Genomic DNA, 57,671 nt, shown 5'->3' with positions numbered 1-57,671 from the left:
TCTTTGAGCAGATGCTGCATATCGTGCTTGGGATGCAGGGTACTGTAATTGACGAAACGAACATCAGAATCAATAAACTGCAACTGCATTACTTTTTCATGATTACCAGGGCTTGTTGAGTCAAAGCCATGTAAATAAATGATCATCGGTTTCCCCTATCATTTTTCTTATTCCGTTATGAATTTAATCTAACACGTTTTATAAGGTTTAAAAGGTGAAAACTATGACACTTTAGACAAAATTTATTGTGATTATGCTTACTGGTTAATCAAAACCGCGATGTTTTTCCTTATATCCATAATTTTATTTTCGAAGTGTTGCCGCTGGTCATTATGCATACTGTTATTAATACGCCGCAGTACATCAAACCGCCGATTAAGATAAAAATTCAACTCCGTTTGCACTTCCTCATTTTCGAACCGGACCATGCGTTGTAGCAACTGACTGAGCTTAGCTTCGAAACCGGGTTGGGCTCGCTCTTCCATCAGAACTTTCCAGTCATCCAGGAAATCATGCCAGAAAAAGAAAAATACTGACTCCATCTCAACCTGGTAACCCGCCATCTCCTTCAACAGTTTTTTCTGTTTCGGTGACAATGAACCCAGCCAGAACAATGACATATCTTCGAGTGATTCTGTCCTTTTTTTGACTTTCTGCTTAGTCGTCAGGATCGCGCGCTTCTGCCTGCGATCTTCTATCTCATTGTTAATGGTATTGTTAAGACGATTTATCTGACTGTCATCAAGCTGGAGCAACATCGCAGCAAGAGGCTTTGCCAACAAAGCCACACTCCCCTCACCAACGGCAGTAAAGCGATAGTGATAGTCTTTGACTTGAGTAAAACTAAGCGGCTTATTCATATCTTGCTGCAAATCATCAAGGGCTCGGTGCAACTTGGGCAATTCCTGACGACGATGCACTGTCAATGCCTTTCGCAGCTCATTATCAAAAATCAGTTCCTGACGGGAATCCAGACTGACGAAATCAGACAGGTAGTAAGGGATCCAAAAATCCAGGGTGTTGTAAGCAAGGCGCATAGCGCACCCAACCAAAAGAAGAAGGAAAATGGAAAAAGCAAACAGACGAGCCAGTTTTTGAGGAATGGTTCGAAGCAACATCAGGATCTCCGCACTATACCTGTCGCCGGTCAGACAACTTACTCAATCAACAAGGGTATAAATATTGTAGACCTAAGTCCGACGAGGATATTTCCTCTAATTTACGACTGATAACGGAAAAAAGCTCACTCCGAGAATGTTGCCAGCTTCTTTTGCAACGTCCGGGCCTCATCAAGGTACCCCGGTTCCGGCCATAGGCCAGCTCCGACGTAATACCAGAGCATTGCCAGATAGTCGCACCACGGCAGCCAGTACTGAACAGCCTGTTGCCAGCGTTGTACATCACTATAGCCCTGCCGCTGACAATAAGCAGATATAGCAAAGGAAACATCAAGTTCATTAGCACAGACAGTCAATGCTAAATCAAATGAGGGATCACCAGCTGCGGCATATTCCCAGTCGATCACCCGTTTTATACCATCAGGTTGGCAAACAATGTTGTAGCGTCCCAGGTCATGATGACAACAAGTGCCAGTAAACCAAGAAACCACTTTTTGTTGCTGAAAAGACTGGTGAATCTGCTCAAGCTGAAGCGATTTAAATTTTGATGGGATAAATTGCCAGTAATGTGCAGCCCGACTATTAGCATCAAGCCGCCACTCAGGCACCGGAAGAGAATGAATCTCGGCCTGGATCTGAAGTAAATCATTATCTGTGAGGGCGTTATCTGTCGCCTCATCAACCACAGAACCTTCAACCCACTCAACAAGCAAACCTTGTTCAAGCAAAGCAATAGTACTGGGAGCGACTTGATCATAGTGAAGTTGTTGCAGAATACGATGTTCGTGCTGGCGAGAAATACCGAATGCCTGGCTGGATTTACTGACAGGGCGCCAGACAGCCTTGATGATTCTGCAATTAGCGTTATCTTGAAGTTTGAGCGCCCAGCAGCGGTTGCTTAAGCCTCCACTGAGCGGTTGCGCAGATAATATGCTGAACTGAGGCAAAGATGCCAGCAAAGCAGGATCAAATGTATTCACCGGCACCTCACTTCAGAATAACAACAGCTGATTACCAGCCAAGCAGCTTCTTCGCTTCCTGCTTGCGGATCTCTGTTTCATCAGCCCACTCAATCAGACCGGTTTCCAGATCCATCAGGCGCATTGTCATCTTGTAGTAAACGTCTTTATCGCTACCAGCTTGTTTTACAATGCTCGCCAGGTTACCGTACATCATGTACTCAGCGCCAACCATCTTACCGAACTGAATAGCCGTGCTCTGGTTTACCAGCTCATCGTTGTTCTGGAAGTTCAGTTGCTTACGCACCGCTTCTACACGAGTCATATCAACAAAACGGAACTTACCAGAATTCAGAAGACGAGTACTTACAGAGTCTGTAATTGATTCTGTATCAATATGTTCGCTGGTTTTGTTCTTAATGCTGTCAACAACGATAATTGGTCGGTTACCGTTAGCTGTGATGTAGGCAACAGAGCCGGAAGACAGCATGCTGTCAGTCATCTCTTCAGCTATTTTTTGCAGGTCAGTTGAACCAAATTCAATAGTGGTGGTTTCCGCTTCCTGCGCATCACCGTAGCTCACCTGCTGCGCACAACCACCCAATAATGCGGCTACACCTAATACTGCAATTACGCTTTTTTTCATCTTGTTACCTTTCATTACTATCATCGTAATTTCGTTCAGAACACTAGGCTGAACGCAAACCTATTAATAATCCGCTTCCCGGATGTAGATACGGTATTGTGCTGCCTGCGGCTTTCTTGCCACCGCCTGCAGCATCATGGAGTCTTTACCGTGCAGGACAAACTGACGCCACGGACTATCACTACCTCCAACTTCCAGCCCTTGTGCGTCGTACCAGTAAAAACGGTATTGCAGCTTAAGGTCTGAGTGAACCTTACTGGTCACCGGCACACCGGCCTTAAGTAAACCGTTGACGCGCGATACTATAGCCTTCTCAATATCTAACTGACTTGCCAGCAATGAATTGCCTATCACTACGCTCTGGTTACTGCTTTCAATGCTGATACCAGAAGTCGTCGTTGAACAGGCAGACAGCGTCAGCGCAAACAGCAAAGCAAAAAGTTGTTTCATTATCAGCTTCCTCCCAATAATACCGACCACCAGCTCTGCTGGTTGCCCTGTCGTGAAACCCAAACCATAGTTGTTCTTCCGGCAACAACTTCAACATCCAATTGTCTGCCGTTCCAGCTAACCTGATGAGTCCCGGCGTTCAGGTCTTCATGATACAGGCTGACAGACGACGGAAGCGACTGCCAACTCCGGGTATCCGGTTGTTCTGTCAGAGTATTGAAAACATTCGCCAGCAAGTTACCGACATCATTTCCACCTTTAGCTGCAGATTTTCTGACTTCATTTTTTGCCAGAATGCGCAGTGCCTGACGTACAGCGATGGCAGGCATCGCTTCACTGAGGCTAGTCTTGGCCATGTCATCAACACTCGCCAGCTTGCCACCACGTACCGACTGGTTATCCAGCTTAAGCGGACTTAAAGAGTGAGTCACTGTATTCGGGTAGTATGGCAACGCCATGTTATACATAACCCCATCCCCGCGACTGTCGGTCAGCCACAGAGGCAAACGCCAGCCATCACGGGCCTGAACCACACCCTGCTCATCAAAAATCACTAATCGACCAGTGCTACGAGCAGGCTTTTTGTATTTACCGTAACGTGCCTCAAGCTGACGTCGGTCCTGGTTCATCTGCAAGCTATTTGCAAGACGTAAAACAGTGTTAGCAACATAAGTGTTACCCGGCGATACCGCCAAGGCCCGCTTATAGTCGACATAAGCGTTGTTCAAATCCCCGTCGGCTTCATAAAGCACACCCGACAGGTAAAATAAATATCCGTTCTGTACAGCAGAAAGCTCTTTCCCTGCATCGGGATAGCGTGCCAGTACAGAACCAAGGCTCTGGCTAAGCCCCTTCTCTCTTGCTTCTTCAGCAGCGCGGTTCAACTCGGCTTCACGGTTCTTCTTTGCCATTTCCTGGACCAGGTTGGCCCTACGAACCTCAACCAGCGCACCTTCCAAATCATTTTGCTGAATATAATTGAGAGCAAGATACAGATGAATAAAGCCCAGCTCATAATCAGCAGGCTGATAAGTGATCATATTGTCGTTTGTCAGCAAAGCTCCGGCCTGGTTAAACCCTTCCGATATCTGAATCGTCGCCTGACGCTGCTGCTCTTTTACTGCCAGATCAGCCTGTTGCAAAGCAGTAAAACTTTCCGAATATTGCCCGGCAACAAAATTAACTCTTCCACGCTCCATGCCATCGAGAATATCTCCTGCTGGTGCTTCAGGCAGCGATTCCAGTGCTAGCGTATAATTTCCTTGCTGCAGCGCGCTGTGAGTCTCGGCATTTGCAGCACTGTAGTGGCTGAAAAGGCCCTGAGCCGACAAATTCGCACAGGCTGTCAGAGTTAAGGACAATGCCAGCACAGTGGCACGTTTTAGCATCGTATTAATAACCTAATTTCTAAACAAAAAGTCTGAGTGGCCATGGTTCAGCTCAACGGCTACAAGTTAACTGAAATCACCTGTAACCAGCTGAAAAACACAACTCACTCAGACCCGACCAAACAGCGATAGTTCCCGTCGGGAGAGCAAACCTGTTGGTTTATCCGATTAGCATCGGCCCCAGCGGACGGCCGCCAAGAAGATGCATGTGCAAGTGGTAAACTTCCTGGCCACCATGCGGGTTACAGTTAACAATCAGACGATAACCGTCTTCGGCAATTCCTTCTTTCTCTGCCAGTTTGCGGGCAACAGTAAACAGGCGCCCCATCATTGCTTCATCCTCGGCTTCTACATCATTAACAGTAGGTAGCAGCTTGTTTGGAATGATCAAAATGTGGCTTGGCGCACGAGGATTGATATCGCGAAATGCGGTTACCAGGTCATCCTGGTACAGGATATCTGCAGGAATTTCTTTACGAATAATTTTACTGAAGATAGTTTCTTCTGCCATTTCATGCTCCATTGTGTTCTTGAATCCAGGGTGTATCCCTAAGTCAGGAGTATGCGCCACTCTGAATTACAGAGCAATATTGAACACCGTTTTAAACAACTTTTCCAGTGAAAATTTCATAAGTTAACCTTTTTTTTGATGCGGACGTCAAAGTATGTGCGAATGGAGTTCATTTATTATCAAGCGCTATCACTGAGTGCCGATAACTATAAGCAAGGTGATAAGTGAGTCGAATTTGTCATTTTTTGTTGTACTTTTTATTCGCAAAAAATCATATGCTCACAATTTGTACGAAAGCAAAGAACATAATAATAGCTTCGTATTAATCTACTGCTGTGAGAATGCTGTCGCTCACATCTGGTGTTATTTAGGGATATTATGAAGACAACGAAACAAACCTCAGTTATACGACGAATGTACACTGGGTTTGCGGTGATGGTTTTACTTTTTGCCGCAACAATTTACCTGATGCTGGATGGAACGAGCCGCATCTATCGCCAGCTCGAGACGGTCACTGTCGACGCGCTTCCGCTGGTCTCTTTATCTAACCAAACCAGTGTCCGGCTTCTGGCTGCTGATAAGATCTTCAAAGATTTTCTGACCAGCAAGAACCCGGATCGCATGACTGCCTACGAAGGAAACTTCGGTAAAGCGCACGAAACGTTTAATCAGGCCCTCAACCAACTTGTCGATGCCGCCGAAGGCAATCCAGCCCTAAGTTCAAACCTGAATAAACTCATTGCTTTGGAAGATCGTTACTTTAATGAAGCACGATCGGCAATGAGCAATTACCGCACCCAACTACTAGCCCAGGAAGAACGATTGAAATCTGCCCGCCGATTCCAGCAACTTCACGGAGAGCTGGATATGCGGATGAAAGAGTATGTTGAAGATCAAACCAGCATCTCGATCAAAATGATGGCCAAGAATTACTTTGTCAAATTGCGTCAAACTGAAACGATCACTTCCGACGCACTGGCAACTGATGATATCGCGGTTATCGAAAAAGCGGTCAAAGATAACAAACGCTTTGTAAACCACCTTAATAATGCCTACCGCTCATTGTCTTCAATGATTCCTGAGCTTAAACCGACTTTTGATAAATCCATCGACCAATACACCCGTGATATCGGAAAATCCGGCGGTGTACTTGATGCTCACTTCCGCTATGTCGACTCCCGCAATAAGCTCTATGACAATATTGCCCGCCTGGCGGCAGAAATCGACCAAGCCACCAACCTGCTGGACACTTTCCGAACCCAAGCTAACAATCATATGGATGAAGCCATTGCCAACGCTGACAATGCTTACAGCAGTGGCCTGAGCAATGCCATTCTTATCGGTGTCATCGTTACTCTATTTGCCGTCTTTATCGGTTGGTACCTGGCACAAAGTGTTCGCAAACCCTTGCAGTCAACACTGCTGACACTGGAAGCTCTGACCGATGGCGATATGACCAAACGTAGCGAGCTGAGCCAGTTCAGAGAATTTGATCGGTTAAACCGCCATATCAATACACTGGCAGATAACCTGCAGGAAGTACTGGGTAAGCTGAGCCAGGCTTCAGGCGAACTGACCACAGTAGCGGAAGAAAACCAGTCCACCACATCACAAGCAAAACACCGCCTGAACGAACAACGTCATCAAACTGCGTCCGTTGCCACGGCGATGACAGAGATGGAACAGTCTGTTACTGATGTCTCGCACAGTGCACAAAATACGATGGAGCGGGTAAACGAAGTTGAGCAGGCATCCAATACCGGTCGTGAAGTCATGAGCCGAAATATCAACACGGCGCACCTATTATCCGAACGGCTGGATGAATCTGTCCATGCAGTTTCAAACCTGCAAGAGATGAGCAGTAGCATTGGCTCTATCCTGGATGTGATCCGCAACATTGCCGACCAGACCAACCTACTGGCACTAAACGCAGCTATTGAAGCAGCTCGGGCCGGCGATCAGGGCCGTGGTTTTGCCGTCGTTGCCGATGAAGTACGGATACTGGCCAAGCGAACCACCGACTCCACCGCTGAGATTGAAAGCATGATCCAACGCCTGCAATCCAGCTCCGGACAGGCAGTGACAGTGATTCAGGGTTGCGTCAGCGAAATGGAAAACAGCATTACTCAGGCATCGGATGCCAACAGTGCGATGGAAGAAATCCAGGCTATCATTCTTGAAATCAGCCAGATGAGCTCACAAATCGCTCAGGCAGCAGAAGAACAGCGCAGTACCACTGGGTCTATTGCCCGCAGCCTTGAAGACATCAGCCATATTGCCGATTCCAACTACAGCGCAATGGAAGAAGTTGCCGAAGCCAGCGCTAAGCTCGACACCCTCGCCCACCAGCAGAATGATTTAGTTCTGCGTTTCAAACTGTAATAACAGATAATTCCAATAGCCCCGATCCTTACAGCTCGGGGCTTTTTCATGACTCCCAAGCTTATATTCCTCATATTTATAACTCGCCCAAAGAAAACGGTCTGACAGCAGCAAACGATTGCTCCATTTCACATCAATCAGATACACTGTTTGAAAATCAGCCTTTACTTACGAAAAATATGCTTTTAGAATCGGGCAAATTTTTTGGGAGGGAACACTATGACGACGATTACAATCACACGCCCTGATGACTGGCACTCACATTTGCGTGATGGCGAAGTGTTAAAAGATACGGTTCGCGACATCAGTCAGTATATGGGACGAGCAATCATAATGCCGAACCTGGTTCCACCGGTTACCGATACTGAAGCAGCTCTTTCCTACCGCGATCGTATCCTTGCCGAAAAACCTCAAGGCAATTTCTCTCCTTTAATGACTCTCTACCTCACCGACAACACCTCTCCTGAAGAAATTCGCAAAGCCAAAGCAACCGGACATATCTACGCTGCCAAACTCTACCCTGCCGGTGCCACTACAAACTCTGATTCCGGCGTTACCTCTATAGACAAAATTTTGCCAACCCTGGCAACCATGGAAGAAGTCGGCATGCCTCTGCTGATCCACGGCGAAGTCACCACCCACGATGTAGACATCTTTGACCGTGAAAAAACCTTCCTGGATACAGTGTTGAGCCCAATCGTAGAGAAGATGCCCAACCTGAAAATTGTCGTAGAGCACATCACAACCAAAGAGGCGGTTGAGTTTGTTCGCAATGCCGGACCGAATGTGGCAGCCACCATTACGGCTCACCACCTGCTATTCAACCGCAACCACATGCTGGTAGGCGGCATCCGCCCTCACTTCTACTGTCTGCCAATCCTTAAGCGTAATACGCACCAACAGGCATTAATCGAAGCTGCAACAAGTGGTAGTGCTAAATTCTTCCTGGGTACAGACTCGGCTCCACATGCCCAAGGCCGTAAAGAATCTGCCTGTGGCTGTGCTGGCTCTTACACAGCACATGCCGCTATCGAGCTGTATACAGAAGTTTTCGAGCAAGTCGGCGCACTGGATAAACTGGAAGCTTTTGCCAGCTTCAACGGCCCGGACTTCTACGGCCTGCCGCGTAACACTGACACCATCACTCTAACCAAAGAAAGCTGGACCGTACCGGAAACCATGGCTTTCGGCAGCGACGTCGTTGTGCCAATTCGTGCAGGTGAGCAAATTCAGTGGAAAGTGATTAAATAAGACTGCCTCAGTTTCTTTACTCATTAAAAAAGGGCTCCCGAAATGGGAGCCCTTTTTAGTTGTATATTGCTTGTCAGCCTTAGCTTTCAGCAGGTAACGCTACGGAATGGAACAGGCGATACAACACTGGAACCACAATCAAAGTCAGGACGGTTGCGAAGCCCAGACCGAACATAATGGTTACCGCCATTGGCTTAAAGAACACATCCGGCAGCAGCGGGATCATCCCCAGGATTGTGGTCACCGCCGCCATACACACAGGACGAACACGGCTGACTGCCGCATCAACCACAGCTAGGTACTTGTCCTTACCACTGCTGATTTCAATTTCAATCTGATCCAACAGTACAATACCGTTCTTAACCAACATCCCTGACAGACTGAGGAAACCAAGTAGGGCCATGAAGCCAAACGGAGTATTCAGCAGCAACAGACCTGTTGTCACCCCGATCACCGCTAACGGCACTGTCGCCCAGACAATCAGTGCTTCCTTCACTTTATTGAACAGGAAGATGGTGATCAGGAACATGAACAGGTAACCCATCGGCATAGTCTGGAACAGAGAAGCCTTCGCATCAGCAGAAGATTCATACTCACCGCCCCACTCCAGCGAGTAACCGGGAGGGAAGTCAATCGCTTCAATTTGAGACTGAATTCGTCCCTGTACCGTCGCAGCAGTCTCCTCACCCAACGGGTTTGGATCAGCCATGACAGTCAGCATCCGTTTACGGTTCTTACGTGCAATCAACGGGTCTTCCCACTGAATATTCACGCCCTGAAGTACCTGTTGCAACGGAACATAACCAGCAATTGCCGGACTCCAGATCTTCATGCCTTCCATAGTGGTAACATCTACCCGTTCTTCTTCCGGCAAACGTGCCACAATCGGCATCAGGTTAGTACCGTCACGATACAGTCCCACGGTCAGGCCAGAGAAAGACATCTGCAATAAATCATCCACATCTTTCTTGGTTATACCGTAACGACGAGCCTGGCTCTCATTGAAGATTGGTTCCAGCACTTTGTTTCTTTCACGCCAGTCGTGACGAATATTGAATGCACCGGGATCCGCATTCATGATATCGACAACCTGCTTAGCAAGGCTACGCAGTACAGTCGGATCCGGACCGACCAAACGAGCTTCAATTTTGGCGCCGGATGACGGACCTAGCATGATTTGCTTCAGTTTGTACTCAAGCTCAGGATGCTGCATATCAAGCATCTGGCTGAGATCTGTCATAACCGGTATTACGTCTTCAAACGATTTAACCCGGATAATCAATTCACCATACGAGGAGTAGCTCTTCTCCGGTGAATAGGTCAGCATAAAGCGTTGTGAGCCTTTACCGGCACTAGTGCTGACATAGGTGACATTCTCATTATTGTTGATCGCCCCCTCAAGTTCACTCAGGGTATCATTGGTCGCCCGAATATCCGTACCTTCCGGCAACCAGATATCCACCATAAACATTGGCGTGGTCGAAGCCGGGAAGAACGACTGTTTCAGTTGAGTAAAACCAAACAAGCTGGCTCCCAACATGACAAGCAGCACAATCACTGTCAGCCATGCACGACGCATGCAGAATTCAAGAAATGCCTTATACATGACAAAAAGCTTGCCAGCATAAGGATCTGCGTCGGCATCACTGCCGCCAACTTTGGCTTTCTTGAAGAAAAGATCCGCAAAGAACGGCGTCAATGAAATCGCGGTGAACCAACTCAGCATCAGAGAAACCAGTAGTACTGTAAACAGGGTTCGACAGTATTCACCGGTAGAGTCCTGTGAAAGGCCAATCGGCGCAAAGGCCATTACGGCAATCACAGTTGCGCCAAGCAGGGGCCACTTGGTCTGGGTAACAATGTCAGACGCCGCCTGCATCCGGGTCCGCCCCTTCTGCATCCCTATCAGCACACCTTCGACAACCACAATAGCATTATCCACCAACATGCCGAGGGCTATAACCAGTGCACCGAGCGAGATCCGCTGAAGATCTATCGCCAGCCATTGCATGAAGACGAAAGTACCCAACACGGTCAGTAGCAGAATCAGACCAATCAATACGCCTGAACGCAGACCCATGAAGAACAGCAGCACGATGATAACAATCGCTACCGCCTGCCCCAGGCTGACCACGAAACCACTAACTGATTTATCTACTTCTGTCGGCTGACTGTAAACTGCACCGATATCAATGCCGACCGGCTGTTGCTCTTTCAGCTCAGCTAAGCGGCGGTCAACACGCTTACCGACTTCAACAACGTTGACACCTGATACAAACGAAATACCGACATTCAGCGCACGCTTACCGTTATAGCTAACCAAATTAGACGGAATTTCTTTAAAGCCGCGCTTAATTTCAGCCACATCACGCAGGTAAATCAGGCCTTCGGCACCGCTTTCTGTAATGATCAGATTGCCAAGTTCATCAACATCTTTGAACTCACCTGTCGGATGAACCCGAATGTATTCATTACCGATTCGTACCGCACCGGCACTGGTCACCAAATTCTGGGTTTGCAAGGTGTTGTAGATGGTATCCGGTGAAATCCCCAAGGAGCTCAGGCGCTGCATAGAGATTTCAATAAATACCTGCTCCTGCTGAGTACCGGTTACCGAAACCTTACCGACACCGTCAACCAGTTCCAGTTCACGACGTAGATAGTCAACGTAATCACTCAGCTCCCGGTAGCTGTAACCGTCACCAGTAATTGCCAACAAAACGCCAAACACATCACCGAAATCATCAATAACCTGGGGTTCCTGAACGCCCGGCGACAAACTTGGTTTGAGGTCATTAACCTTACGTCGTAATTCATCCCAAATCTGTGGCAAATCATCCGGACCGTAGTTATTCTTCATGGTCACAGTGATCTGAGACAAACCACGGCTGGAAATGGAATTCACTTCATCCACATAAGACAACTGTTGGATTTCTTTCTCAATCGGATACGTAACTTCTTCTTCCACCTGCAACGGCGTTGCACCGGGATAAGCTGTTACTACCATGGCATCTTTAATCGTAAATGCCGGATCTTCCAGACGCCCCAGACCAAAGAAAGCCATCGTACCGCCGATCAGGAAGATCAGTGTGGTCATCCAGCTGATAACCTTATTCTTTATAAAGTAGGCTGCAATATCCTGTTTCATCTTATTCAGCCTCCTTAGTTACAACTTTCACCGTTTGTCCTTCACGCAGACGGTTTCCGCCTTCAGTCACAATCACTTCCCCTTCTTCAAGGCCGGCGATCAACCTAACACCGTTCGGCACCACTTTATCGGTAATGACTTTGCGCTTAGCTACTGTATTGTCGTTGTTAAGAACCCATACGAATTTATCTTCCATTGACAATGAATCACCATCCTCATTGAACACGGAACCGAATGGAATAACGAGCTCTCCTGAACGGTAAATTCTCAGTTTTTGCGCATCCGCTTTTACCTCAACGGCCATCCCGTCCAGAATGAATTGACGTCTCGGCATTGGCATTGTCAGGGTTACCAGGAATGAACCTAACTCAGGATCAGGCTCGGTTGTGTATTCCTTAAGAAAAGCCCGATATTCAGCACCATCACTGAGAATAATTCTGGCACCCGGTCTGGAATCCTTAATATCAGATGCCGTACTCTGCGAATAGATCATATCCGGGGCCTGAATCAGAATATCGACCATGTCGGTACTATGGATGTTCATGATTCCCTGCCCAACCTGTACATTCTCAAACTGCTCAACCGGAACACGGGAAATGACACCATTAATTGGTGCTTTCAACTCAGTAAACGTCAGTCGCAACTTTGCCAACTTAAGTTCTGCAAGTGCAGTGCGACGCTGGGCTTTCAACTCATCAAACTGTGACTGAGCCAGGAAGCCCTGCTCTACAAGCTTGGCCGAACGGCGGTACTGGCTGTCTGTTACATTGAATTTTGCCTGAGCATCATCAACCTCAAGCTTGTAATCGGTCGGATCCAAGCGAGCAAGTAACTGGCCTTTTTTCACTCTATCGCTGGGGCTTACATAAATATTGGTCACTTCTCCGGGAATACGGAATGATAGGCTCGACTTATCCGCCGCCGCAGCAACGGCAGGAAAGGTCAGTTTAGGCGCACTTTCAGCCATATCAACAGTTGCGACACTAACCGAAGCAACAATCTCCCTCGGCTCAACAGCCTTTTTTTCACAACCCTGAAGACTCAGCAACATCCCCAACAACACCGGGGCTATGTAGAATTTCTTCATCTTATAATCCCCGCTCCTTAACCCATGCCCGGACTTTTTGCCCTTCCTGAAGCTCACCGACTCCGGATGTCGCAATTGAATCCCCGTCATTCAGGCCTTCAACAACACGTCGGTTATCATCCAGAACAACTTTGACTTTATGAACATTACCCTGCTCATCAACACGCCAGACATAAGTATCTTCACCTTCACGAATAATGGCGCGTTCAGGCACACCACCAGAAGTTCCGCGAGGGATAGCGATACGAACCTGTCCGGCCATTCCGGGTAGCAGGTTATAACCTTCCGGACGAGCCATAGACAGAGTCACTTTATAGCTGGATGTTTTAGCGTCGGCTTCGGTATCAATTTCCTTAAACTGAGCATCAAAGCTTTTGTCAGCAATAGTGTCAAAACTGACTATCGGACGAGGATCATATTTGCCCTGATAACGGGCAAGAAGCTGCTCGGGTAACTGGAAAGTAACATTAATCAGTCCTTCACTCTGAATATGCATAACTGGCTCTTTTGCCGCGACATATTCATAATTTTCAACCAAAGAGAGAGAAAGGTTACCGTCATAAGGTGCTAGCAGAGTGGCATACCTTAGGTTGGCTTTCGCTTTATCCAGGGCCGCCTTAGCCTGATTCAGTGCCGCTTTAGACTGGTCATAATCCAGCTCAGAGACCACGTTGGTTTTGCGCAATTCGGTATTTCGCTTGAACTGAACATAAGCCAAAGAATAATTCGCCTGAGCCTGCTCAACCAGTAACTCAAGCTCATCCGTTTTCAGGCTGGCCAGTTTCTGACCCTGTGTCACCCGCTGCCCCGGATTCACATCCACAGTTTCCAATAATCCGGAAACCCTAAATGCCAGTACGGCTTTATCTCCGGCTTCCACTGTCGCCGGAAAAGTACGAAAAGTATCATTATTTCCGACCGATACGGCCTGAAGTTTCACCGGTCTTGAATCCGGTTCCGGTATTGCTTTTTGCTTATCGCCACACCCTGACAGGAGCAAGCCGGCGATTGCCGTGGCTAATAGCGCTCGTCCCATACTAACCCTCAATTTATTATTCATTATGCTTTGGATTTGAAGCGCAAATTCCTCTTTGGCTTACCATCATCACCCGAAAGCAGGATATACCCATAAGGTAATAGTGTAGCCAATAAAATCGCACAAAAATCCAACAAACCACTAAAAAGAAAGAAAAACAAGTCATTGAAATTAAGCGCGCAACAATACCAACTCATCACATTTTTGACGAGAGAACAGATTCAGGTTTCAGATAAAATCAGAAGGGAAAAGCTAAAGAGAGGTAAAAAGATCTAAAAAAGGAGCCTAATGGCTCCTTTTTTAATTATTTCAGGGAGAAAAAACGCTTAAACGTCCATTTCTGCAATTTTGACTTTCCAGGTATCCGGACCGGTCTGATGCGCATTAGTACCTTCCGCATCAACCGCTACTGTTACCGGCATATCTTCAACTTCAAATTCGTAGATAGCTTCCATACCCAGATCTTCAAATGCTGCCACACGCGCTTTCTTAATCGCCTTAGCAACCAGGTAAGCCGCACCACCGACAGCCATCAGATAAACGGCTTTGTGATTCTTGATTGACTCAATCGCTGCTGGACCACGTTCTGCTTTACCGATCATGCCCATCAGGCCAGCTTTATCCAGCATCATGTCGGTAAACTTATCCATACGGGTAGATGTAGTCGGGCCAGCAGGGCCAACCACCTCGTCACGTACCGCATCAACCGGGCCTACGTAGTAAATAAAGCGGTTTTTGAAATCAACAGGGAAATCTTCGCCTTTGGCAAGCATATCCTGAATACGCTTGTGTGCCGCATCACGACCAGTCAGGATTTTACCTGACAGCAGCAAAGTCTCGCCTGATTTCCACTGCTGAACGTCTTCTTTGGTTACTTCGTCAACATTTACACGACGTACGCTGTCACCGACTTCCCAAGTCACTTCAGGCCAGTCTTCCAGCTTAGGTGGAGTCAGTTCAGCAGGGCCATTACCGTCAAGAGTGAAGTGAACGTGACGGGTAGCAGCACAGTTTGGAATCAAACAAACCGGTTTGGATGCTGCGTGAGTCGGCGCAGTCTTGATTTTAACATCCAGAACAGTGGTCATACCGCCAAGGCCCTGAGCACCGATACCCAGCTTGTTTACACGGTTATAAATATCCAGACGCAGCTCTTCTTCAGCATTCTGAGCACCACGTTCCTGAAGCTCATGGATATCAACATGCTCCATCAGAGATTCTTTTGCCAGTACAGCCGCTTTTTCAGCTGTGCCGCCGATACCAATACCCAGCATACCCGGTGGACACCAGCCCGCGCCCATCAGAGGAACCGTCTTCTCAACCCATTCAGCCACATCGTCAGACGGGTTCAGCATCACCATCTTGGTTTTGTTCTCAGAACCACCACCCTTGGCTGCCACCTGAACTTCCACCTTATCGCCCGGTACCATTTCCACATGGACAACAGCAGGCGCATTGTCGCGAGTGTTCTTACGGCTACCTGCAGGGTCAGCAACAACAGATGCACGCAGCGGGTTATCCGGATTGGTGTATGCCTGGCGTACACCTTCATCAATCATTTCCTGTACAGTCAGATCACTGTCCCACTGCACATTCATACCAATCTTAACGAAACAGGTAACAATACCGGTATCCTGGCAGATTGGACGATGGCCTTCAGCTGACATGCGAGAGTTAATCAGGATTTGGGCGATGGCATCTTTCGCCGCTTTGCTCTGCTCTTTGTCATAGGCTTTTTTAAGGGCCTGGACAAAATCCAGCGGATGGTAATAAGAAATGTACTGTAGCGCGTCTGCAACACTACTTATGACATCTTGTTTGCGGATGACGGTCATAATTGCCCTCGTTGATTATTATCATTCCATGGCGCCCGTATTTTTTGCTTCCAAAAAGAACGTAATTCACATTTACTGTTAACTGCAGGTAGGGAACTATTCGCAGAATAAATGTAATTACACGGCCATGTTCCAAATGGCAGGTGTCCTCAGCGAACTATTGCTACTAAGCCGGAGCCAGCCGTCAATAAAGCACATCGGATCGTCCCTGGGCGTCGTATTAAATTCTGTGTTTATGATACTCTTGCGAACAATTTCGCGCTATGCGCCTGTCGAACAGCTGTCACAAAAAAGAAAATGATTTGTACATCACATCCTTTGTTGAATATTCAACAACTTGATTACACACAAGAAGCTACCCTGTCATGGTTTGAACCTTTGGCGGGCCAGCCATGGTCTATGATATTACGCTCGGCAGCCGAAGATCATCCAGATAATCGCTTTGATATTTTGGTTGCTGATCCTTTAGCCACTTTAGAGACCCACGGTGACATAACCCGTATTAATTATTCCTGTGGCGAGCAAAAAAACAGCAACGAAGACCCATTTAAGCTATTGGAAAAAGTACAAAATGCCCTGCTGCCAACGCTTGAGCCGCTGGACGACGTTCCGTTCATCGGCGGTGCTCTAGGTTACTTTTCCTACGATCTTGGTCGCCGGGTGGAGAAAATTCCTTCAATCGCCCACCATGATATTTCTACGGCTGATATGGCAGTCGGCATTTACGACTGGGCATTGATTGCCGATCACCACAACCATCAGTTATATCTCATCTCACCTAAAGATAGTGATCGTTTAGCCTGGCTGCAGGACAAAAAAGACAGCTTTGCCCAGAAGCACAAAAAACATGATGCACAACATAATCCTGCATTTGAATTAACAAGTGCGTGGCAGGCCAACATGACCCAATCGGCCTATTGCAGTAAATTTGGACAAGTTCAGGAGTACCTACTTTCCGGAGACTGCTACCAAATCAATCTGGCCCAGCGCTTTGAAGCCACCTATAAAGGGGATGAATGGAACGCTTACCTTAAGCTGGAAAAAACCAATGGCGCACCATTCTCCGGCTTTATTCGAACAGCTGAAAACACGGTACTTTCTGTATCGCCGGAACGCTTTCTGCAACACAATCAGGGCTATGTTGAAACAAAGCCAATTAAAGGCACTCGTCCGCGTGATACAAATGAGAAGCTTGATCGGCAATATGCTGATGAGTTACGTCATGCTGATAAAGACAGGTCAGAAAATCTGATGATTGTTGATCTGCTGCGCAATGATATCGGCCGCGTGGCCAAGCCTGGCTCTGTGAAGGTGCCGAAGCTGTTCGATATTGAGAGCTTTCCTGCAGTTCATCATCTGGTAAGTACGGTAACCGGAGAGCTGGACAACAGCTATTCACCACTCGACCTGCTACGCGCCTGTTTCCCTGGCGGCTCCATCACCGGCGCTCCGAAAATCCGGGCTATGGAAATCATTGAAGAACTCGAACCTCACCGGCGCAGCGTTTACTGTGGCAGTATCGGCTATATCAGTCGCTGTGGACGAATGGACACCAGTATTACAATCAGAACACTGGTTTCTCAACAAAATACCCTGTATGCATGGGCCGGCGGCGGCTTGGTAGCCGACAGTCAGGCAGACAGCGAGTATCAGGAAACATTGGACAAACTGAGCAAAATTCTGCCAACCTTAGAGAAGTAGCAAACTTTTCCAACAGAAAAAGAAATCAACAATACTGTAGATACTCTGGATTTCGCCCTCGGAAAAGCCTCAAGGGTAATATCAAACAGCCGTTTTACATTTTTTTGTCATAAAAACGGCCTATAATGACAAGAGTATCCACAGTCACAACCATGGATGGTTTATGAATACCCAGCAGCAGTTGTTAGCACGGTTTCTGCTAGCCCCTCAAAAAAGCAATGACTCAGGCCTTGCGGCCAGAGTTAGGCTGTCTGCTGCTGGTTCCACCTCCCGCAAACTCAAGCAAGCGGCAGTACTCATTCCACTTGTTCCTCGCAACAACAGCTACAATGTCGTTTTAACAAGACGAGCAGACCATCTGAAGCACCACCCCGGTCAAATAGCCTTTCCGGGAGGACGATATGAGTCAGAAGATGTTGATCTTATTGATACAGCCATACGAGAGACTAAAGAAGAAACTGGTATTTTATGCAATAGAGAGAGTATATTAGGCCACCTTCCTTCACTATCAACAATCAGTGGTTATATCGTCACCCCTTATGTGTCTACAATATCGGCAAACTACACGCCAACTCTGGACAAAAACGAGGTGGATGAGCTGTTTGAAGTACCCATCGAGTATCTGTTAAACCCGATGAATATACGTTCTTCCCAATTCGTCATCAATGGCTCAGAAGTGAATATCTATTCAATATCATTTCATAACCACGCGATTTGGGGCGCTACTGCACAGATGGTAAAACTGCTGTCAAAACAGCTCTGGTATTAGAAAAACTAATCCCGGAAATAAATCTCGATAATTTTACCCCTCAAACACGTGTGATCGCGATCACTTTTAATTGTATTGCAATTTGCACCCATTACATAACGCGATCTTGATCAAAGTTTTCCTCCCGTAAATCATCAAAATGCGCGCCGTTCCTAATTTCCGTTCCGTAACAAAACTTTGGATATAAACCATGAATAAGACATTAAGCTCGACTTCAGCCACTAGCGCTGAAAAAGCAAGATGGACCTATAAAGATTTTACTTGGGCACTTTCTCTGTTCGGTACCGCTGTAGGTGCTGGCGTACTGTTCCTTCCAATTAAAGCGGGTGCTGGCGGTTTCTGGCCACTAGTTATCCTGGCCCTAATCGCAGCACCAATGACTTGGTTCGCTCACAAGAGCCTTGCTCGTTTCGTTCTTTCCGCTAAAAACCCTGAAGCAGATATCACTGATACTGTAGAAGAACACTTTGGTAAAGCTGGCGCGAACATCATCACTTTCGCTTACTTTTTCGCTATCTACCCAATCGTTCTGATCTACGGTGTTGGTATCACTAACACAGTTGATTCTTTCATGGTTAACCAGATGGGCATGGAATCTCTTCCACGCTGGATTCTTTCTGGTGGCCTGATTCTGGCGATGACTGCAGGTGTAGTTTTCGGTAAAGAACTGATGCTGAAAGCAACTTCAGCGATGGTTTACCCTCTGGTATTCATCCTGCTTGCTCTTTCTATCTACCTGATCCCTGGCTGGAACACTTCTATGATGGAAGTAGCACCAGACTGGAGCTCACTGCCTGCAGTTATCTGGCTGGCAATCCCAATCATCGTGTTCTCTTTCAACCACAGCCCAATCATCAGCCAGTTCTCTAAAGAACAGCGCCGCGTATACGGTGACGATGCTGCGAAGAAGACTGACATGATCACTGGCGGTGCAGCGATGATGCTTATGGGCTTCGTAATGTTCTTCGTGTTCTCTGTTGTACTGTCGATGTCTCCAGAGCAGCTGGCAACAGCTCAAGCACAAAACATCAGTGTTCTGTCTTACCTGGCTAACATCCACGAATCTGCGCTGATTTCTCTGCTTGGTCCACTAGTTGCTTTCGCAGCTATCACTTCAAGCTACTTCGGCCACTTCCTGGGTGCTCACGAAGGTCTGGTAGGTCTGGTTAAATCTCGCTCTGAAATGCCAGTAAGCAAGATTGAAAAAATCTCTCTAGGTTTCATCGTAATCACTACTTGGATCGTTGCAGTAATCAACCCAAGTATCCTGGGCATGATTGAAACTATGGGTGCACCGATGATCGCTGCAATCCTGTTCCTGATGCCAGTTTTTGCAATGTACAAAGTACCTGCAATGGCTAAGTACAGCACATCTGCACCAGCACGTATCTTCACAGCTCTATGTGGTATCGCTGCAATTACTTCAGTAGTTTACGGCGCATTCTAAAAGAACCACCACAAATGTTGTGAGAATTATCTGTTACAGCTAGTTATCCTAAGAATTTGTGCTGGAACGCATAGTCTTCTGAGACAATTAGCGTAGAATAGATGATACTTAAGAGCAGGGACGCGCACAGTACCTGCTCTTTTTTTACAAAATATCTCGCCAAGGAAGGGGCGAGAATAAATAAAACTAAACAGTCTTGGTTGGAAGCAAGATTGCTTCCCCTGGCTGAGGTAATAAGCATGATCAGTGTTTTTGATATCTACAAAATTGGTGTGGGTCCTTCCAGTTCGCACACTGTTGGTCCAATGAAAGCAGGTAAAGAGTTTATCGATGACCTGCGAGCAATGGGCAAACTGCGTGACATAACTAAAATTACCGTTGACGTATATGGTTCGCTTTCTCTTACCGGTAAAGGTCACCACACAGATATCGCTATCATCATGGGTCTTGCGGGCAACAGCCCTGAGCACGTTGATATCGATAGCATTCCAGGCTTCATGGCACGTGTTGAAGAAACCGAGCGTCTTCCTGTCGGTATGCACTGTCACACTGTAGAATTTCCTCGCGAAGGCGGTATGAACTTCCATACTTCCAACCTTCCCCTACACGAAAACGGCATGACCATCCACGCGTGGATCGGTGATGACGAAGCTTACACTAAGACTTACTACTCTATCGGCGGTGGTTTCATCGTTGACGAAGAAAACTTCGGTAAAGAGGCAGAAAGCAGTGTAACTGTCCCTTACATGTACACAACAGCCGAAGAGCTGGTAAATCAGTGTAAGGAAAGTGGTCTGTCTGTTAGCTCGCTGGTTATGTGCAACGAGCGTGCAATGAATGCAGAAGAAGAGATCAGCCGCTACTTCGCCAGCATCTGGAAAACAATGCGCGAATGTATGGAACGTGGTATGACCGAAGAAGGCATTCTTCCTGGTCCACTACGTGTGCCTCGTCGTGCAGCTGCACTACGCCAACAGCTGATGACAACTGAGAAACTAAGCAATGACCCAATGACTGTTGTTGACTGGGTTAACATGTTTGCTTTCGCAGTTAACGAAGAAAACGCAGCCGGTGGTCGTGTTGTTACTGCACCAACTAACGGTGCCTGCGGTATCATTCCAGCGGTTCTGGCTTACTACGACAAGTTCATCCAGACTGTAGGTCCTAAAGAGTTCACTCGTTACTTCGCTGCTTCTGGCGCTATCGGTGGTCTTTACAAGCGTAACGCATCTATCTCTGGTGCTGAAGTTGGCTGTCAGGGTGAAGTTGGTGTTGCATGTTCTATGGCAGCAGCTGGTCTTGCAGAACTGATGGGCGGTAGCCCTGAACAGGTATGTATGGCTGCAGAAATCGCAATGGAGCACAACTTGGGTCTAACTTGTGACCCTGTTGCTGGTCAGGTACAGGTTCCATGTATCGAACGTAACGGTATTGCTGCTGTTAAAGCAATCAACGCTTCTCGTATGGCACTTCGTCGCGCATCTGAGCCTCGAGTATCTCTGGATAAAGTTATCGAAACGATGCTTGAAACAGGTAAAGATATGAATGCCAAGTACCGTGAAACATCTCAGGGTGGCCTGGCAATCAAGGTTATCTGCTAATCTTCAGACCTTCTGAATAGAAAACCTCAAAGCTACCCTCCTACGGGTAGCTTTTTTTATCTCTGAGATTTGCCTCACTTTATATCGATTCAATTTTTTCACGTCAGTATCAGACCCGACTTTTTCAGCAGTGCCTCTATATCCTCTGCAAGCGCCTCTCCATCCTGCAACGTAGTGACCCAGGAAATCGGAATCCCCTTTTCGTCACCAAAGCCATAACAGGCCCCGGCCAGCGCACCGACCAAAATTCCTCTCCCGCAGGAATCCCCGGAAGCCAGAATATTCATCCGGATTGCCTCTGTGTAGCTTTCGCTGTTTTGCAGTATCCAGGCAGCTAACGGCAGGCTGTCTGCCAGGTGACAGGCCTGATTGACGATCGTCAGCACATAACTGAGCTCATTCTGCTCAACACTTAAGTTTCGGACCTGCTCGATATTATCCCGAATCGCTTCCGGTGATTTTATTTTCAGAACATTGAGAACCGGCTCCATCCGGCGAGAGCGCAATGCTTCATTAAGAGCACTGGCAAAAGCTTTGGCACAAGCCAGAGCTGTTTCATTTTGATGGGTAATACCGACAATGCGCTCAATTTCCAGATCCAGCTGTTCAGAAGGTAGCTTCAGCGATACAAGCGCCGGTATAGAACACAGAGCCGGATTCTGATCATCATCAGAACCGGAATCATCCGGCCATTCATCAGGCATGAGCGAAAAAAGAGTTAGCAGCAATGCTTTGGTCGGGCTGTCTATGTAACCAATAAACTCACCGCCGGGACCAAAGTAATCTAAGATCTGCTGCTGGATATTGCGGGTACTGATATCAGGCTGACTCAATAACCGTATGTATAAAGCAAGCCATTCCCCATAAGCCGTCAACTCTCCAGCAGTGAGTTTGTCATGGGCATAGTAGCCCTCAACCCCTTCATAATGGCTGGTATCAGGCTGAATAAAAGGAAAGTGAGGCAAATTGGAGAGCATACTCACCCGCTCTGGTGAATAGATCCAGTGAGTCCCCATACTAGCAGCATCAGCAACCAGGGCCCCCATCAAAGCAGCATAGCGTTGCGCCATATACCCGTCCCTTCAGCAGAGTAAATACTAAACATAAGCTTATACCAATTTCTGATACAGCCTGTCGCAACTCATGCCAAACAGTTCGAAATGCGCTTGATGCTAAATCCCTGGTACAAAAAAACCCCGCCAGAGCGGGGTTTTTTCAGGAATAAGTCAGATTAAGCAGCAGCTTTCATGCTTGCTTTTTCTTTCTTCTCACCGATTGGCAGAATAGTACGGCCAAATTCGTTGTTAATTACCTGAGCCATTGCAAAGTAAATTGCACTTGCGCCACAGATGATACCTTCGAAACCAGCGATAGTACCGATCAGTTCGCTACCAGTGAAGTCGCGAGCAGCCAGCAGGAAGAACAGAATTGTCAGTGAAGCAAATACGAACTGCTTAGCACGTGGGTAGCATAGAGAGCCGATGAACATGAAGCCAGTGAAGATGCCCCACAGTAGTAGGTACCAACCCATGAAGCTTGCTGGGCTTGCTGGAAGACCCATCTTAGGCATAACGATCAGACCAACAAGAGTCAGCCAGAACAGACCGTAAGAAGTAAATGCAGTTGTACCGAAAGTATCGCCACGCTTGAAGCACATTGTGCCTACGATAACTTGGCTCAGGCCACCATAGAAAATACCCATTGCCAGAATCATGGAATCAATTGGGAAAAAGCCCGCATTGTGGATATTCAGAAGGATGGTAGTCATACCAAAACCCATTAGGCCAAGTGGCGCTGGGTTAGCAAGTTTCGTAGACATTTTGTTCCCCTACAGGAGTAATTCAAAAAAACTGATAAAGATTAAAAAATGGGTGCATCGTAATGCGCGGCGAATTCTAATGGATGCCCAGAAGCAAATCAATCCTAAATTAGACGAAAAAACACCCAAAGTAGAAAAAAGATTATTTCAGGCTGAAATTTCTCAAGATTTTTTGTGAATTCATCGCGAATTAATTGTTAGAAAAATCACAAAAAACTGTGGCACAGTATCACTGCCTCGCGCCACTTAAAATTAAGTCATTGAATTTATTGAAATTAAAAAGAGATAATTCATTTAATTGCTTATTAAAAATGGAATAGGTATAAAAAAAGCAGCTTAACGCTGCTTTTTATCTGAAACCGTAATACTTAACCAAGTTCGTAATGTCTTAAAACACAGACAATATCAATTGAACTACTGGATCTCCTGTTGAGTTTCAGGGGCATCTTCAACCGCAGGATTCACAGGCAATGCCTCAGGCGTCTGCAAAGGAACAGATCCAGATGCAAGTTCAGCATTTAATCTGTACGGTGAGGCTTTCAGATCCCTTAACTGAGATTTAAGCTGAGCAATCTGTTTTTGCTGAACGGCAACCAAATCCCGAAGCGACTCTACCTCTACCGCCCCATCCTGTTTTGATGACTGTTCCAGCTCACGTCTCATCACCATGTTATGTTTACGGTTAGCCATCACTTCCTGTGTGATCAACGCAGCCTGCTCTTTAAGCGGCTTATCCCTCAAGTCTTTATCACTCAACGCTTGCGAGATATTCAATAGCTTGGTTTCAATATCAAGCATGAAGCTTTCATATTCATCCCTGCTGCGGTCACGCAGTGCCTGCACTTCTAATGCGATATGTTCTGCATGAGCTAATTCAAAATTAGTCTCAATAACCTGCTGCTCGATTTTTTCAAAAGTCCGTGGAGAGCGTTCGATCAACATCTTTCCGCTGGCAATTTTCGATTCAACACGGGCATAGCTGAGCGGCGCGTAATATTTCACATCATTGCTTCTGAGCTTACGCAGTGCATTTTCAAGCGGCTCAATATAGGTTTTCTTGATAGTGCGGATTTCCAGGCTATGAGCACGTTCAAGAAACTCATCCTGCTCTTCAGTTGCGTCACTCAGTTCATCTTCTTCTACCAAGCGAAAAAGTTTGGCATAAAAGCGCATCAACCTGACATGCTCACTACGATAGTAGTCTCGGGCATGGATTGAATTTAGATAAGCCATCTGTGTAATCGCCGGCTCAAGCACCTCATCCGCCAGCTTTTTCAGCTCTTCAAGTTCTCCAAATGTTTTTTCCACTATCGCTACTTCTTCATAAAAGCGATCAAGATAAGTGGATGAGGAAAACAGTGAGTAACTTTCAAATGCCTTTTCAGGAGTCTTGCTGAACTCCTGATAAATAGCATCGGCTTTTTGCCAGCTCGATTGAATCTGCGCATATTTATCAGGAGAATACACTTGCAGGTGATCAATTTCCTGAAGTTTCTTCTGCCAATCCCGGTATACCTTCAATGCACTCTGATAGACATTTTCCGTATTTATTTCAGATGAAATTCCTTCTTCACCTTCAGGTGTGCTCTGACAGGCACTCAGTAAAGCAGCAAGACAGACAATACAGGCCACTTTCCCTATTTGTTTCATATAAATTTCCGATGATATAAATACACGACGCAGAAGGAGGGAAACACCGAAGCGGCAAATTGCCCCTACTCTCATCAACTCATATGGCTACTTTCTTCCGCCCTGCAAGAAAAGCAGGCACGCCAAAGGCAATAAATCCGGTCAGCTCTGAGCAAATACTCAAACTCGTTAGTTTATCTGACTCTATCAAAGTAAAAAAGTTCTACATTATTGTTATTTAAGACTAAAGCCTTTTTCATTAATAAAAGCTTTAATGAACGGTCTGGCTTCCTTATCCAAAGTGGCAGTAATTTGCTCCGACCATGACGTATTTTTATTGCCGCCAGTCCGGGTCCGGTAATACTCACGAACCTGATTATCATATTCTGCAAGCAAGTTCCGATCCAAATCCTGCTGGTATTCGTCCTGATGAACTATCAGCTCTCGTGGCAGCCTAGGCTTTCGCTCCGGATCCTGAGCCGGGAAGCCAAGGCAAAGACCAAACAATGGAAACACATGATGGGGTAAAGACAACAGTTCTGACACTTCAGCCGGATTATTGCGGATACCACCGATGTAAACACCACCCAGCCCCATAGACTCAGCCGCTACCATGGCATTTTGTGCCATTAACGCAGCATCCACCGAGGCAATTAGTGTCTGCTCGGTAAAACCTAATTTAGCTTCAGGATGTATTTGTTTATGTCGGTGATAGTCGGCACAAAAAACCAAAAATTCAGCAGCAGTGGCGACATATGGCTGACCACCAGCATATTCGGCCAGTGACTCGCGTTTATCCGATTCCGTTACCCTGATAATACTTACACACTGAATAAAACTTGATGAGGAAGCAGCAATCGCACTGTCAAGAATTGCCGACAACTGTTCTTCTGACAATGGCTGCTCTGTAAACTTACGAATTGAGCGGTGGCGGAGAATAGTTTCAATCGTCTGATTCATAGCGTTCCCTGTCACAAAGCCTTATTTTGTTGAAACTTTGCTCAATGTAACATAAATTCTCCACCACTCGCAGAAACGCAGCAAAAAACTGTCTTTACCTATTAGTAAATTAATTAAACAGCAGACTCCTGACTGACCAGACAATGCTGACAAACCTGCTGCAAGATACTGATCAATCTCTGCTTATTCAGTGGCAGCGGGTTTCCTTTAATTGCATTAGACATCATGGCATCTTCAGCCACTTCATCAAACATCACATCACAAAGCCCGTAATCAGCAACAGAAGGCAAGTTAAGGCGCTTCAGCGTACGTTTTGTCCAAAGGATACCATCAATAATTTCCGCATTTACCCGACCAGTAAGAATACACGCCAGCTGTCGATAACGATTCAGTACATCCGCTCTGCCGGCTTCCCTGGCTGCCAGCACATTCTCCTGCATGACAAAAGGTGCAAGCTGTGCGGTGATCAGCCCGTGAGGAGCATCCAGCCGCCCCCCCAAAGCCGACGCGAGACCGTGCGCAGCACCTAATTTGGCATTAGCCAGCGCCATTCCGCCGAGCATGGCAGCAAATGACATATCGGAACGAGCCCGTGGTTCATCGTCCTCACTGGCTGCCAGAATAGCACCAGCCAAACGGCGTAAGCCTTCTTCACATACCATGTCGGTTAACGGGTTCGGTTCACCACAGACATAGGCTTCCATCAAATGACTGAATGCATCCATCCCGCAACATCCCGTTGTTACGGGATCCATTCCATAAGTGAGCGTCGGATCGACTATTGCCATATCCGGTAACATATCCGGGCTACGCAGGCTTACTTTGACATTCTCCTGTGCTGATTTCAGTACCGCATTTTTACTGACTTCCGACCCTGTTCCAGCCGTTGTAGGCACAGCAATAAACGGAAGCGGCTTCGCTTGTAACGGTACATTGCGCCCTATCACCTCGACATAATCATAAACACTGCCCTGATTAGGAATCATCGCCGCCAGCGCCTTACCGGCATCCAGCACACTTCCTCCACCTATAGCCAATACCATATCTGGCCTGAACTTCCGCCCCATAGCCGCCATCTCTTCAATCATGGCGATCAGCGGTTCACCATGGACAGCAACCTGCTGATAACGCATGTTCTGCTGTTTCAGGTAGCGGATCACAGGTTCTGCCCGGGAGATATCTTTGCCGGTAACCAACAACACGCTGTATCCAAACTGATTGAGAGAAGACAGTGAATTATTCAAGGCACCTTCACCGAAAATAATCCGGGTTGACGTCATAAACTGAAACATAGGTACTCCATTACACAACTGAATATTCTGATTATTATCATCGAGTGTGCATGCTAACGGGTTCCTGATTTTGATTCTGAACAACAAATTACCGAGATAAAGCTAACTACAGGCCAGAACTGGCCCCCCATCACACTTGGTTGAAAGCAAGCTTCGTTAACCTAATTAAACAATCGGTTTTATCTATCGCAACAAGTGATAAAACCCGCTTTCTCCGCTCGCGCTGTCACGTTATAGTAATTCCATCAAAATTAAAGGAGAGAGATTATGTTCGTTGTTATTTTCGGTCGCCCAGGTTGCCCATTTTGTGTTCGAGCTAAAGAGCTGGCAGAAAAACTTAAAGAAGAGCGAGACGATTTCAACTTCCGTTATGTTGATATCCACGCCGAAGGTATCAGCAAAGCAGACCTAGAAAAAACAGTAGGAAAACCAGTAGAAACAGTACCACAAATCTTTATTGATCAAGAGCATATCGGTGGCTGTACTGAGTTCGAAGCCTACGCAAAAGAAAATCTTGGCCTATTCCAATAATTTCTTTACTAACAAAGATTTAATGAAGGCTGATTTGTCAGCCTTCTTTTATTTTTACCGTTTTTGGGAGCAACCAGGTAGATTGTAGTTTTTTTATCTTGTTTGCTCATATTTCGGTATAACCCAAGATTAAAATCAGCTAAAATCCATCCAGTTTATTGCTACCACCCTTCTTCCGGAAATGTTGTTGTGAATATCGATGTCGCCGCCCTCCTTCATCAGAATGATATTCTGTTGCTTTTTGTTGTTCTTGCCGTTGGTCTGAGTATCGGAAAACTAAGAATTGCTAACCTCCAGTTAGGTAATTCAATCGGTGTGCTCATCACCGCTCTGTTATTCGGTAATGCCGGTTTTACTTTTGATACCGAGGCCCTGAATATCGGCTTTATGCTGTTTATCTTCTGTGTCGGTATTGAAGCAGGCCCGAACTTTTTTGGTATTTTCTTTAAAGATGGTAAGCACTACCTGCTACTAACACTGGTAGTACTACTTTCATCGATTGTGATTACCCTGACCATGGCCCATAACCTCAACCTCGACCTAGGTCTGGCAACAGGTCTGATGGCTGGCTCTCTGACAGCAACACCGGTGTTGGTAGGTGCAAAAGATGCCCTGAACAGCGGCCTTTCTGGGATCAGCGACAGCTTTACCATCCAGCAAATGGTCGACAGCCTGAGCGTCGGTTATGCCATGTCGTATCTGGTTGGCCTTGTCAGCCTAATTCTGCTGGCGAAGCTGATGCCAAAGCTGCAAAAGCAAAACCTTGCCGAGTCCTCACAGCAAATTGCCCGTGAACGCGGCATCGGAGAAGTCGCTCAGCGTAAAGTGTACCTGCCGATTATCCGTGCCTACCGTGTCGGCCCTGAACTGATTAACTGGATTGACGGCCGCAACCTGCGTGAACTGGGTATTTACCGCCAGACTGGCTGTTACATCGAACGGGTTCGCCGTAACGGTATCCTTGCCAACCCGGACGGTGATGCCATTTTGCAGGAAGGGGATGAAATTGCGCTGGTTGGTTATCCAGACAGCCATGCCCGACTAGATCCGAGCTTCCGTAACGGTAAAGAAGTTTTCGACCGTGACCTGCTTGACCTTCGCGTGGTAGAAGAAGAAATCGTGGTAAAGAACGACAGCATTGCTGGCAAGCGCCTGTCAGATCTGAATCTGTCGGAATACGGCTGTTTCCTGAACCGCGTTGTTCGAGCTCAGATTGAAATGCCGATGGATCATAATATCCTGCTCAACAAAGGGGATATCCTGCAGGTCAGTGGCGAGAAAAGCCGAGTACTGGGGCTTGCTGAACGCATCGGTTTCATCTCGGTTCACAGTCAGATTGCCGACCTACTGGCATTCTGCTGTTTCTTCATCGTCGGCTTGCTAATTGGTGCGATTACCATGGCTTTCGGCCAGATTGCCTTCGGTCTGGGTAGCGCTGCCGGTCTGCTGCTGGCAGGTATCACCCTGGGCTTTTTGCGGGCAAATCACCCGACATTCGGTTACGTACCGCAAGGAGCGCTGAACATGACCAAAGATCTCGGTTTGATGGTCTTTATGGTCGGGATCGGCCTGAGCGCTGGTTCGAACCTGTTCAGCTCTCTGGCCCAGGTCGGTATGGCCGTATTTGTCACCAGCCTGATGGTTAGCGTTATCCCGGTTGTGCTGGCTTACCTGTTCGGTGCTTACGTACTGAAAATGAACCGTGCACTGCTGTTCGGAGCCATCATCGGAGCACGAACCTGCGCCCCGGCAATGGACATGATTAACGAACATGCCCGCAGTACAATTCCAGCTCTGGGTTATGCCGGAACCTATGCGATTGCCAACGTGCTGCTGACCATTGCAGGTACTCTGCTGATCATTCTGAACTAAGTAAACCTATCATTTTTCGATGCTGACTCATCAATCCTCCCCCTGAGTCAGCATCTATTCAGTCCCTTCGCCTATAGTGATATCAGTACAAGCAATTTTAAGCGTGCTGATACCAAACTGAATAGCAACCTCACCTTCGAAATTGTTTAGTTTGGTATAACACACATTTAAGTTGCTGAATATTCGCCACTCTCTTTACTATTCAGTATATTGAATAGAAACATTTATTATTGGTAATCAAAACTATGCGTATTCTTATCGTCGAAGATGACCCGATTCTGAGTCACCACCTCAAATCACAGCTGGGTGAGCTGGGTAACCAGGTACAGTGTGCCGGTACTGCTGAGGAAGGACTGTTCTTTGCCGAGAACTACCCTAATGATGTTGCTATTGTTGATATCGGCCTTCCGGACAGAGACGGCATCAGCCTGATCAAAGATATCCGCAACAAGGGCCTTCGCCTGCCAATCCTCATCCTGACTGCCCGCTCTAACTGGCAGGATAAAGTCACAGGTCTTGAGGCTGGCGCTGATGATTACCTTGTTAAGCCGTTCCAGAAGGAAGAGATGGTAGCCCGCCTGAGCGCATTGGTTCGCCGCAGTGCCGGTTTTGTAAAACCAGAAATGACAGCCGGTAATATTCGTGTTGATCTGCTGGCCAAGCAGGTGTTTATCAATGAGAACCAACTGGAACTGACCGCCTTTGAATACGATCTGCTGGAATACCTGATGCGTCACAGTCGCCAGGTTGTTTCTAAGCAGCGCCTGCTGGATGTCCTTTATGAAGATCAGGAAGGCGATCCGAATACCATTGAGGTAATGATCAGCCGTCTGCGCAAGAAATTTACCACTAACGGCCAGGATAACCCGATTTCAACTATCCGTGGTCAGGGCTATATCTTCGAGTTGCAAGCGCAATGAGTCAGTTGCTCAAGCCAAGACTACGCCGCCGGGTACTGGTTACCTCGGTGGCGATCATCGTTCTTATCACTTCTGCACTGGCCGGGGTTATCAACCAGCTTTATAGCCAGAGCTATATGGCCGCCTACTCGTCAGAGCTGGTCGCACAGATGCCAATGGTGGTGGCGCAGCTCAACCGCGCCGGGCTGATCAAGGATGTCGACAAATGGATTGATTCTATCGATCCATCCGATACCGACTACATGTCTGTGGTCTGTGATATGACAGACCATACCATCTGGCTCTCTGATGAGGCCAAAGTTGCTAACCTCGGCAACATCTGTAGTGAGCTGCCCGATGACATTCCGGTACCAACCCTGATCAAAACAAGCAACGACCACAGCTATATTGCCTATAACATGAGCCGAGATCGTGAAGGCGGCAGAAGCTATCAGCTGGTCGTGTTGCGCTCTGGTGAATCTTATCAGTCCTCACTGAACCAACTGCACAAACGTACCACTTTCTATCTGGGGTTGTTTGTTCTGATTGCAATTGCTTTCCTGATGACGGCATTTCACTGGAGCTTCCAACCATTGCGGAAACTGGCAACACAGTTGGATCAGATGACGGATGCTAAGCGTAATAAGCTGGATGATGACTTCCCGATGGAACTGCAAGACGTCACTCTGGCACTCAACAGGCTTATTCAGATCAGTAACGACCAAAAATCCCGTTACCGCCATGCGATGGACGATCTGGCCCACAGCCTGAAAACGCGATTAGCTGCAACCAATGCTCTTTTGGATGACCGTGAGTTGTCACGTCCTGAACTGAATCAGCGGATCATGGAGCAAATCAGCCAGATGGATGATTTGGTGCAGTACCAGCTAAAACGCGCCATGATGGGTCAACAAGGCCTGCAAAAAGATCAGACGGAGCTGAAACCGGCTATCGACAGTTTCAACCGGATGCTCAGCAAGGTTTACAATGATAAGAACGTGAAGCTGGGTTATCATTTCAGTAACCGCATCAAGCTGCCGATTAACCGCAACGATCTGATGGAGCTGCTGGGCAACCTGCTGGAAAATGCTTATCGCTTTTGTATCAGTGAAGTTCGGGTGTCAGTAAAAGAACTCAATGACAGCTTCATTATCCGTATCGAAGATGACGGTCCCGGTGTAAGCGAGGATATGCGTGAAGCTATTTTCCAACGGGGCGTTCGTGCCGATCAGCTCAATCCCGGTCAAGGTATCGGCCTGTCGGTCTGCCATGAAATCGTCAAGAGTTATCAGGGCAGCATCCATGTAGAAAAAGCTTCTATCGAAGGCGCGGCTTTCGTGATTCATCTGCCGAAGCACTAATAATACAGACAGAAACAAAAAAACCGCCTTTCGGCGGTTTTTTTGTTAATCACACTAAGAATCAGATGTTTTCTACATCAAATTCAACCAGTGGATTTACATCTGCATCATAGTCAACAGACTCAATACCGAAGCCGAACAGTTTCAGGAACTCGTCCTTGTACTGCTGGTAGTCCGCAACTTCGAACAGATTCTCGTTAGTCACATTCGGCCACAGCTCACGACAGTGCTTCTGGATGTCATCACGTAGTTCCCAGTCATCCAGGCGCAGGCGGTTTTCTTCATCCACCTCAGCCGCAGAGCCATCAGCTTTGTACAGGCGCTGAGTGAACATACGGTGAATCTGCTCCATACAGCCTTCATGCACGCCTTCTTCACGCATCTTCTTGAATACCATTGCAATATACAGAGGCATTACAGGAATTGCAGAGCTTGCCTGAGTAACTACACTCTTCAGAACAGCAACGTTTGCTGAACCGCCGTTTGCTGCCAACTTAGCATCCAGTTCTTTCGCTGCACGATCCAGATCCATCTTCGCCTGACCCAGTGCACCGTGCCAGTAGATTGGCCAGGTAATTTCAGTACCGATGTAGCTGTAAGCCACTGTCTTACAGCCATCAGCCAATACGCCAGCATCAGACAGAGCGTTGATCCACAGCTCCCAGTCCTGACCGCCCATTACCTTAACGGTATCTTCGACTTCCTGCTCGTTTGCCGGCTCGATGCTAGCTTCAATCAGAACGTCTTTGTTAGTGTCTACAGCTGTCGCAGTGTAAGTTTCGCCCATTGGCTTCAGGGTTGAACGGATAACTTCACCGGTTTCTGGCATCTTACGTACTGGTGACGCCAGAGAGTAAACCACCATATCAACCTGACCCAGGTCTTCCTTGATCAGATCAATTGTTTTTTGTTTTGCTTCGTTAGAGAAAGCATCACCATTCAGGCTCTTAGAGTAAAGGCCTTCCTCTTTGGCAAACTTGTCAAATGCCGCTGAGTTATACCAACCTGCAGTACCCGGTTTTTTCTCTGTACCTGGCTTTTCAAAGAACACACCGATTGTCGCAGCATCGCCGCCAAATGCAGCAGCAATACGTGATGACAGGCCATAGCCGCTTGAAGAACCAATTACCAGTACACGCTTAGGTGCATTTGCAATCGGACCCTGGGCTTTAGTGTAAGCAATCTGCTCTTTTACGTTCTCTTCACAACCCATCGGGTGAGTTGTTGTACAAATAAATCCACGAATCTTAGGTTTGATGATCATTTTCAACTTCCCTTACATAATTGCCTGTAGGATAAAAGGTAAATGACAAATTCGCATTAAATTTATGAGCGAAAACGCTAAAAAGGCTAGTGGTTGGAGGTGTTGACGACCAATATACTGCCCAAATTGCCGTTTTTTACATCAATTCGTGCACGATGGCGCAAAATAAACAAGTGCCATCGCAATCCTACAGTACGGTTCTGAATCACTGAGATGACAATCAGTATAGCCGCCCTTCTTGGTGACTTACGCCTTGATAAAAGCCAGATAAAAAAAGTGCCACGCAATGCGTGGCACATGGGAGACACCAGGTTTATTTTCACCGGACTTACGCCCTTAGGCGGCTTTTCCCGGTTGTAAGCCACCTGCTTTAAACTGATCAGCAGCAAAGTGATCAACCTGAATCGCTTTCTGCCTTAACTGATCAGCATTGTGCATTTTTTCGACGTCGGCTTCTGTGACGATCCCCGCACTCAAAGCAATTTCCAGCTTCTCTTTGAGCGAAACTTTGCGAGGGATCTCACCTGCCTTCACCGCTTTCGCCAACTTGCGCTCAATATCCTTAACACCGTGCATAGCAACAAAGGCTCGCTCCATAATGCCAACAGGATCTGATTCCTTATCACCGATATAACACAAGTGCGTCAGGCGCTCACGATGACTGCCTGGTTTCATCAACAGCTTAGCAATATCAACCGTGACTTTATCTTTCGGAGCCTGGTAATGAATACCTAACGGGAACAGCATGGTACGCAGCAATCGGCCAATGCCTTTACGCGGGAAATTGTCAAAGACTTCATTAAATGCGACTCCGCATTTGTGCAGACAGTGCTGAACCGCATAATGCACCATAGGCAAGTCCTGCTGCTGGCGTCCTTCATCTTCAAAACGCTTCAGCGTTGCCGATGCCAGATACAGATGGCTCAGCACATCACCAAGACGGGCTGACACCAACTCACGACGTTTGAGCTCACCTCCCAAGCTAAGCATTGCAAAATCAGCTGATACCGCCAGAGCTTTACTCATGCGCGACAAGTGTCGGTAATAAGCTGCAGTTTCACCGCTAACCGGTGAGCGGTTGAAAGCTGAAGCACTAAAGGCATTCAGCATCGACTTCGCCACGTTCCCGACGGCAAAACTGATATGTTTTGCCAGCAATGAGTCGAAATCCTTAGCCCCTTGCTCTGTGTCCGGGTTCGCTGCTGCTTCCATTTCACTTAATACAAACGGATGGCATCGGGTTGCACCCTGACCAAAAATCATCAGGTTTCGGGTCAGAATATTCGCCCCTTCCACCGTAATTGCTACCGGCATACCAAAATAGTGGTGACCCAGATAATTCATTGGACCAAGCTGAATCGCCCGTCCGGCATGGACATCCATTGCATCGTTGAGGATGGTTCTGGCCATTTCTGTCATATGATATTTGGCGATAGCTGTAACGATACCCGGCTTCTCTTTCATATCCAGCGAAGTAGTTGTCAGAGTTCGGGCCGCTTCCAGCATATAAGTAAAGCCACCGATACGCCCCATCGCCTGAGCAACCCCTTCAAAGTTACCAATCGACATACCGAACTGTTTACGGACATATGAGTAAGCACCAGTTGTTCTGGCTGCCAGGTGACCAACCGCCGTCCCCAGCGCTGGTAATGAAATACCACGGCCTGCCGACAAACATTCCACCAACATTCGCCAGCCCCTGCCGACAAAATCCTGACCGCCAATCACCCACTCCATAGGTATAAACACATCTTGTCCGCGGGTCGGGCCATTCATAAAGGCCAGGTTCAACGGGTCATGACGCTCGCCGATTTCAACCCCCGGATGGTCTACCGGGATTAGCGCGCAGGTAATACCTATATCTTTCTTATCACCAATCAGGCCATCAGGATCCTGAAGCTTAAAGGCCAATCCTAATACTGTCGCGACCGGGGCCAGAGTGATATAGCGCTTATTCCAGCTAACACGAATACCCAGTACTTCTTTTCCCTGGTATTCGCCGTAGCAAACTGTTCCCTGATCAGGAATACTACCGGCATCTGAACCTGCTTCCGGGCCAGTCAAGGCAAAACACGGAATATCATCACCGTTTGCCAGACGCGGCAACCAGTAATCTTTCTGATCTTCGGTTCCGTAATGGCTTAGCAGTTCTCCTGGGCCCAACGAGTTAGGCACCATTACCGATACTGCTGTACTCAGGCTTCGGGTCGCAATACGCGTCACTATGGTTGAGTTGGCGTGGGCAGAAAAATCCAAACCGCCATATTTGCGGCTGATGATTAATGAGAAGAACTTTTCTTTTCGCAGGTATTCCCATACTTCAGGAGGCAAATCCCTGTCTTCCTGAACAATCTGGTAGTCATCCAACATACCGAGCAATGTTTCCAGCTTAGTATCAATAAATTCCTGTTCCTGAGCAGAAAGCTTGGGCTTTGGATAATTCAACAGGGTATTCCAATCCGGTGAACCGCTGAACAGTTGCCCGTCCCACCAGACACTTCCTGCTTCCATAGCCTCTCGCTCAGTATCAGACAGCGGCGGCAATACTTTCTTGAACATCTTAAATGCCGGATCACTGAGATAGCGTTTTCGCAAATCAATTAACGTGCTCATGTTTCAGGTCCTTTTGTCTCATTTATCGTTATTGGTATTACGTTTTGCTTATCTTGTTCCTGTCGGATTTTCTCGCACTAATGACAGCGACTGCTCAATCGGTGCTGCAACTCCGGCAGCTAGATAAGGAACCAGTCGCTCAATCACATCTTCCGTAGTGACTTTGCGTGAAAAATCATTTTCGGCGATCTCGCAGAGGGCCGTTGACGACGCCATGGTGAAAACTGATGCTCCCAACGTGAAGTGCAGGCGCCAGAACAGGGTTTCAGGGTCTAAAGAGGGGTTGGCACGGCATACAGCAGTGGTAAACAGTTTCAGCACATCATCATAGCGGTTATAGATAAACCAGCGCAGGTGCCCCTGTACATCGGTATAGCCCCTGCCGATCAACGACATAAAAATAGTCGCTCCCTTCGGACGATATTGATTCAGACCTAATAAAGGTTGCTTCACACAACGGAAAACATCTTCCATAGCAAAATCGTCACGGGTAAGCAGTACTTCCAGTTCAGATTTCAGTGCAGGCATAAACTCTTCGAGGTAACGTGTAAGTACCGCCCTGACTAGGGTTTTCTTATCACCGTAATGGTAGTTAACCGAAGCCAGGTTTACGCCAGCCTTACTGGTAATGGTTCTTAGCGAGGTATCCTTGAAACCATGTTCAGCAAACAGCAGCTCCGCTGCGTCAAGAATACGGCCTTTTGTTTCTCCCTTTCCCGCCATTTTCATTCACCTGTATTAAACACATGTTTAAACTTTACATCTCATTAATATTTTTAACAAGCCACAAACACCTCAAGTCAGGTGTTTTGGATAGCTTAATAAGATAAATCGATAAAGATGTGATACTGATCGAATATAACCAGTGGTTTTTAGTTTTTTGAGAAACAGCACAAAATGTGCATAAACCATTGATTAATAAGAGAGCAATAAAAAAGGAAAATCTGATGCAAAATCCGACATTCGGGAGGATGACAAAAAATATTAAGAAAATTGCAATTAAGAGGGAACAAACAAAATGATTGCAGGTCATATATAGTGCCACTGCTTTTTCTTAGAAGACATTCTTCAGAGCCCGTCCCTACTTAGAGATGGGCTTCTTTATTTCCGTTCGATGAAAAATCTCCGCCCAACTAATCTGCTGCAGTAAATTATTCACCTTGTTCATGCTCATTCATAACCATATGCTTACACCAACAAAAATATTGTCGTGCGACTTTAACAAAAAAATAAAAAATCAAAGGCTTAAATTTTTTTTCTATTTTTTCTCCAGCTCTGCGGAACTAAGGTGAAAGCGCCCGGTCATAAATAATGACATCAAGATTAAAGACGCATTCTTTGTTTAGCTGGCCGCCAAACAAGCATTCATCCTTTAGTCGAATATGCCACTGCTGCTAAACTCCTAATTGTGTAAATAGAGCCTTTGCCCGCTGAACTTACAGCGGGCTTTTTTTATCTTCACTTCAGAAATCACTCAGGCAAATTCAGCAACTAAAAGCACACAAAACCTGAATCCAAACAGGTAAATTCCTCATTGAATAGCTGGCTATTGAAAAATAATCGAAAAAATAATGAACCTTCCACAAACTCGTCGGTCGTATTAAGTGACATTCACATTAATGGAGATTTGTCGAATCATCTTCATTAATTACCAATGCCACTGCTGCTAAACTCCTAATTGTGTTTACCCCGCCTTTTTTAGGGCGGGATTTTTTTACCTGTCATTTTTCAATATTGATTCCAGTTACCACATTTAATATAAATGTCACGAATCTAATCACCACAATATTGAAAGTAAGGAGTAATAACAGTCACTGACCGATAAAAGCAAGCACCACAAATGCACAACAACTCAATGCACACTAAGCATCCCGTCACTAAGAAAAAATATGGCAATTTCTTTAATTCTTTTGAACCTTTCTAATTCACTGAAGTCTCAATAAACAAGATTGATGTTATCTGCTCAACAAGGCTAATGAATCAGCCATGATTTGAACGAATAACTTTAACTGCCACTGCTGCTTTAACTCCTTATTGTAAATGGAATCTTTGCGCTGAGATGTTCTCAGCGCTTTTTTTTGCCTGCACCCTACTCCTTGGCTTTTTGCTTACTACTTGGTGATTACATCCAACTCCGGTTTTTCCAGCATCAAATCAACATGTTTGACTCTCATGCCTAATAACTGACAGGTATGACTTGCATCAATCTCTTTCCCTGCCCCCTTCACCGATACACTGAAATCCGGCTGCGGTAATCCGGCTTTTAACGCCATCGCAGTGTAGTAATCGCATCGGGTTGGATGGCTAGGTGCCGCAAGGTGCATTACCTGTTTATCGGGCCAAATAGCCGCAATCTGCTTAATTGCCTCCAGGCAATCATCCAGATGCACCAGATTTACCGGATCTGATCCGTTCGTTATCCCCTCACGGCCAGCCAAAAAACGAACCGGATGTCGCCCCGGACCAATAAGCCCGGCAAGTCGAAGTACCCTGACATCATCTCCCCATTCTTTTGCCAGCCACTGCTCTAATTCAAAATGAGCAAGCCCTGATGCAGTATCCGGCCTTGGATAACTTTCTTCCGTCACAACACCGCTGACGCAACCATAAACCGATGTTGTACTGACAAAAATCAGCTTTCTACAACCCGCATGTTTCGCCGCCCGAGAAAGGCTTTTTATTTTGGCTATGAACTCTTGTGCCGCGCCATCCTGTCTGCCGGGCGGTACATTCACAACTAACAGATCTGCACTAAAAAAAGGGCTTAACGAGCTATCGGCGTTACCTGACTCACTCAGTATCACCGGCAACTTCAGAGTAAATGACCGAATACCTTCAGCTTCAAGCATTGCCGCTTTGTCATAATCACGGGTGCTGCCACATACTGAATACCCCTGACTAACAAAATATTTAGCTAACGGTAATCCGAGCCATCCACAACCACATATACTTATTTTCATTCTCTTTTCTTCCTCCCCTTTAAATGCAACTGACAACATATCGTATCAGTTCTAATTTATTTCAATCTGTAAATTAATTCCTTTCATTTGAAATTTAACAACAATAAAAAGGCATTATTTCGCTTATAAATGGCACTTTGCTAAAAAATATTTTCAGAACTGAAAGGAAAAAGTCGATCCCTGTCAAACTATAATAAAAAGAAAAAGGCATATTCATGGATTTGCTAGGAGCAGATTCATGAAAAGTAGTATAGTTTCATCAAATTGGCTTCGTGTAAGCATGAAGGCCGCTAATGAAATTCAGTAACGAAGTGCGGTAATCGCCATGAATACCCTAGAGAAAATTCAGAAAAATTTAGATAACTTCAGTAAGTCTGAACGTAAAGTCGCTGAAGTTATCATCGCATCGCCACAAACGGCGATTCATTCCAGTATTGCAACACTGGCCAAAATGGCTGATGTAAGTGAGCCGACTGTTAACCGTTTTTGTCGTCGCCTAGATACTAAAGGGTTCCCGGATTTTAAACTGCACCTCGCGCAGAGCCTTGCTAATGGTACCCCTTACGTCAACCGCAACGTCGAAGAAGATGACGGCCCGGATGCTTATACCGCCAAGATTTTTGAATCCACGATGGCTTGTCTGGATGTGGCTAAAAACAGCCTGGATCCTATGCAGGTAAATCGCGCGGTTGACCTTCTGACCCAAGCCAAGAAGATTTCTTTCTTCGGCCTTGGCGCATCAGCTTCTGTTGCTCACGATGCACAGAACAAGTTCTTCCGTTTCAACATCCCTATTGTTTGTTTTGATGATATCGTCATGCAACGCATGAGCGTAATCAACTGCACTGACGGTGATGTTGTGGTGATGATCTCTCATACCGGTCGAACCAAGAGCCTGGTTGAAGTCGCCCGTATGGCCCGCGAAAACGGCGCTACTGTTATCGGTATTACAGCCAAAGGCTCCCCGCTGGATCATGAGTGTTCACTGTCTATCTGTCTGGATGTACCGGAAGACACTGATATCTACATGCCAATGGCAAGCCGCGTTGTTCAGATGACGGTTATCGATGTACTGGCGACCGGTTTCACCCTGCGCCGTGGTGCCGGTTTCCGCGAAAACCTGAAACGCGTAAAAGAATCACTTAAAGATTCACGCTTTTCTAAAGAAGGAATGCTGTAAACACTAAACGGCAATACATAAACTTCTTTATTCAACTATCTGAAAAGCATGGGTATTTATCCATGCTTTTTCTTTTCAGCCTGCTTTACTCTGCCCTCCCCCCCACACTGTACACTGACGCACTACACTAATACCAACCTGAATAATTCCAAACCACGACTGGTTTTTTGCCTGATGTTTTCTAGCATTAACACTAAAGGCTTAATAAACAATGAAATACACATAAACCGGTTTTCATTATCAACATGGTGGCAACCACCTTTCACGTCCAGCTACGTCTGAGAGGCTGTAGTAAAGTTCCACCATTTTCATTGACTTCAGTTTCTGTCAGATGATGTTCACTAAAACACCTGACACAGAACAAACAGACGGAGTTTCCCATGTCAGAAAGGCTAAGAAGAACCAAGATTGTGACTACTTTGGGTCCGGCAACAGATCGCGATAATAATCTGGAAAAGATCATTGCTGCAGGAGCTAACGTCGTTCGCATGAATTTTTCCCACGGCAGCCCGGAAGATCACATCAAGCGCACCAACACCGTAAGGGAATTAGCCGCTAAATTAGGTAGGCATGTTGCTATTCTGGGCGATCTCCAGGGGCCGAAAATTCGTATATCTACCTTCAAAAACGACAAAATAGATCTGGCTATTGGCGATAAGTTCACCCTCGACAGTGACCTGCCCAAAGGCGACGGCGACCAACATGCCGTAGGCCTAGATTATAAAGAGCTGCCAAAGGACGTTATACCGGGAGATGTCCTGCTCCTTGATGACGGCCGAGTACAGCTCAAAGTTACTTCAGTCGAGGACAACAAAGTCCATACCGAAGTGACAGTGGGTGGCCCGCTTTCCAACAATAAAGGCATTAACAAAAAAGGCGGCGGCCTGTCTGCTGAAGCTCTGACAGAAAAGGATAAAGCTGACATCATTACCGCCGCGGCAATGAAAGTAGATTATCTAGCCGTCTCCTTCCCCCGTAATGGCGAAGATATGAAATATGCCCGACGCCTGGCAACAGATGCGGGTCTGGATGCCAGGTTGGTCGCAAAAGTCGAGCGTGCAGAAGCTGTAGCCACAACAGAGGCAATGGATGACATTATCATGGCTTCTGATGCCGTTATGGTTGCCCGGGGTGACTTAGGGGTTGAGATTGGTGATCCTGAATTAGTCGGCGTACAGAAAAAGCTCATCCGCCGGGCACGCAGCCTGAATCGGACAGTTATTACAGCCACCCAGATGATGGAGTCGATGATCACCAGCCCGATGCCAACCCGTGCTGAAGTTATGGACGTGGCAAATGCCGTGCTGGACGGAACCGATGCAGTAATGCTCTCGGCAGAAACCGCTGCCGGCCAGTACCCAGAAGAAACCGTAAAAGCAATGGCCAGTGTCTGCCTTGGCGCTGAAAAAGAACCTAGCATTAATGTTTCTACGCACCGGTTGGATAAAACCTTTACATCGACAGAAGAAACCATAGCCATGTCGACCATGTATGCGGCAAACCATATGGAAGGTGTTAAGGCAATGATAGCAATGACTGAATCGGGCCGTACGCCACTGATGATGTCGAGAATTTCTTCAGGGCTTCCTATCTTTGCCATGTCCCGCAATGAAGGAACACTCAACCGTGCTGCACTGTACCGCGGTGTTACACCGGTCTATTTTGACCGTGACAGTGACGCCGGGCTAGCCGCTGCCAAACATGCGATTGCTGTACTGAAAGAAGGTGGATTTCTGTCAGCAGGTGAGCTGGTCATCATTACTCAGGGTGATGAAATGGATATTATCGGCTCAACCAACAACATGCGAATACTGATAGTCGAATAGAAGCGAGAAGCGAGAATTTTATCAAAGAATTCTCGCTTGCTGATTACCACATGGAAATTACAGCAATGGCTGGTTCCAGTGAGGATTAATCCGCGCAGTCAGAATATGATCTTCCCAGCGACCATTAATCAGAAGATAGTCTTTTGCCGTCCCTTCTTTTTCAAAGCCGGCAGCTTTCAATACAGCTTCACTGCGTTTATTCCTTGGCATATACGCTGCCATCACACGATGAAAGTGCTGCTCTTCGAACATCCACTCCACCGCTGCATTCAACGCCCGGCGCATAACACCTTTCCCCTGACAATTTTCATCAAGCGAATAGCCGACATGGCAGGCATAAAACGGATGCCTGACCAGGTTGCTGAAATTAATCACGCCGCAAATTTCATTCGAGCCTTTCCGGACAATCACAAAATAATAAGCCAGCTTATGCTTATGTAGCTCTGATAGCTGGTTTAAACGCTTGCTCCAGCCAGCTTCAGTAAAGAAAGCTTCATCTCGCAGCGGCTCCCACGGTTGCAGGTAGGCCCTGTTTCTTTGGTAGTACGCTGTGATTTGATGAACATCTTTAGTCGTAATTAACCGAACTTTAAAGTCACCAACGACAATAGCCGGAGAGCGATTAATGATTGAATGAAACAACGCACCTCACCTTTCAAATATCAAGTTAGTAAAACGGCCTGCAAACAGAATACATCAATACTCTCGTAAACTCATGACTGGTATAACGTTTTACATCGTAAATTACCTGTTGCTGTAGCTTTTCTGGACTATGATTTAAATGCCCAAGTATCAATCCTCCGACAGGATAGTAATGACTATGTTTTACGACTACCTCAATACGATATTAGGAAAAATCTATCTACTTGCCGATAGCCAGGGACTCCGGCAACTAACAATCGGAAGTGGTGGATTCAGCCCCGACAGTAGTTGGGAACACAATCCGGACTTCATGAAGGAATATATCCACCAGCTTGAACAATATTTCCAGGGACAACGTAAAACCTTCACTCTCCCCCTCGCCCCTCAAGGCAGTCAGTTCCAACAACAAGTATGGAAAGCAATATCAGAGATCCCCTACGGCTCAACCGCCACTTACCCGCAACTAGCCGAAAAGATTCATCATCCCAATGCTATTCAGGCTATCGGCATGGTCAAAAACGTCAATCCGATACCTATCATAATCCCCAGCCACCGGGTTCAAAATGAAAATAACCAGTTAGTCGGCAGCCGCTATGGTAAACAGTTTGTCTTGCTATTGAGAGCTCTGGAAGCCGGAAAACTCGTATTACAACAGCCTGAAAAAGATTCCGCCTGATGCAACCAATGGTACTGAAATACACAAAAAGGAGGCTTAGCCTCCTTTTTGTCGTCAATTTATCTATCATTCACCTTATACAATCAGCGCTTATTGATACCATATTCCCGCAGTTTATTCGCCACGGCGGTATGAGAAACTCCCAGCCTTTTCGCCAACTTACGAGTTGACGGATAACTACGATAGAGATTGTTCAGAATACCGGACTCATAACGCTTCATGATTTCATCCAGTGTCCCGTCAAGCGTTTCCTCGCTAATAATGCCAGCCGATTCATTCTCCGGCAGTTGAACATCATCCACAGTGACTTCATTGCCTTCCACCTGAGTCATAGCTCGGAACAGTACATTACGTAACTGCCTGATATTACCCGGCCACGCATACTGACTCAGATACTGGGCAAGCTCATCTGAAATAATCGGTTTGGACTGTTGCAGCTCCTGGGCAAACTGCGCTAGGAAAAGATCAGCCAGCGGTACGATATCAGCCGTTCGCTCTCGCAACGGCGGAACAACCAGCGGCAGAACATTCAAGCGATAATACAAATCCTCACGGAAATCACCTGAAGCAACCAGATCCGGCAACTTCTTCTGGGTTGAACAGATCACCCGGATATCAACCTTCATCTCTTTTTCTTCACCGACACGACGGAAGGTGCCGTCCTGAAGGAAGCGCAACAATTTTATCTGCAAGTGCGTTGACATTTCCCCGACTTCATAAAGGAATACCGTTCCTCCGTCAGCCTGCTCAAAGATCCCTTTCTTACCCGGTTCATTTGCATTGCCAGCATAACCAAACAGCTCGGTTTCAGCGGCATTGTCCGGCATAGAAACACAGTTAACCAGCATGAACGGCTTATCGCGTCTCATAGAGCGCTGATGGCAGGCACGGGCCAGCATTTCTTTACCTGTACCGGTTTCACCCTGAATCAACAATGGTGCATCAAGCAATGCCAGCTTTTTGGCCTGGGCCAGCATATGTTTAAAGCGGGATGACTGCCCTACCAAATGTTCAAAACCGTTATCACCGCTGAACTTGCGCATGGCAACCGGCATTTTGGCTTCAGAAAGGGATTTCAGCAGAATCATCGCACTGGCAAGTACCTGAGTTTCACTCTCATCGGCAACGTAAACCGGCATGATATCCATCATGTAATCAAGCCCGGCAATCACCATCATTTCGCTACGCGAAGCTGCTTCGTCTTTTTCCAGCCAGTGCTGGAAGTTAAAACCAAGCAGAGACTGAATATTCTCACCAACAATATCGCCGCGTTTTTTCCCCATCAGAGCTTCGGCGGCATCATTAGCAAGATCGACCTTACCCTGCAAATTGATCGAAAAGAAAGGATCCGGCAAGGTCTCAAGCAGTGCCTTCAGCTCTTTATGTTCGCGCTCGCTTGGCATGAACTGAATTTTACGTACATCAGTCACCCCATCCAGCTGGCGGATCTGCGACATCAACTGACTGAACTGTTCAAACTCAATTTCCGGGCAGTTGAGGTAAATGATCCCAACACGGTCAATCTCAATGCCACGCAAATCAATTTGCTGGCTGGTCAGAATATCCAACAACTCACGGGTTATACCAAGTCGGTCTTCACAAAAGACTTGAAGCCTCATAACACACGCCTTCTAAAATTCTTTTCTCACAAAGTGTCAGGAATTGTTGACACAATGGAAGTTTGCGCCTGCTCTGTTTTCGAGTCAAGTCACTGTTGTAATACGTTGAGAGGTTCAGCACGCTGGTAGCGATGATTGACTACTTTATCATCAATAATGGTGTGATTTTCAATGGTGTTTTCAAAGTATTATGGGAATGAAGCAAAAAGAGGATGAAAAAAGCCGACAGAATTATTTCCAATCGGCTTATTAATTTTAGGCTTGATATCAAGTGTCTTTTTGCTGCCCGGTCAAGCGTAACACCAGATCTTTACGGATTTCACTTAACTTCGGCTGCTGATCAGCCTGCCACGGCAAAGGACGCATCAGGCTGATTGCCTTCAGTCCAAGTCGTCCGGTCAGCAAACCGACACCTACTCCCTGAGCAACACGAGTGGACATTCGCCCGGCCAGATCCATAGACAACATATCCATCCCTGTATCAGCAATAACTTCAGTTGCACCGGCTACCGCCATGTTCGCCAGAACCAGCTTCACCAGCCGGATCCGCGACCAGTAGCCAAGCTCAACGCCGTAAACCGCAGCTACTTGCTCAATAAGTTTGAAATTGCGCCATGCCACCAGCAACATATCAGCGACAGCCAACGGGCTGACAGCAACCATAACCGCAGCTTCACTGGAATATTTAGCAACCAGCCGACGTGCCAACTTGTCCTGATGAACCAGTACCATTTGGTTGTACAACTCCAAGACTTCGCGATCATTATGAGTAGCGGCTAGCGACTGAATCCAGCGATCATAGCCGGCATGATCTTCATGAATCGCACTTTGCCGGGCCAGCTTCATGCAGAATGCCTTACCTTGGCCGATACCATCAGCCTCAAGCAGTTGCTGTGCCTGTTCTCGCTCAGACTGACGCTGCTTAAGACGGCCAAGCTTCACTATTTCACGTCCCAGGGCGGTAATTCCGGTCGCGGCAACGGCAGCAACAATAGTGCTCCAGCCCAATGCCAGCCAGTCAGCACTCTGGTACGCCGTAACTACATAATCCAGAGTTTGCCAGCCCGTCATCACAGAACCGGCAACCAAAATTCCCTTAAACCAGCGTCCGCTTCGCTTCGGTTTACTTGCCAGTGTTTGCGCCAGTTGCTCTTCAACATCCGGCTCTGTTACCGCTTCCGGCACAAATTTACTCTCACCGGTAAACTGTTGCTGAGCAGTCAGCTCTTGCTCCGGGTTCGACATCTGCTCTTTCGGCTCATCAAACAAAATTTTGGTCTTATAATGCGGGCTCATCGCAGTTTATCTCCCAACAGATAGTCCAGTACTTTATCCATACGGATATGCGGCATAGGCTCGTCGCTTTGAATTTCTAACGGACGGAAGTTTACAAAATCAAATCCGTGTTCCTGCCAGTATTCATCATTGGGCAATCGACGGGGGACTTCTCCCGGGAACAAAGTTTGCGCCTGCCCCGTCAAAGTATGTCCACGTAATGCCGGCATCTGCTGTCCCTGATAAGAGACAAAGCCCGGCTCCGTCGCCTGAATAGATGACAGGCTGATGCAATCCATCTTTATCCCTTCAAAAGAAGCTGTCTGCCAGGCATCGTTCACTATTTGCTGAAGCAGGCTCACCAGATTCGGGTGCTGCTCCGGCGTCACATGATCAGCCTTAGTTGCGGCAAACAGAACCTTGTCAATACGAGGGGACAACAAACGGCGCAGCAGTGAACTTCGGCCATACTTAAAGCTCTGCATCAACTGATCCAGCGCCTGCCGCATATCATTAAAGGATTCCGGACCGGCATTTAACGGCTGAAGACAATCAACAAGAATGATCTGACGGTCAAACTTGGAAAAGTGGTCACGGTAGAAACCTTTAACAACATGCTGCTGATAATATTTATAACGACTTTTCAATACACCGAAGTTGGTATGCTCATCGGCTTGCTGAAGCTGTTGCTCTGAATATTTGTTCGCCCAGACAAACGGGAAAAACTGTAATACTGGCGCACCTGCCAGTTCGCCCGGCAAAACGAAACGCCCCGGCTGCACCCAGTGCAATCCACCTTCCGCCTTACATTTATATAGATATTCAGTAAATAACGCCGACAACTGCTCAAGCTGCTTTTCATCAGCAGGAGCCATCGGGTCCATCTGCTCAGCCATCACCAGCCATTCTCTCGCCAGCTCTTCTCGCCTGCCTTTCAGCAACTTTTTCTGCTGCTGCGACCAAGCTAAATAATCCATTTCCAGTAATGGCAAATCCAACAGCCACTCTCCCGGATAATCAACAATATCGAGATATAAAGTAGCGGTGTCCTGTAACAGCTTCATCGGTCCCTTTTGCGGCTTGTAACGCAGTGCCAGCCGGGTTTGACTGACATCCCGCGTCGGCTCCGGCCACTCCGGCGGCGAAGACAGCAATGAATTCATCCCCTCGTCATAACCGAATTTTGGTACATGCATATCGGCCTGAGGCACGCGTTTAGCGCCGAGAAGATGACCATCACGAACAGCTGAAAACAGAGGAAGTCGCGGGTTGGTACTGACATGAAGCAGCTGATTAACAAGTGAAGTAATAAAAGCCGTTTTACCCGCTCGCGACAAACCGGTAACGGCAAGGCGAACATGGCGATCAAGACTACGGTTGACTATTTTATTTAACTCGTTACCAATTCGATTCATACTGCTTCCTAACTTATTCTTCTGATTAAAGAATACCGTTCCTTACATTAACCACTGATGAATAATGCTGACAGGATATTGTGCGGGGGAGACAACAATAAAAGCAGGCGCGATGCCTGCTTTTAAATAAATAATGCGAACCTAGAGCTTATTGAACTCTCTCGAAACCCGGAATGCTGACGACGTCACATAGGCTTCCATCTGACGCAGCTCGTCTTCCATATCATCCAGCTTATGCTCGACATTTGACAGAATCTGCTCGGAAGAAAGGCCCGTCTGCCAGGACTTCTGTTTAATGGTATGCTCGCGGTGAGCATCTTGCTCCTGCCTGCGCTCTTCCGGCATTTTATCCAGGATCAGACTGGCTGCGATGTAAACAACCAGAGTGATAAAACCAAAACCTAGCAGAAAAGAAGACACAGCGAGAATCCTGACAAGCCAAACCTCTACTCCAAAGTATTCGGCAATCCCGGCACAAACTCCACTAATCTTCCCGTTTTGCGGATCGCGGTACAGGGTTTTATTCATCGGCGCTGTCTCCATTGCGGAGCCTCCTCATCCAGAATCTGCTCCAGGGTTTTGATGCGATCCTGCATCTGCTCCGCACGCATCACAAGGGTCTGAAGCTTTTCCTGCTCCTCACCCGACAATCCCTTGCTAGCCTGGCGCTGACTACGGTAATGCAGAATCAGCCACAATGGCGCCACGAAAATCAAAAACGCCATCAGCGGCCATACAATCCAACTCATAAATTACCTCCATCCTCGTGTCGTGCGGAACCTGATTAATGTCACTAGCTTACTCTTTTTCCTTGATATTTGCTTTCATTCGCTCAAGTTCTTTTTCAATTTCATCTTGAGCCTGCAAGTCAGCAAATTCCTGCTCCAGAGTCTTACCGCGACCCAGCTTGTAGCTGTCAGCTTCGGCTTCCATTTCATCAATACGACGTTCGTATTGTTCAAACTTAGACAGCGCCTCATCGACTTTGCCGGTATCCAGCTGACGGCGCACTTCACGACGGTTATCAGCAGCTTTATGACGCATCACCAATGCCTGTTGACGGGCACGAGTTTCCTGCAGCTTACGCTCCAGCTCTGCCACTTCATTACTCAGTTTGTTGATGGTTTCTTCCACCAATTTGTATTCTTCATTAAGAGTAAGCAGTACATCGCTGAGTTTCTGTTTTTCAATCAATGCAGCACGGGCCAAATCATCACGACCTTTTTGCAATGCCAAACCTGCTTTCTGCTGCCAGTCATCAATTTGTGACTGCAAAGAGTCGATACGGCGCTGCAGCTCTTTCTTATCAGCCAGAGCCCTTGCTGAAGACGTCCGTACTTCAACCAGAGTATCTTCCATCTCCTGGATGATAAGACGGATCATTTTTTGCGGGTCTTCCGCTTTATCAAGCAATGAGTTGACATTGGCATTCACGATATCTGCGAAACGAGAAAAGATACCCATAATTAATCTCCTTCAGTCGATTGGGGCCTGCACTTTCCGGGGAACAGGCTCTCGGTATATGTCACCATTCAGTTACTTATACATATCAATCTCTGTGCCAGATTTTATTTCTAATATATTTCATAAAGTTAGCTTTGATTGGTCAAATATTAGGTGCTATGGTGTGATTATATACGCCAACTGTTAGCGAGATTGACCATGCAGAAAACGGAAAACCTCATCGGTGAGTCGGAACCATTTCTGGCGGTTCTTGATCAAGCATCCCGCCTTGCCCCGCTTAACCGTCCAATCCTGATCCTGGGCGAGCGAGGAACCGGCAAAGAACTCATCGCCCAGCGTATCCACTATTTATCAAAACGATGGGATCAGCCACTGGTGACACTTAACTGCGCAGCACTGAGTGAAGGGGTTATTGATTCTGAACTGTTTGGTCATGAAGCCGGCTCTTTTACTGGCGCGAAAGGTCGCCATCAAGGACGGTTTGAGCGAGCAGAAGGCGGAACACTGTTCCTTGACGAACTGGCCACTGCGCCCCTTGGCGTTCAGGAAAAATTGCTGCGAGTCATTGAATACGGCGAGTATGAGCGAGTTGGTGGCAGCAAAACCTGCCAGGCTAATGTCAGACTAATCTGTGCAACAAACGAAAACCTGCCCCAACTGGCAGAAGAGCGAAAATTCCGTGCAGACCTGTTAGATCGCCTCGCTTTTGATATTATTCATCTGCCACCGCTTCGCGAGCGACGTGAAGATATTATGCCGCTGGCCGAATATTACGCAGTAAGAATGTGTCGCGAGCTGGGCTTTACCTATTTCGCCGGTTTTACCTCAGAAGCCGAGAAAGAACTGATGGCTTATCACTGGCCAGGCAATATCCGGGAGCTAAAAAACGTCATCGAACGTTCGGTTTTCCGTCACGGTGAAGAGAACGAGCCTGTCGATCACATCATTATCGATCCTTTTCGAGCTCCGTGGCATGACAATCCAGCCCCAAGTGAAGCCGGTGAGGAACCGTCACCATCTTCCCCTGAAATTCAGTTCCCGATTGATTTCCGCCAATGGCAGCAGGAGCAGGAAATTGATGTAATCAACAAAGCGATGAATGAAGCTAAGTTTAACCAGCGAAAAGCCGCTGAATTGTTGGGATTAAGCTACCATCAACTCAGAGGTTTGCTGCGCAAGTATCAGCTTGTTGGCAATTCAGAATAAAAGATTCTGCAACAGAATATCACCCGCAGGTAACCATCGCTGACGGGTGTATATCACTAGGATATGAGCGGTTATTTTCGGAGAGACCTTGGTCACAGTGGTGGATAATGGTAAATTTAGCCTCTTGTATTCAAAAAACCTTTTTCTTTATGAGCGCCTATACTCGTCTACTGCTTGCGTGTTTCGGGCTATTTAGCCTGATTGGCTGTACCGAGCCACACCAAGACAGCAATATTCGCAGCCGCGGCTTCGTCTATTGCGGGCAGGATACGCCGACAACCTTTAACCCTCAGCTTACTGACGGCGGACTGACTGCCGATACTCTGGCATCGCAGATCTTCGATCGCCTGCTGGTTCTTGATCCTGTCAGCCACCAGCCACTGCCGTCACTGGCCCGTAGTTGGACTATCAGTGATGATGGGTTGGAATACACCTTTTCTTTGCGTAAAGGCATAGAATTCCAGTCAACCGAATGGTTCAAACCATCCCGTCAGCTTAACGCCCAGGATGTTGTTTTCAGTTTCAAACGTATCATCGAGCCGGAACATCCTTATCATAAGGTTTCTGGCGGACGTTATCCGTGGTTTGAAAGTCAGGGCTTTAACAAGCTGATTAAAGATATCACGCTCATCGATTCCCATACGGTTACATTCACCTTAACCCGACCGGACAATGCGTTTCTGTCAAACCTGGCTACCAGCTATGCCATTATTCTTTCACAGGAATATGCTCAGCAGTTGCTAAAAGCCGGAACACTAAACCAACTGGACATGAAACCAATCGGAACAGGACCATTCTACTTATCTCAGTATATTCCTAATGATCTGATCCGCCTGAAGCGACACTGGGGCTATTGGCAAGGTGCCGCGCCGATGGAACAAGTCGTATTTGATATCTCATCGCGAGGAACAGGTACACTGGCAAAGCTCCTGAGCCAAGAATGTGACGTTCTCTCTTCTCCGGTTGCCAGTCAGTTACCAGTCATCAGCGACAATGATGAGTTTGAGCTGCTTGCCCAAACAGGGATGAATGTAGCCTTTATCGCTCTCAATAATGACAGGCCTACCCTGAAAGATATTCGGGTACGAAAAGCGATTAACCTTGCGATTAATCGCGAAAACCTGCTGAATTCTGTTTACTACGGCACGGGAACCAAAGCGAAAAGTATTCTGCCACCAATGTCCTGGGCTTATAACCATGACAGTAAAGCCCTTGACTATGACCCGGCTAAAGCACTGGCGTTATTGAAAGAGGCCGGTTACGACAAAAGCCTGCATTTGAAAATGTGGGTATCACTTGAACCGAGACCATATAACCCGAGCCCGAGAAAAACCGCAGAATTAATCCAGGCAGATCTCAATGCTGTAGGCATTCAGCTTTCTATCTATAACCAGGAAGCCTTTCATCGCATGGACCAAAGTGACATTGCTGAGAGTGATTTACTGTTGACCGGCTGGATTGCTGATAACGGTGACCCGGACAACTTCCTTCGTCCGTTGCTGTCATGCAGTGCCCGGCATGCCGGCCTGAATGTAGCTAACTGGTGTAACGTTGGTTTCGACAACCTTCTGGAACTTGCATCACGCACCAACAAGCTGGATCTGCGGGTGAACTACTATCACCTTGCGCAGGATATCCTGGATACCGAGGTTCCGATTATTCCACTGGCCCACGGTGTTCATTTCCAGGTTCATCATCAATCACTGGGTGGATTACAAATGAGTCCTTTCGGTACTCGCTCATTCTCAAGTGTCTACCGTAGCGAGTAATTAACAGCATGTTTATTTATACTATTCGTCGCCTCAACCTGTTTCTGATCACCATGGTTATCCTGACCCTGGTCGGATTCAGTCTGATGCGCCTCGATCAGAGTTCCATCTGGAGCAGCCAGCCATTCTGGAATGGCTGGGCGATTTACCTGCAAAACCTGATGGCTGGCAACCTTGGCCTAAGCCAGACCGGAGAACCGATCCTGAATGAAGTGCTGGTCGTTTTCCCTGCCACCCTGGAACTCTGTTTCTTTGCTTTCTCGCTATCATTGATTGCAGGCATCCCATTAGGCACCCTAGCTGGTGTTAAGCGTGGGCGCTTTGTTGATACCGCGATTTCCTCTGTCACTCTGGTAGGCTATTCGATTCCGTTATTCTGGCTGGCTGTTCTACTTATCATGCTGTTTTCTCAACAATTGGAGTGGTTGCCGGTTGCCGGTCGATACAGCCTGCTATATGAAATTGACCATGTCACAGGTGTCGGCCTGATTGATGTCATGCTCTCTGACAAGCCTTACCGCCCTGAAGCACTGATGGATACAATCCGGCACCTGATTCTGCCGACTTTAGTATTGGCCTTGGCACCGATGACAGAAGTTATCCGCCTGACCCGCACGTCTGTAGCAGAAGTGATGAACCAGAACTTTATCAAGGTAGCTCAAACCAAAGGCTTGTCGATGTTTGAAATCATCATGCGCCATGTGATGAAAAACGCGATTCCGCCGATTATTCCGAAACTGGGTATGCAGTTCTCAACCATGATGACGTTTGCCATGCTGACTGAATCAATTTTCAACTGGCCGGGAATCGGCCGCTGGCTGCTTAATGCCATTGCCGAGCAAAATTATGTCGCAATTCAGGCCGGTGTTATCACCGTCGGTAGCTTTATTCTGCTGGCAAACATTCTGTCAGATCTTACCGGTGCCTTTGTAAACCCGCTCGTAAGGAAGGAATGGTATGCTATCAAGTAACATTTACCAGGAGCAGAAAATCCCAACCCAGTGGGAGCGGGCATGGCAGAACTTCCGCGCCAATTCACTGGCAATGTTCGGACTATGGTGTCTATTCTTCCTGCTACTGATCACCCTGTTGGCCCAATGGCTGGCTCCTTATACACCATTCCAGCAGGTCGGTGAGCTATTGATGCCACCATCGTGGGATCTCCACGGCCGCGTAGAATATTTCTTCGGTACCGATGATCTAGGCCGGGATATTCTGAGCCGCCTGATCCTTGGTTCACAGCTGACTTTCGGTTATGCCTTACTGATTGCCTTTGCTTCCAGTGTTATCGGCATTCTGATCGGTGTCACCGCTGGTATGACCCGCGGCTTTAAATCCAGTATCCTGAACCACTTGCTGGATACAGTAATGTCGATTCCATCGCTATTGCTCGCCATTATTGTGGTTGCCTATTTAGGCCCGGGCGAAACTAATATCCTGCTGGCAATCTGGCTGGCATTGATCCCACGTTTTATCCGTGCCATTTACACCGCAGTACACGCAGAAGTAGAAAAGGACTACATCATTGCGGCCCGTCTTGACGGCGCTAACAGTTTCTACCTACTGTACAACTCCATTCTGCCTAATATCCTGACCGTCATTACCAATGAGATGACCAGGGCGATCTCCATTGCCATCCTGGATATTACTGCGCTTGGCTTTCTCGGCCTTGGAGCCCAGGCTCCGTCACCGGAATGGGGCGCGATGCTGGGAGACTCCATCGAGCTGATCTATCTGGCTCCATGGACAGTTACTCTACCGGGACTCGCCATTACTTTCAGCGTATTGGTTATAAACTTAGTAGGTGAAGGACTCCGCCAGGCAATAAATGCGGGGATTGATTAATGCCATTATTAGATATTCGTAACCTGACCATCGAAATTGATACACCACAAGGGATGGTTAAGGCTGTTGATCGCATGAGCCTGACCATCAATGAAGGCGAAATCCGAGGCCTAGTGGGTGAATCCGGTTCAGGTAAGAGCTTGGTAGCTAAAGCGATTGCTGGTGTAGAAAAAGACAACTGGCGGGTCAGTGCTGACCGTTTGCGACTGGGTGACGTTGATCTGTTGTCCCTTTCCCCTCGTGAACGACGCAAAATCGTCGGCCGTGAGATTGCGATGATTTTCCAGGAACCTTCGTCATGTCTTGATCCGTCTGAACGAGTCGGGGAGCAGCTGGAAGAAGCGATTCCTTCGGCATCATTCAGTGGCCACTGGTGGCAGCGATTCCAGTGGCGCCAGAAACAAGCTATTGCCCTGCTACACAAAGTCGGGATCAAGGAACACAAGCGGGTAATGAGAAGTTACCCGTATGAGCTGACTGACGGTGAATGCCAGAAGGTGATGATTGCAATGGCGATTGCCAACCGCCCTCGCCTGCTGATTGCCGATGAGCCAACCAATGACCTTGACCCTATCACTCAGGCACAAATCTTCCGACTGCTGAGCCGGATGAACCAGCTCGGCAATACCACGATTATGCTGGTCAGCCACGACCTGACCACCGTCACTCAATGGGCAGACAGAATTACAGTTATGTATTGCGGCCAGTCAGTTGAGTCCGGCAGCCGCCAGCAACTTCTGGAATCACCACACCATCCGTATACCGATGCCCTGCTGCGTGCTATGCCGGATTTCAATGTGGATGTTCTGCCTCATAAGTGCAAACTGGCAACGCTTCCCGGTTCTATACCTCCCCTTCAGCACCTACCAATTGGCTGCCGCCTGGGCCCGAGATGTCCATATGCCCAGCGAAAATGTGTTGAAGTACCCAAAAGACGCAAGATCAAAAACCATAAATTCAGCTGTCACTTTCCGCTGAATATGGAGGAGACGAAAAAGTGAGTGCACTACTTGAGGTAGAGAACCTTAAAAAAGACTATCACTACCGTTCAGGACTGTTCCGACGCCGGACGATTGAAGCGGTCAAACCAGTCTCCTTTTCGCTGGAAGCCGGTGAAACCATGGCATTCATTGGTGAAAACGGTTCTGGCAAATCAACCCTGGCCAAAATGCTCTCCGGCGTAGTTGAGCCAACCGAAGGTATCATCAGGGTTAATGGCGAACCGCTGGAACCAAATGATTTTGAAACCCGCTGCAAGCTGATCCGCATGATCTTCCAGGATCCCAATACATCGCTCAATCCACGTATTCAGATAGGTAAGATTCTGGAAGGGCCGCTTAAGCGTAATACTAATATGACGCCACAGGCTCGTGAGCGCCGGATCATGATGACACTAAAGCGTGTCGGTCTGCTGCCGGAACACGCTTACTTCTACCCACAGATGCTGGCAACCGGACAGAAACAGCGCGTATCGCTGGCCCGCGCACTAATCCTGCAGCCTTGTATTATCGTCGCTGATGAAGCATTGAACGGTCTGGATATGTCAATGCGCTCGCAGATCATTAACCTGCTGCTGGAGCTGCAGGAAGAAATGGGGCTGTCTTATATCTACGTATCCCAGCATATGGGAGTGATTAAGCACTTCTCCGACAAAGTTATGGTAATGCAAAAAGGCGAAGTCGTTGAACAGGGAACCACTGAAGAAGTGTTTATGAACCCTCAACACTCACTGACGCAAAAACTACTCGACAGCCATTTCACGGCACCGTCACACGACAGAACTAACCGCATCAGCAGCGGCACACCAAAAATCGAGTGCCCATAAAGGTATATAAACTAAAAAACGGGCTGTACGGCCCGTTTTCTTTTCAGATATCCCCTTGGTTCATCAAGCATATGATAACCACACGCTGACCGCTCCAATGCATACCGAACCTGTAATTGGACCAATAACATAACGACGCATTTCACTGCCGCCGATAACACTTGCCATCACCATTTTCACCAAGCTGTTTATCGCTGAAGCAATAAAAATAGCTAGAAACGCAGTTGTTACCAAAACCCCATTATTGGCACTCTGCCTGCCAAGTGCCAGAGTAATCGCATCCACATCTGTAATGCCGGAAATGGCAGCCAGTGTCAGTGTACCGGCATTACCAAACCACTCCTGCAATGCACTTGAAAGTAACATAATCACCAACAATACTAAGCCGAAAAACATCGCAGAAGAAAGCGCCAGGGGATTCTGTTTAACTTCCGGAGCGGTTTCACCTTTAACCTCTACCCGATGCCAAATCCAAAATGCAGGTAAGTAAAAACCTATCATCATCAGAAGCATCGGCCACCACAGCAAATCAACCAGCGCGTAATTTATCACCGAGCAAACAAATAAAATCCGTGGAAACATGGTACCGCAACTAATAAGAATCCCACAGGCAAGCAAGCCACTAAGCTGCTTTTGTTGCTTGGAAAGATTGGCAAATTGCAATGTCAGTGCAGTAGATGAACTCAACCCGGCAAACAAACAGGTAAATAAAATCCCTTTCTCTGTACCGCCTATTTTGATGGCAAAGTATCCAACAAAAGAAATGCTGGCGATCAAAACGACCATCCACCAAATCTCATAAGGATTAATTGCTTCCCATGGCCCCATCCCCTGATTGGGAAGTAGCGGCAACATCACCACAGAAATCAACAGCAGACGCAAGGCTGCATCAAGCTCATATTCCTGCAACTTCAATAAAGCCGAATGCAGCTCTTCTTTGTTATCTAAAATGATCGCGGTAATCACAGCGACTGATGCCGCAAGGACCGGATCACCCACAACGGTCAGACTACCGAGCAAAAAAGTCACCAACATACCAATAAGTCCGGTAATACTAAGATTGGTTTTAACCTTTTGGCTCCGGATATACGCAATTACGATTAATAATGATAAACCTAAAAAGGAAAATGCCAGAATCAGCTCAGAATACAGTTCCGTTAACAGCCCGCATATTCCTCCCATCAGCCCGATAAGCGAGTAAGTCCTTATTCCGGCAATTCTTAACCCGGAAGCTTCCTTACGGTGAACCCATCCGCGCTGAGTACCAATCAGCGCCCCTAAGAGTAACGCAATCCCCAAACGCCAGAATGGAGAATCTATGTCGATGGCCAAATCCATTTCGGCCCTCCCCGGCAAAATGCATCAATGGCACAAAAGAGAACTATAAATAATTGTATGTAAATACTTACAGCAAATGCGGGCTATATGAGGAGTATTTGATTGTTTCGTGACGTCAGCACGATATTCGGGAAATAAAAAGCGCCCGATAAAATTCGGACGCTAGAGATATAGAAGTAAAGACTTACTTTATTTTGACAGGGACTTATTGATTTCTGCCAGCACAGCCGCAGGGTCTGTAGCCTGAGTAATAGGACGACCGATTACCAAATAGTCTGAACCAGCCTGCACCGCTTCTACCGGAGTCATAACACGGCGCTGATCTCCTGCCGCGCTGCCAGCCGGACGAATGCCCGGTGTAACCAACTTGAATTCCTGACCAAGATTGCCCTTCAGCATCGTCGCTTCCTGAGCAGAACAGACAACACCATCCAAGCCACTGTTCTTAGCTAATGTTGCCAGACTAAGTACATGCTCACGAGGCTCTCGCTGAATACCAATACCGGCAAGGTCAGACTCATCCATACTGGTCAGTACCGTTACGCCAATAAGCAGCGGACGATCTTTACCATACGGTTCAAGAATTTCACGCGACGCCGCCATCATCCGCTCACCGCCGCTGGCATGAACATTCACCATCCATACACCCAACTCAGCAGCTGCTGCAACCGCGCGGGAACAGGTGTTCGGAATATCGTGGAATTTTAAATCAAGGAATACAGAATGGCCCCGATTATGCAGTTTACGCACAAAGTCGGGGCCATATAAAGTAAACATCTCTTTGCCAACTTTAAGTCGACAACTTCCCGGTTCAATCCGGTCAACAAAGGCTAAAGCCTCATCTTGACTTGGGTAGTCGAGAGCGACAATCACTTTTGGATCCAACATGGCATCTCCTGCTTAGTTATAGGTCAAACATACCCAGCTTCCTGAGCGCGGTCAGGATTGTACAGTAAATTTGTATTTTTTCGAGTACTTATTAAATATTTGTTCGTAAGACTTGAAAGTAACACTTTTCTTGATAGGCCAATCGTTTGTTCAAATGAGATTATTTAAATCCAG

Annotated in this window: 48 protein-coding genes (1 of these 48 running past the window's edge); 19 read left to right on the top strand and 29 right to left on the bottom strand. The window is 47.1% G+C overall.

What is annotated here, in order from left to right; all coding sequences use genetic code 11:
• From ycfP to hinT, 7 genes are all read right to left on the bottom strand, one after another.
• Window positions 1–146 carry the start of an alpha/beta hydrolase YcfP gene (gene ycfP / locus C942_RS02645; RefSeq protein WP_007462111.1) on the bottom strand. The gene continues 397 nt to the left of window position 1, outside the view, so only the first 146 of its 543 coding nucleotides appear in the window; the start codon lies at window positions 144–146; its stop codon lies beyond the left edge, outside the window.
• Between the two features lie 111 nt (window positions 147–257).
• Entirely contained in the window at window positions 258–1,118 is an 861-nt protein-coding gene (locus C942_RS02640; protein WP_007462110.1) for a DUF6279 family lipoprotein, read from the bottom strand.
• A gap of 125 nt (window positions 1,119–1,243) precedes the next feature.
• Window positions 1,244–2,098: a phosphotransferase gene (locus C942_RS02635; protein WP_007462109.1), complete on the bottom strand. Its 855-nt coding sequence runs from the start codon at window positions 2,096–2,098 to the stop codon at window positions 1,244–1,246.
• Between the two features lie 31 nt (window positions 2,099–2,129).
• A complete protein-coding gene (gene lpoB / locus C942_RS02630) occupies window positions 2,130–2,723 on the bottom strand; it encodes a penicillin-binding protein activator LpoB (protein ID WP_036798405.1) in 594 nt (197 codons plus the stop codon).
• Between the two features lie 63 nt (window positions 2,724–2,786).
• The gene (locus tag C942_RS02625) at window positions 2,787–3,173 is read right to left on the bottom strand and encodes a YcfL family protein (RefSeq protein WP_007462107.1); all 387 of its coding nucleotides are present in this window, start codon (window positions 3,171–3,173) and stop codon (window positions 2,787–2,789) included.
• 2 nt (window positions 3,174–3,175) lie between these two features.
• Window positions 3,176–4,561, bottom strand: coding sequence for a COG3014 family protein (locus tag C942_RS02620; RefSeq protein ID WP_007462106.1), 1,386 nt, complete (start codon window positions 4,559–4,561; stop codon window positions 3,176–3,178).
• A 160-nt stretch (window positions 4,562–4,721) separates the two neighbouring features.
• On the bottom strand, window positions 4,722–5,072 hold the full coding sequence (hinT, locus tag C942_RS02615; RefSeq protein ID WP_036798496.1) for a purine nucleoside phosphoramidase: 351 nt from the start codon (window positions 5,070–5,072) through the stop codon (window positions 4,722–4,724).
• A 378-nt stretch (window positions 5,073–5,450) separates the two neighbouring features.
• On the opposite strand from hinT, the gene C942_RS02610 reads away from it, so the two are divergent.
• Window positions 5,451–7,454: a methyl-accepting chemotaxis protein gene (locus C942_RS02610; protein WP_036798402.1), complete on the top strand. Its 2,004-nt coding sequence runs from the start codon at window positions 5,451–5,453 to the stop codon at window positions 7,452–7,454.
• 219 nt (window positions 7,455–7,673) lie between these two features.
• Window positions 7,674–8,705, top strand: coding sequence for a dihydroorotase (gene pyrC / locus C942_RS02605; protein ID WP_007462100.1), 1,032 nt, complete (start codon window positions 7,674–7,676; stop codon window positions 8,703–8,705).
• 79 nt (window positions 8,706–8,784) lie between these two features.
• Here pyrC and C942_RS02600 read toward each other — a convergent pair whose 3' ends face one another.
• The 4 genes from C942_RS02600 to C942_RS02585 all read right to left on the bottom strand — a co-directional run bounded on the left by C942_RS02600 (window position 8,785) and on the right by C942_RS02585 (window position 15,811).
• Window positions 8,785–11,853: an efflux RND transporter permease subunit gene (locus C942_RS02600; protein WP_007462098.1), complete on the bottom strand. Its 3,069-nt coding sequence runs from the start codon at window positions 11,851–11,853 to the stop codon at window positions 8,785–8,787.
• Window position 11,854: 1 nt separating this feature from the next.
• Complete coding sequence (locus C942_RS02595) at window positions 11,855–12,940, bottom strand: efflux RND transporter periplasmic adaptor subunit (RefSeq protein ID WP_007462096.1); 1,086 nt, start codon at window positions 12,938–12,940, stop codon at window positions 11,855–11,857.
• Window position 12,941: 1 nt separating this feature from the next.
• Window positions 12,942–13,976 carry an efflux RND transporter periplasmic adaptor subunit gene (locus tag C942_RS02590; RefSeq protein ID WP_007462095.1) on the bottom strand — a complete coding sequence of 345 codons (1,035 nt, stop codon included), beginning with the start codon at window positions 13,974–13,976 and terminating at the stop codon, window positions 12,942–12,944.
• A 326-nt stretch (window positions 13,977–14,302) separates the two neighbouring features.
• Window positions 14,303–15,811 carry a fumarate hydratase gene (locus C942_RS02585; RefSeq protein ID WP_007462093.1) on the bottom strand — a complete coding sequence of 503 codons (1,509 nt, stop codon included), beginning with the start codon at window positions 15,809–15,811 and terminating at the stop codon, window positions 14,303–14,305.
• 297 nt (window positions 15,812–16,108) lie between these two features.
• Between C942_RS02585 and pabB the strand changes: the two genes are divergently transcribed.
• The 4 genes from pabB (at window position 16,109) to C942_RS02565 (ending at window position 21,329) form a co-directional block, all read left to right on the top strand.
• Entirely contained in the window at window positions 16,109–17,512 is a 1,404-nt protein-coding gene (pabB, locus tag C942_RS02580; RefSeq protein ID WP_007462091.1) for an aminodeoxychorismate synthase component I, read from the top strand.
• Between the two features lie 163 nt (window positions 17,513–17,675).
• Window positions 17,676–18,281, top strand: coding sequence for a CoA pyrophosphatase (locus C942_RS02575; protein ID WP_007462090.1), 606 nt, complete (start codon window positions 17,676–17,678; stop codon window positions 18,279–18,281).
• A gap of 190 nt (window positions 18,282–18,471) precedes the next feature.
• Window positions 18,472–19,728 carry an aromatic amino acid transport family protein gene (locus C942_RS02570; protein ID WP_007462088.1) on the top strand — a complete coding sequence of 419 codons (1,257 nt, stop codon included), beginning with the start codon at window positions 18,472–18,474 and terminating at the stop codon, window positions 19,726–19,728.
• Between the two features lie 239 nt (window positions 19,729–19,967).
• On the top strand, window positions 19,968–21,329 hold the full coding sequence (locus tag C942_RS02565; protein WP_007462087.1) for an L-serine ammonia-lyase: 1,362 nt from the start codon (window positions 19,968–19,970) through the stop codon (window positions 21,327–21,329).
• Between the two features lie 98 nt (window positions 21,330–21,427).
• Here C942_RS02565 and C942_RS02560 read toward each other — a convergent pair whose 3' ends face one another.
• The 5 genes from C942_RS02560 to C942_RS02540 all read right to left on the bottom strand — a co-directional run bounded on the left by C942_RS02560 (window position 21,428) and on the right by C942_RS02540 (window position 27,029).
• Window positions 21,428–22,399 (bottom strand): ADP-ribosylglycohydrolase family protein, encoded by a 972-nt coding sequence (locus tag C942_RS02560; RefSeq protein ID WP_007462086.1) that lies wholly within the window; start codon window positions 22,397–22,399, stop codon window positions 21,428–21,430.
• A 161-nt stretch (window positions 22,400–22,560) separates the two neighbouring features.
• Window positions 22,561–23,148, bottom strand: coding sequence for an acetate uptake transporter (locus tag C942_RS02555; protein WP_007462085.1), 588 nt, complete (start codon window positions 23,146–23,148; stop codon window positions 22,561–22,563).
• Between the two features lie 414 nt (window positions 23,149–23,562).
• The gene (locus C942_RS02550) at window positions 23,563–24,798 is read right to left on the bottom strand and encodes a hypothetical protein (RefSeq protein WP_007462083.1); all 1,236 of its coding nucleotides are present in this window, start codon (window positions 24,796–24,798) and stop codon (window positions 23,563–23,565) included.
• A gap of 213 nt (window positions 24,799–25,011) precedes the next feature.
• Window positions 25,012–25,737, bottom strand: coding sequence for an oxygen-insensitive NADPH nitroreductase (nfsA, locus tag C942_RS02545; protein WP_007462081.1), 726 nt, complete (start codon window positions 25,735–25,737; stop codon window positions 25,012–25,014).
• A gap of 113 nt (window positions 25,738–25,850) precedes the next feature.
• A complete protein-coding gene (locus C942_RS02540; protein ID WP_007462079.1) occupies window positions 25,851–27,029 on the bottom strand; it encodes an iron-containing alcohol dehydrogenase in 1,179 nt (392 codons plus the stop codon).
• A 267-nt stretch (window positions 27,030–27,296) separates the two neighbouring features.
• Here C942_RS02540 and C942_RS02535 point away from each other — a divergent pair, with 267 nt between their 5' ends.
• The 4 genes from C942_RS02535 (at window position 27,297) to C942_RS02520 (ending at window position 31,692) form a co-directional block, all read left to right on the top strand.
• Window positions 27,297–27,560, top strand: a complete 264-nt coding sequence (locus tag C942_RS02535) for a GrxA family glutaredoxin (protein ID WP_007462077.1) — start codon at window positions 27,297–27,299, stop codon at window positions 27,558–27,560.
• A 189-nt stretch (window positions 27,561–27,749) separates the two neighbouring features.
• Window positions 27,750–29,432 carry an aspartate:alanine antiporter gene (locus C942_RS02530; protein WP_007462076.1) on the top strand — a complete coding sequence of 561 codons (1,683 nt, stop codon included), beginning with the start codon at window positions 27,750–27,752 and terminating at the stop codon, window positions 29,430–29,432.
• A 245-nt stretch (window positions 29,433–29,677) separates the two neighbouring features.
• On the top strand, window positions 29,678–30,352 hold the full coding sequence (locus tag C942_RS02525; RefSeq protein ID WP_007462075.1) for a response regulator: 675 nt from the start codon (window positions 29,678–29,680) through the stop codon (window positions 30,350–30,352).
• Window positions 30,349–31,692, top strand: coding sequence for an ATP-binding protein (locus tag C942_RS02520; RefSeq protein ID WP_007462074.1), 1,344 nt, complete (start codon window positions 30,349–30,351; stop codon window positions 31,690–31,692). The genes C942_RS02525 and C942_RS02520 overlap by 4 nt, the downstream gene beginning before the upstream one ends.
• Before the next feature lie 61 nt (window positions 31,693–31,753).
• Here C942_RS02520 and fabV read toward each other — a convergent pair whose 3' ends face one another.
• From fabV to C942_RS02500, 4 genes are all read right to left on the bottom strand, one after another.
• A complete protein-coding gene (gene fabV / locus C942_RS02515; protein ID WP_007462073.1) occupies window positions 31,754–32,956 on the bottom strand; it encodes an enoyl-ACP reductase FabV in 1,203 nt (400 codons plus the stop codon).
• A gap of 336 nt (window positions 32,957–33,292) precedes the next feature.
• Entirely contained in the window at window positions 33,293–35,569 is a 2,277-nt protein-coding gene (locus C942_RS02510; protein WP_007462071.1) for an acyl-CoA dehydrogenase, read from the bottom strand.
• A 48-nt stretch (window positions 35,570–35,617) separates the two neighbouring features.
• Window positions 35,618–36,292: a TetR/AcrR family transcriptional regulator gene (locus tag C942_RS02505; RefSeq protein WP_007462070.1), complete on the bottom strand. Its 675-nt coding sequence runs from the start codon at window positions 36,290–36,292 to the stop codon at window positions 35,618–35,620.
• Between the two features lie 1,388 nt (window positions 36,293–37,680).
• Complete coding sequence (locus C942_RS02500) at window positions 37,681–38,529, bottom strand: NAD-dependent epimerase/dehydratase family protein (RefSeq protein ID WP_007462069.1); 849 nt, start codon at window positions 38,527–38,529, stop codon at window positions 37,681–37,683.
• 325 nt (window positions 38,530–38,854) lie between these two features.
• On the opposite strand from C942_RS02500, the gene C942_RS02495 reads away from it, so the two are divergent.
• Entirely contained in the window at window positions 38,855–39,709 is an 855-nt protein-coding gene (locus tag C942_RS02495; RefSeq protein ID WP_007462068.1) for a MurR/RpiR family transcriptional regulator, read from the top strand.
• Between the two features lie 380 nt (window positions 39,710–40,089).
• Window positions 40,090–41,535, top strand: coding sequence for a pyruvate kinase (pyk, locus tag C942_RS02490; protein ID WP_007462066.1), 1,446 nt, complete (start codon window positions 40,090–40,092; stop codon window positions 41,533–41,535).
• Between the two features lie 57 nt (window positions 41,536–41,592).
• Here pyk and rimJ read toward each other — a convergent pair whose 3' ends face one another.
• A complete protein-coding gene (rimJ, locus tag C942_RS02485; RefSeq protein ID WP_007462064.1) occupies window positions 41,593–42,177 on the bottom strand; it encodes a ribosomal protein S5-alanine N-acetyltransferase in 585 nt (194 codons plus the stop codon).
• Between the two features lie 172 nt (window positions 42,178–42,349).
• Between rimJ and C942_RS02480 the strand changes: the two genes are divergently transcribed.
• Window positions 42,350–42,853: a methylated-DNA--[protein]-cysteine S-methyltransferase gene (locus tag C942_RS02480; RefSeq protein ID WP_232428124.1), complete on the top strand. Its 504-nt coding sequence runs from the start codon at window positions 42,350–42,352 to the stop codon at window positions 42,851–42,853.
• Between the two features lie 83 nt (window positions 42,854–42,936).
• Here the strand turns inward: C942_RS02480 and tyrR are convergent, their stop codons facing one another.
• The 6 genes from tyrR to pspA form a co-directional block, all read right to left on the bottom strand.
• On the bottom strand, window positions 42,937–44,472 hold the full coding sequence (tyrR, locus tag C942_RS02475) for a transcriptional regulator TyrR (RefSeq protein WP_007462060.1): 1,536 nt from the start codon (window positions 44,470–44,472) through the stop codon (window positions 42,937–42,939).
• 267 nt (window positions 44,473–44,739) lie between these two features.
• Window positions 44,740–45,768: a YcjF family protein gene (locus C942_RS02470; RefSeq protein ID WP_007462057.1), complete on the bottom strand. Its 1,029-nt coding sequence runs from the start codon at window positions 45,766–45,768 to the stop codon at window positions 44,740–44,742.
• The gene (locus C942_RS02465; protein ID WP_007462056.1) at window positions 45,765–47,162 is read right to left on the bottom strand and encodes a YcjX family GTP-binding protein; all 1,398 of its coding nucleotides are present in this window, start codon (window positions 47,160–47,162) and stop codon (window positions 45,765–45,767) included. The genes C942_RS02470 and C942_RS02465 overlap by 4 nt, the downstream gene beginning before the upstream one ends.
• Before the next feature lie 141 nt (window positions 47,163–47,303).
• Window positions 47,304–47,690: an envelope stress response membrane protein PspC gene (gene pspC / locus C942_RS02460; protein WP_036798397.1), complete on the bottom strand. Its 387-nt coding sequence runs from the start codon at window positions 47,688–47,690 to the stop codon at window positions 47,304–47,306.
• Window positions 47,687–47,911: an envelope stress response membrane protein PspB gene (pspB, locus tag C942_RS02455; RefSeq protein ID WP_007462054.1), complete on the bottom strand. Its 225-nt coding sequence runs from the start codon at window positions 47,909–47,911 to the stop codon at window positions 47,687–47,689. The genes pspC and pspB overlap by 4 nt, the downstream gene beginning before the upstream one ends.
• Window positions 47,912–47,960: 49 nt before the next feature.
• Window positions 47,961–48,626 carry a phage shock protein PspA gene (gene pspA / locus C942_RS02450; RefSeq protein WP_007462053.1) on the bottom strand — a complete coding sequence of 222 codons (666 nt, stop codon included), beginning with the start codon at window positions 48,624–48,626 and terminating at the stop codon, window positions 47,961–47,963.
• Window positions 48,627–48,824: 198 nt separating this feature from the next.
• On the opposite strand from pspA, the gene pspF reads away from it, so the two are divergent.
• The 6 genes from pspF (at window position 48,825) to C942_RS02420 (ending at window position 55,271) form a co-directional block, all read left to right on the top strand.
• Window positions 48,825–49,832: a phage shock protein operon transcriptional activator gene (gene pspF / locus C942_RS02445; protein WP_007462052.1), complete on the top strand. Its 1,008-nt coding sequence runs from the start codon at window positions 48,825–48,827 to the stop codon at window positions 49,830–49,832.
• A gap of 149 nt (window positions 49,833–49,981) precedes the next feature.
• Complete coding sequence (gene sapA / locus C942_RS02440; protein ID WP_036798494.1) at window positions 49,982–51,601, top strand: ABC transporter substrate-binding protein SapA; 1,620 nt, start codon at window positions 49,982–49,984, stop codon at window positions 51,599–51,601.
• An 8-nt stretch (window positions 51,602–51,609) separates the two neighbouring features.
• Window positions 51,610–52,572: an ABC transporter permease gene (locus tag C942_RS02435; protein WP_007462049.1), complete on the top strand. Its 963-nt coding sequence runs from the start codon at window positions 51,610–51,612 to the stop codon at window positions 52,570–52,572.
• Window positions 52,559–53,446: a putrescine export ABC transporter permease SapC gene (sapC, locus tag C942_RS02430; RefSeq protein WP_007462039.1), complete on the top strand. Its 888-nt coding sequence runs from the start codon at window positions 52,559–52,561 to the stop codon at window positions 53,444–53,446. The genes C942_RS02435 and sapC overlap by 14 nt, the downstream gene beginning before the upstream one ends.
• Window positions 53,446–54,447: a peptide ABC transporter ATP-binding protein gene (locus C942_RS02425; protein ID WP_007462037.1), complete on the top strand. Its 1,002-nt coding sequence runs from the start codon at window positions 53,446–53,448 to the stop codon at window positions 54,445–54,447. The genes sapC and C942_RS02425 overlap by 1 nt, the downstream gene beginning before the upstream one ends.
• Window positions 54,444–55,271: a peptide ABC transporter ATP-binding protein gene (locus C942_RS02420; RefSeq protein WP_007462035.1), complete on the top strand. Its 828-nt coding sequence runs from the start codon at window positions 54,444–54,446 to the stop codon at window positions 55,269–55,271. The genes C942_RS02425 and C942_RS02420 overlap by 4 nt, the downstream gene beginning before the upstream one ends.
• Window positions 55,272–55,334: 63 nt before the next feature.
• On the opposite strand, the gene C942_RS02415 is transcribed toward C942_RS02420, so the two are convergent.
• Together C942_RS02415 and pyrF are read right to left on the bottom strand one after the other, a co-directional pair.
• On the bottom strand, window positions 55,335–56,609 hold the full coding sequence (locus tag C942_RS02415) for an MgtC/SapB family protein (protein WP_007462034.1): 1,275 nt from the start codon (window positions 56,607–56,609) through the stop codon (window positions 55,335–55,337).
• Between the two features lie 189 nt (window positions 56,610–56,798).
• The gene (gene pyrF, locus C942_RS02410; protein WP_007462033.1) at window positions 56,799–57,497 is read right to left on the bottom strand and encodes an orotidine-5'-phosphate decarboxylase; all 699 of its coding nucleotides are present in this window, start codon (window positions 57,495–57,497) and stop codon (window positions 56,799–56,801) included.
• Between the last annotated feature and the right edge of the window lie 174 nt (window positions 57,498–57,671).

Origin of the sequence: Photobacterium marinum, from assembly GCF_000331515.1 — a bacterium.
Classification (GTDB): Bacteria; Pseudomonadota; Gammaproteobacteria; order Enterobacterales; family Vibrionaceae; genus Photobacterium; species Photobacterium marinum.
The sequence above is the reverse complement of the archived record's forward strand: the minus strand, read 5'-3'. Positions and strand labels throughout refer to the sequence as shown.

What these genes read in the sequence shown, in the direction of transcription:
- C942_RS02575 (WP_007462090.1), top strand. Translation starts at nt 17,676, where the DNA reads ATGAATACCCAGCAGCAGTTGTTAGCACGGTTTCTGCTAGCCCCTCAA.
- pyrC (WP_007462100.1), top strand. Translation starts at nt 7,674, where the DNA reads ATGACGACGATTACAATCACACGCCCTGATGACTGGCACTCACATTTG.
- C942_RS02590 (WP_007462095.1), bottom strand. Translation starts at nt 13,976, where the DNA reads ATGGGACGAGCGCTATTAGCCACGGCAATCGCCGGCTTGCTCCTGTCA.
- nfsA (WP_007462081.1), bottom strand. Translation starts at nt 25,737, where the DNA reads ATGAATCAGACGATTGAAACTATTCTCCGCCACCGCTCAATTCGTAAG.
- pabB (WP_007462091.1), top strand. Translation starts at nt 16,109, where the DNA reads ATGATTTGTACATCACATCCTTTGTTGAATATTCAACAACTTGATTAC.
- tyrR (WP_007462060.1), bottom strand. Translation starts at nt 44,472, where the DNA reads ATGAGGCTTCAAGTCTTTTGTGAAGACCGACTTGGTATAACCCGTGAG.
- C942_RS02510 (WP_007462071.1), bottom strand. Translation starts at nt 35,569, where the DNA reads ATGAGCACGTTAATTGATTTGCGAAAACGCTATCTCAGTGATCCGGCA.
- fabV (WP_007462073.1), bottom strand. Translation starts at nt 32,956, where the DNA reads ATGATCATCAAACCTAAGATTCGTGGATTTATTTGTACAACAACTCAC.
- C942_RS02470 (WP_007462057.1), bottom strand. Translation starts at nt 45,768, where the DNA reads ATGAGCCCGCATTATAAGACCAAAATTTTGTTTGATGAGCCGAAAGAG.
- C942_RS02610 (WP_036798402.1), top strand. Translation starts at nt 5,451, where the DNA reads ATGAAGACAACGAAACAAACCTCAGTTATACGACGAATGTACACTGGG.
- pspC (WP_036798397.1), bottom strand. Translation starts at nt 47,690, where the DNA reads ATGAATAAAACCCTGTACCGCGATCCGCAAAACGGGAAGATTAGTGGA.
- C942_RS02415 (WP_007462034.1), bottom strand. Translation starts at nt 56,609, where the DNA reads ATGGATTTGGCCATCGACATAGATTCTCCATTCTGGCGTTTGGGGATT.
- C942_RS02535 (WP_007462077.1), top strand. Translation starts at nt 27,297, where the DNA reads ATGTTCGTTGTTATTTTCGGTCGCCCAGGTTGCCCATTTTGTGTTCGA.
- pyrF (WP_007462033.1), bottom strand. Translation starts at nt 57,497, where the DNA reads ATGTTGGATCCAAAAGTGATTGTCGCTCTCGACTACCCAAGTCAAGAT.
- C942_RS02425 (WP_007462037.1), top strand. Translation starts at nt 53,446, where the DNA reads ATGCCATTATTAGATATTCGTAACCTGACCATCGAAATTGATACACCA.
- pspF (WP_007462052.1), top strand. Translation starts at nt 48,825, where the DNA reads ATGCAGAAAACGGAAAACCTCATCGGTGAGTCGGAACCATTTCTGGCG.
- C942_RS02555 (WP_007462085.1), bottom strand. Translation starts at nt 23,148, where the DNA reads ATGTCTACGAAACTTGCTAACCCAGCGCCACTTGGCCTAATGGGTTTT.
- C942_RS02495 (WP_007462068.1), top strand. Translation starts at nt 38,855, where the DNA reads ATGAATACCCTAGAGAAAATTCAGAAAAATTTAGATAACTTCAGTAAG.
- C942_RS02565 (WP_007462087.1), top strand. Translation starts at nt 19,968, where the DNA reads ATGATCAGTGTTTTTGATATCTACAAAATTGGTGTGGGTCCTTCCAGT.
- C942_RS02520 (WP_007462074.1), top strand. Translation starts at nt 30,349, where the DNA reads ATGAGTCAGTTGCTCAAGCCAAGACTACGCCGCCGGGTACTGGTTACC.
- C942_RS02505 (WP_007462070.1), bottom strand. Translation starts at nt 36,292, where the DNA reads ATGGCGGGAAAGGGAGAAACAAAAGGCCGTATTCTTGACGCAGCGGAG.
- pyk (WP_007462066.1), top strand. Translation starts at nt 40,090, where the DNA reads ATGTCAGAAAGGCTAAGAAGAACCAAGATTGTGACTACTTTGGGTCCG.
- sapC (WP_007462039.1), top strand. Translation starts at nt 52,559, where the DNA reads ATGCTATCAAGTAACATTTACCAGGAGCAGAAAATCCCAACCCAGTGG.
- hinT (WP_036798496.1), bottom strand. Translation starts at nt 5,072, where the DNA reads ATGGCAGAAGAAACTATCTTCAGTAAAATTATTCGTAAAGAAATTCCT.
- C942_RS02550 (WP_007462083.1), bottom strand. Translation starts at nt 24,798, where the DNA reads ATGAAACAAATAGGGAAAGTGGCCTGTATTGTCTGTCTTGCTGCTTTA.
- C942_RS02570 (WP_007462088.1), top strand. Translation starts at nt 18,472, where the DNA reads ATGAATAAGACATTAAGCTCGACTTCAGCCACTAGCGCTGAAAAAGCA.
- C942_RS02600 (WP_007462098.1), bottom strand. Translation starts at nt 11,853, where the DNA reads ATGAAACAGGATATTGCAGCCTACTTTATAAAGAATAAGGTTATCAGC.
- C942_RS02640 (WP_007462110.1), bottom strand. Translation starts at nt 1,118, where the DNA reads ATGTTGCTTCGAACCATTCCTCAAAAACTGGCTCGTCTGTTTGCTTTT.
- C942_RS02585 (WP_007462093.1), bottom strand. Translation starts at nt 15,811, where the DNA reads ATGACCGTCATCCGCAAACAAGATGTCATAAGTAGTGTTGCAGACGCG.
- C942_RS02625 (WP_007462107.1), bottom strand. Translation starts at nt 3,173, where the DNA reads ATGAAACAACTTTTTGCTTTGCTGTTTGCGCTGACGCTGTCTGCCTGT.
- pspB (WP_007462054.1), bottom strand. Translation starts at nt 47,911, where the DNA reads ATGAGTTGGATTGTATGGCCGCTGATGGCGTTTTTGATTTTCGTGGCG.
- C942_RS02595 (WP_007462096.1), bottom strand. Translation starts at nt 12,940, where the DNA reads ATGAAGAAATTCTACATAGCCCCGGTGTTGTTGGGGATGTTGCTGAGT.
- C942_RS02435 (WP_007462049.1), top strand. Translation starts at nt 51,610, where the DNA reads ATGTTTATTTATACTATTCGTCGCCTCAACCTGTTTCTGATCACCATG.
- sapA (WP_036798494.1), top strand. Translation starts at nt 49,982, where the DNA reads ATGAGCGCCTATACTCGTCTACTGCTTGCGTGTTTCGGGCTATTTAGC.
- C942_RS02465 (WP_007462056.1), bottom strand. Translation starts at nt 47,162, where the DNA reads ATGAATCGAATTGGTAACGAGTTAAATAAAATAGTCAACCGTAGTCTT.
- C942_RS02560 (WP_007462086.1), bottom strand. Translation starts at nt 22,399, where the DNA reads ATGGCGCAACGCTATGCTGCTTTGATGGGGGCCCTGGTTGCTGATGCT.
- C942_RS02540 (WP_007462079.1), bottom strand. Translation starts at nt 27,029, where the DNA reads ATGTTTCAGTTTATGACGTCAACCCGGATTATTTTCGGTGAAGGTGCC.
- C942_RS02500 (WP_007462069.1), bottom strand. Translation starts at nt 38,529, where the DNA reads ATGAAAATAAGTATATGTGGTTGTGGATGGCTCGGATTACCGTTAGCT.
- lpoB (WP_036798405.1), bottom strand. Translation starts at nt 2,723, where the DNA reads ATGAAAAAAAGCGTAATTGCAGTATTAGGTGTAGCCGCATTATTGGGT.
- C942_RS02620 (WP_007462106.1), bottom strand. Translation starts at nt 4,561, where the DNA reads ATGCTAAAACGTGCCACTGTGCTGGCATTGTCCTTAACTCTGACAGCC.
- C942_RS02525 (WP_007462075.1), top strand. Translation starts at nt 29,678, where the DNA reads ATGCGTATTCTTATCGTCGAAGATGACCCGATTCTGAGTCACCACCTC.
- pspA (WP_007462053.1), bottom strand. Translation starts at nt 48,626, where the DNA reads ATGGGTATCTTTTCTCGTTTCGCAGATATCGTGAATGCCAATGTCAAC.
- C942_RS02480 (WP_232428124.1), top strand. Translation starts at nt 42,350, where the DNA reads ATGACTATGTTTTACGACTACCTCAATACGATATTAGGAAAAATCTAT.